Here is a 55,662-nt window from a genome sequence, read left to right as displayed (position 1 = left end):
CACCAAGTTCGGAACGAATTGGAGTTATCGCCGCCTGTAATAATTCAGCTTGCCTTAATCTTAAGGCAACTGACTCAACTACAGCAGAATTTGACATCAACTTTTCCTTAAAAGCTAAATTTGTAAAACACCTTAAGCTAAGAAAAGAAATATAAATCAAGCATTTTTGATTTATTAGACGTCTTTTTTGTATTTCTCCAAAAAAGAGAAAAAGGACGAATAAAAGAAATCTATTGAAATTAAACCTAGCTCTAAGCGAGGATAAGAATGGAAAAAAGTCGAATAGAATACCAATACTTATTTTATTTCTTACTATAGGTTCTATGTCTAAAAATAAATCGATTATAGCCTTAGGCCAATACCAAACAAATTACCACAGCGTTGTGATTGATCTTTAATTATTTGAATCAATAGATCTATTTTCTATCATAACTCATGGCTGGCTTATGTATTTGTAAAAAAAATTAAATATATTTCAATAAAATACAAAAAATAAAATGAATCAATAAATAAATCCAATAAGAAAGATCACTCTACAACTTTGTATAAAAGCTCTCATTAAGGCATTAATAATTAGGCTTTGTGCATCATACTTTATCCACTTTTTTGTATTTTATTACAGGGAAAAATGGATCAGTCAAAGCACTTATGATATTAAATAAACTTGAATTAAAATTGAAATCAATATGCTGTCAGGGATATTTATGTTGCTTCAGTATCACGAAGTTTTAGCAATGATTGATTGCAGTACATTCTGTCAGACATTGCTACGCAATATAAAGATTCTTCAATATGGCGTTATACTAAATAGCCCTTGACAGTTGAATGACACTTCAATTAAGTGTAAGACAATTAAAAACAAATGAATAAAAGAAGCCTAATAAGACACTCACTCTGTTGGCTTGATGATTACAAATTCAATCCTATGACAATAATGCCTAAATTCACTAACTAAATGGTTAAATCGAAAGTAGAGAGAATCTTTTTTAAATAAAGCATATATAGTTACCCAAGAACTGAAAGAAACTCATTCAAACGCTCAAATTCAAACCAATATTACAAAGCAATCAAATAAAAAAACAAGCTCAACCTATTTGGCTAAACTTGTTCTTTGATCTATTCGCACTGTCATGATGAAAGTGTTAAAAATCTTGATTTAAACTATTTAATCAAAGTTCTACCAGTTTTTCTTCTGAAATAATAATGCCATTATTATCAGCATAAATATAATTTCCCGGGATAATAATCACTCCACCAATATGCAGTGCAATATCAATCACCCCCACACCCTGACGGTTACTTTTTCGTGGAATAGCTGCCAAAGCATGCACGCCCAAATCCAACTCCGCCATCGCATCGACATCACGCACACAACCGTAAATCACCACACCATTCCAGTGATTACGTACTGCAGATTCAGCAATCATATCGCCCATGAGCGCACAGCGCATAGATGCACCACCATCCACCACCAGCACTTTACCCGTACCATCACTGGCAAGTAATTCTTTTACACGTGAATTATCTTCATAGCATTTAACTGTGACAATTTCACCACCAAAGGTTTTACGACCACCATAACTTTTAAAAAATTTGTTGTCCAGACTCGGACCAAGCACCTGAATATTGCTGTCAGGATGATCATCCAATAAATCACAAGTTACAAATGCTGTCATACAGTGCTCCATGTTGTGTTTTGTATATCTAAGTTATTATAAATTCGAACGTGTTCGGTTTGTAGCATTGCAGCCGCGACCATAGTCTTAGCTACCTGTAATGCGGTCACAGGTTTATAGCGATAGTATCGTGGTAAAAACCGTTCCGTACAATGAAATAATTTTTGTCCCAAACCTTCAAAAATTCGCGAATGTTCACGCTCACCAATCAGTAAAGATGGACGTAAGATAGAGATGGTATCGAGATCAAATTCCTGAACGTCGCGCTCTAACTCGCCTTTGACCCGATTATAGAAAAAACGCGAATCTGGCGATGCTCCCATGGCGCTGACCAGCAGATAATGTATGTGCTTATTTTGTAGAAGCTCGGCAAAATGCATGTTGATGCCATAGTCAATATCATAAAAGGCTTGACGCGAACCTGCTTGTTTTAAAGTTGTGCCGAGACAACTAAAAGCATGTGTATGCTGACTGACATCTTCTTCATTCAACAGCAAAAAATCATCCAGAACCAATTGTTGAATCTTGCTGTTTCCTTGATACTGAATCTGTTCACGGCGTAAGATCAGGGTGATTTTTAGGCATTCGGGAAGCTGTAGTAATTGCTGCACCAGTTGCTGACCAATCAAGCCTGTTGCTCCAATTACAATTGCGCTTTGTATTTTTACTTTTTGCATGAGAAGATATTCATCTACAGCGATAATTATGTTTAGATTTTATACTTTTTTTGACTGCAAAAGTCGATCAAACCCTGATAATACTTGACTTCATAACGCTGATTCATCAAAATATCGCACTTGTTTACGGGCTGGTGAAGGCGATCTGAGTAGTTTCAGTATTGTTTCAGCCCGCCCAGACCAATCTATTTCAAGGAGTGCAAGAGTGGCAAACTCTGCTCAGGCAAAAAAACGTGCGCGTCAAAACGTTGTAGCGCGCAAACACAACGCAAGCTTGCGTTCTATGGTTCGTACTTATATCAAACGTACTTTAAGTGCAATCGCAGCTGGTGATTATGCTGTTGCTACAGAAGCTTACAAAAAAGCTGTTCCTGTAATCGACCGTATGGCTGATAAAGGCATCATCCATAAAAACAAAGCTGCTCGTCATAAGAGCCGTTTGAATGCACAAGTTAAAGCTTTAGCTAACTAATTTTGCATTATAAAAAAGCCCCAAATTTGGGGCTTTTTTATTGGTTCATGATCTGCTTTTTTGCTGGATAAATTCACGAATGGACAACTGGTGAATCTTACCGCGCCAGATCCACTTCAGCACGCTATCGGCAAAGTTGTCGCCTTCAAACCAGACGAACACCCCTTCCATCATTTCAGGCCAGTCACTTTTTTCTAACAGGGTCTGATTTCGCATGACTGCCAGCATAGCTGCAATAATCGTGTCATGACTGACCGCAAGCGTTAAACCACCACTGTGCTGCGGATGAGCGTTATATATCAGTTCCAGAACATCTACCACGCCCGTAATCGGGTGTTTCATGCCAGGTAAAGCATTATTCACAAAACTGTTAATAAAACCCAATGCACCTTGCTGGCGAAAATACGGTGCTGCCTGCTGAATATCCAGCACAAAGCTCCCTGGTTCAACCAGTAAACCCTGTTCCACAATTTCAATATGATGGGTATTGGCATTCTGTGTGATCTGATCTGCACCCTGAATCATCAATGCAGCAGTATCAACACAACGCTGAATTGGGCTAGACATGCACTGTTCAATCACACGTCCTGTATTTTCAATTAAATAACAGCCCCACGCCTGTGCCAGTTCACGCCCCTCACCTGTCAACTGCAAGTCATATCCCGCCAAACCTTGCCCAGCCACAACTTCACGAACCGAGTGTCGTGTAAATAAAGTCACAGGTGTGGTGATATCAGGAAGTAAATCAATGGCCCGATACATGCTTTGAGGTAATAACTGTAATGACATTCTTCTGGATTCAAGTGGTTACTTGTCCACTATATCATGCTGCTTTTGGACTGCAATGTCATTTCGTCATTAGGCGAAGTGCATTCAACGCGATTTCCTGATATGCAGGTTGTGAAAATGCAATAAAGCCATCATTCAATAAACGGCGACGCTGATTATAAATAAATGGCTCCCCAGACAAACTGACTAAACCACCGCCAATACTTTCAAGTAACCCTTGCCCTGCACTGGTGTCCCATTCTGAAGTGGGATGGAAACGCGGATACAAATCAATTTTGCCTTCCAGCATCATACAGAATTTATAAGCACTGCCTGCATGTGAGGTTTCAATCGCATGATCTTGCTGCAAAATCTCAATAAACTGCTGATATTCGGGTTGCTTACTGCGATGGCTCAACCCAACATGAATCGGTTCAAGTGTCTGGGTCTCAGGGGTTTGATAAATAGACCATTGCTGTTGCTCTGCATCGTATTTATAAGGATATTGATCCAAATAGCCGATATAAATCAATTGCTGTGCAGGAATGGCAATGGCAGAAAACAGGGTTTTACCATTTTCGATCTGACTCAGATTAATCGTAAACTCTGGGCGTTGATGTAAAAACTCTTTGGTGCCATCTAAAGGGTCAAGTAACCAGCAGCGTGACCAAGAATGCCGCTCATGATGTTCATTTTCTTCTGATAAAAGCGGCAGTGTTGGCGTAAGTTCTTGCAATGCAGCTTCAATAAACTGATTGGCTTTTAAATCGGCCTGCGTTACGGGTGAATCATCATGTTTGGTCTGCACATGAAATTTTTCTCCCTGACAAAAGTTCAAATATTCCTGCCGAATAATTTCACTGGCTTGCTGCAAAATCTGCACAACAGCATGTATTAATTCATCATTGGGGTGATCGCTTGGCACAAACATGATTGCTTCTCATTTTCACGATTTACTCATCATACCGCCTCATTCTTTGAAATACAGCTCAATGGACTAGATTTTTTGGGTTTATTGAAAATCTAGGCACAATCTTTGCTTTATTCCTCATAAGAAAAAATGTTGCACAGCAATATGACGCTCTACTCCCAATGAGATACCTCACAAAAGTTTCCTATCAGGAAAAAAAAATTCAAAAAATGCTAGACGACGTGATTAAATTTTTATATAAATTACCTTGAAGAAAATAATTTTCCCATGAAGAATTTTTAAAGGGGAATTTTCCTAAAGACCACACGGCGAGGAAGCACCACCATGGCACACCACCAAATTGAGCAATATGTATTAAAAATTAGTTGTCCTGCAGCATCTGGAATTGTTGCAGCAGTTTCAGGATATTTAGCAAGTAACGGTTGCTATATCAGTGAAATGGCACAATTTGACGATGAAACTACAGGGCATTTCTTTATGCGTGCTGTGTTCCGTTTCAATGCTGGGGTCGATGGAGATATTGAACAGCTCAAAGCAAACTTTAGCAACGTGAGTGATGCTTTTGACATGCAAGCCACTTTTTATAATCAAAATCAGCCTGTTAAGGTTTTGATTATGGTGAGTAAATTTGACCACTGTCTACTGAACTTGCTGTATCGCTATCACAAAGGTGAGCTAGATTTTGAAATTACTGCAATTGTTTCCAACCATTTAGATTTGCGTGCCGTTGCAGAACGTGAAGGTATTCGTTTTATCTACTTGCCTGTCACTAAAGGCAATAAAACACAGCAAGAACAAGAGCTGATCAAAATTGTTGATGAAACAGGCACTGAACTGGTCATTCTTGCACGTTATATGCAGATTCTGTCTAACGATCTATGCAAACAGTTATCAGGTCGTGCCATCAACATTCACCATTCATTCTTACCAGGTTTTAAAGGTGCAAAACCTTATCACCAAGCCTTTGACCGTGGCGTGAAACTGATTGGTGCAACGGCGCACTTTGTGACCAGCGACTTGGATGAAGGTCCAATCATTGAGCAAGCCGTGCAACGCGTTGACCATGCCTATATGCCTGAAGATTTGGTCTCTCTTGGTCGTGACACAGAAACCATCGCCCTATCTAAAGCGGTGAAATACTTTGTCGAACACCGCGTATTCCTCAACGACAATCGTACGGTGGTGTTCAAATGAGTTTACTCAGTCAATTTACAGCATCTGAAATTACCGTCATCGATGGTAAAGCCACCGCTGCACAGGTACTCGAAGAAGTTAAACACGATGTTGCTGCTCTGCAACAGCAAGGTATTACACCTTGCCTCGCTGTGGTTTTGGTCGGTGAAGACCCTGCAAGTCAGGTTTATGTCCGTAACAAGGTCGAAAAAGCCCTGATGGTCGGCATTCGTTCATTGGAATTTCGTTTTCCTGCCGAACTTAGCCAAATGGAACTACTCGCAAAAATTGATGAACTGAACGCAGATCACAGCGTACATGGCATCTTGGTACAACTGCCATTGCCAAAACATATCGATGAAACCGCGGTTCTGGAACGTATCGACCCGAAAAAAGATGTCGATGGTTTCCATAGTAAAAATGTCGGCGGTTTAAGTCAGGGGCGTGATGTACTCACCCCTTGCACGCCAACAGGCTGTATTCGCCTGCTTAAAGATACTTTGGGAGATCTAACTGGACTGCATGCTGTTGTGGTTGGGCGTTCCAATATTGTCGGCAAACCAATGGCAGCTTTACTGCTCAAGGAAAACTGCACCGTAACTGTGGTGCATTCCAAAAGTCAGGATTTGGCACAGCTTTGCCAGTTGGGTGACATCGTGGTCGCAGCGGTGGGACGTCCGCGCATGATCAACTCATCTTATTTAAAAACCAATGCAGTGGTGATTGATGTCGGCATTAACCGCATTCAGGAAAATGGCAAAAACCGTCTGGTCGGTGATGTGGACTATGAAGATGTCCTGCCGATGGTCAGTGCCATTACCCCAGTACCCGGTGGTGTTGGTCCAATGACCATTGCCTACCTGATGAAAAATACAGTACATGCCGCGAAGTTGCAGCATGCACAAACTCATTCAACTTCCGTTTAAGTCAATGCCTAGCGCTGTGGAGGACTCATGCCATTTAGTCTACTGAAATATGGATTAAGTTCTGAATATCCTGTCGAAGTGGATTTACCTCCACCGACGGCTCTGAAACCGCATTATGATGTGGTGATTATTGGCGGTGGTGGGCATGGTCTTGCGACAGCCTACTACCTGTCTAAATATCACGGTATTACCAATATTGCGGTTCTGGAAAAAGCCTATTTAGGTGGGGGCAATACTGCACGTAATACGGCAGTGATTCGTTCCAACTACCTAACCTCCGAAGGCGTCGAGTTTTATGCCGAATCGGTCAACTTATTTAAAAATCTCTCCAACGAATTTGATTTCAACATTATGTATTCTGAGCGTGGGCAGCTCACACTGGCACATACTGACTCGACTGTCCGTGCCTTCCGCCAACGTGCCGAAGTCAACAAACACTTTGGTGGACGTACCGAAATGCTGGATCGCCAGCAGATTAAAGAGTTAGTGCCTTGCCTGAATCTTGACCCTGCACATTTGCCTGTGTTGGCTGGACTTTGGCATATCGATGGTGCAACTGCACGTCACGATGCCGTGGCTTGGGGTTATGCCAAAGAAGCTGCCAAGCGTGGCGTGGAAATCCATCAACTCACCGAAGTGCAGGATCTGGTGATTGAGAACAATAAAATCAAAGCCATCAAAACCAATCGTGGCACAGTGCAATGTGGCTGTGCAGTACAAGCCATTGCAGGAGCATCTTCGATTTTAATGGCAAAAGCCAAGATCCGCGCACCAATTCAGACCTTCCCGTTACAAGCCATGGTTTCTCAGCCGTTTAAACCCTTCCTGACACCACTGGTCAGTTCATCGGCTTTGCACTGTTATGTACAACAAACCAGCCGTGGCGAAATCGTGTTTGGTGGTGGTTCAGATCCATATCCACTGTATAACACTCGCTCAACTCTAGACTTGAAAGAAAGCTTACTGGCACATGCCATTGAAATGTTCCCGTTTATGGCCAATGTCAAACTCATGCGCCAATGGGCAGGCATTACTGATATGACCCCCGACTACAGCCCGATTATGGGAAAATCGCCTGTTGATAATTACTACCTCGATGCAGGTTGGGGAACCTGGGGCTTTAAAGCCACGCCGATCTGCGGCAAGACCATGGCAGAACTGGTGGCAACTGGCAAGACCCCTCGCCTGATTGAACCTTTTGCACTGGAGCGTTTCAGCACCTTCCAGCAAGTCAATGAAATGGGCGCAACTGCGGCGAGCCACTAAGGAGAATCTGATGAAAATTATGCCTTGTCCACTCAATGGTCCACGCAATATCAGTGAATTTGTCTATGGTGGCGAACTCAAAGACATGCCAGACCAAAACCACTGTAGCGACTATGAATGGGCAGATTACGTGTTTAACTGCGACAACCTTGCAGGCATTGTGCGTGAATGGTGGATGCATGCTCCAAGCAGTTATTGGTTTATTGCCGAACGCAACACCATTACCGATGAAATTTTAAAAACTTATGACCCAAAAGAGTTGTTTCAGCAACGGGTCGAATTTAATGAAAGCAGCCCATCTTCAGTTCACAAGGAGTCTTTGACATGAACCGATTACCCCTGCCTTATGGGCTGTTAATTAATCGCCAACAGCCTGTTGAATTTGAATTTGACCACAGCCGTTTCCAGGGCTTTGCAGGTGACAGTATTGCCAGTGCGCTCGTTGCCAATCAGCGCTGGATTATGTCACGCTCATTTAAATACCATCGTCCACGCGCACCGCTAACCATGGCAGGACAAGATGCCAACACTTTGGTGCAACTGCCTGAAGAAGCCAATGTGCTTGCCGATACCACGGTGATTAAACCGAATATGCAAGTCACTGGGCAAAACTTTTCAGGTTCACTCCTGAAAGACTCGGATGCCTTTTTGGGTAAATTTTCCAAGTTTATGCCTGTCGGGTTTTACTATCGCTCGTTCTACAAACCGAAAGGCGTCTGGAAACTTTGGGAACCGATTATTCGTAAAAAGGCAGGTTTGGGGGTTCTGGATCTCAACTTTCAGCCTGAATATTACGACAAAGCCTATTTGTTTACCGATGTTGCCATTATTGGTGCAGGCCCTGCGGGTTTACAGGCAGCACTGACAGCAGCAGAGTTAGGCGCGAAAGTTCTACTGATTGAACAAGAGAAAATCTTGGGGGGTAGTCTGAACTATGCTCGCCTTGATGCAGCAGGCAAACAAGCGGCTGAACTCAAACAACGTCTAGTCAGTGCCGTTGAACAACACGCACAGATTACTGTACTGACTGAAGCCACTTGTAATGCATGGTTTACCGATCATTATTTGCCGATTATCCAAGGCAAACGCATGTACAAAGTCCGTGCAGCGCAATGTATCGTGGCGAGTGGCAGCTTCGATCAACCCGTGATTTTCCGTAACAATGACTTGCCTGGTGTGATTTTGTCGAGTGCGGCACAACGCCTGATGAAACTCTATGCAGTGAAACCTGCGCAAACGGCAGTGGTGTTGACTGGACATGATGATGGTTATTTAACAGCCCTAGATTTGGCGGAAGCAGGTGTAACCGTCAAAGCCGTGGTGGATATGCGTCCTGTAGCATCTGATACTACCTTATTGAGTGCGGTAAAAGCCAAAGGTATTGCCTGTCATTTGAGTAGCACTGTATATGAAGCCTTGCACAATAGTGGCATGCAGCACCTGACTGGTGTGGATGTACGCCGCATCGTGGCTGAAGGTCAGGTCGATGCCAACGCTCAGAAAATTGACTGTGATGTCCTGTGCATGTCAGCAGGTTACATGCCTGTGTATCAGCTGCTATGTCAGGCGGGTGGCAAGCTGAGCTACAACGATCAACAAGCGGCATTTAACATTTCAGGCTTACCAAAAGGCTTGTCGATTACAGGTTCGGTCAATGGTATTCACCAGATTGAGCATGTTTTACAAGATGCCAGCTACATTGCCAAAGTTGCAGTTACCGCTTTGCGTGGCGAAGATGCCAGCAAAATCACTGCACCAAATGTTAAAGAAAGCTCAATGAATTTTCCTTGGCCGATCTTTGAACACCCTAAAGGTAAAGAATTTGTCGATTTCGATGAAGATCTGCAAATTCGCGATATCGTCAATGCCACCAAAAGTGGTTATCGCGATGTACAACTGGTCAAACGCTTTTCGACTGTCGGTATGGGACCATCGCAAGGTCGTCACTCTGCACTGCCAACAGCACGTTTGGTGGCAAAATCGACTCAACGCAGTATCAGCGAAACAGGTGTGACCACTGCCCGCCCTCCGTTTACTGCCGAGAAACTGGCACATGTTGCGGGACGTGGTTTCGACCCATTTCGCCAAACTCCAATGCATGCTCGCCACCTTGCAGCAGGTGCAAAAATGATGCCTGCGGGCAACTGGCAACGCCCTGCTTTTTATGGCAATCCTGAACAGCGCCTAGAACACATTGCACGTGAAGTACAAAACGTGCATCAAAATGTCGGCATCATTGATGTCTCAACCCTGGGTGGACTAGATGTTCGCGGCCCAGATAGCGCCGAGTTTTTAAACCGTTTATATACCTTTGGTTTTGCCAAACTTCCTGTTGGGAAAACCCGTTATGCCGTGATGACCAATGAACATGGCGTGGTGATTGACGATGGTGTGGCTGCGCGCCTGAGTGAAAACCATTTTTATGTGACTGCAACCACCAGTGGTGTCGATCGGATTTATCAACAAATGTTGAAATGGAATGCCCAGTGGCGTCTCAGTATTGATATTTCTAACGTCACCACAGCACTCGCAGCGCTGAATATTGCAGGGCCGAACTCACGCCAAGTCATGCAAAAAGTCTGTCAGGATGTGGATTTATCCAATGCAGCTTTCCCATATCTAGGCGTGCGTACAGGCACGATTCATGGCATTCCTGTACGGATTTTACGGGTCGGCTTTGTCGGTGAACTCGGTTATGAAATACATTTCCCTGCACGTTTTGGCGAATACATGTGGGATACCCTCCTGCAGGCAGGTCAACCCTTTAACATGCAGCCATTTGGCGTGGAAAGCCAGCGTTTACTGCGTCTTGAAAAAGGTCACATTATCATCAGCCAAGACACCGATGGCATGACTCATCCACAAGAGGTGGATCTGGGCTGGGCGGTTGCACGCAAAAAACCGTGGTTTGTCGGTAAACGTTCGATTGCGATTTTGGAAGCACAGCCTTTAAAACGCAAACTGGTGGCATTTGAACTGGACAAACATCAGACTCAACCGCTTGAAGGACATATTGTCCTCAATGGCGACAAAATCACAGGCAACATCACTTCTTGTGAATACTCGCCAACGCTCGACAAGATTATTGGCTTGGCCTATGTCGGAATTGAACAAAGTGAAATCGGGCAAAACTTCCCGATTCGGGTAGAACACGGCGCAATGGTCCATGCCAAAGTGGTCAAAGCCCCATTTTATGATCCAGACAACCAACGGCAGGAGGTTTGATGATGCAAACTCTAGCAACTGAACACAGTCCAATTGCACAACAACCTTATAATGTTTTTGGACGTAGCAAACGCGAATTTTTAAGCGAAGCAACTTCTCAGGCTGAACGAAAAATTCAGCACTGTGCGGTAGTTGACCTGACCAATTTGTCACGTGTGGGTTTTCGTGGCTTGGACAGTGCAGCCTATTTGCACCGTTTTGGTTTTAGCCTGCCTGAACGTCCCAACCATGCTCTGGCACAGGTCGATGGTAGCTGGATTGCGCGACTGTCGATGACGGAATATTTAGTTTTGGGCAGTCTGGATGATTTTGGTGAACGGATTGCCCAGCTTGAAAATGACTGGCGACCCGATGAACAATACGCCAACTATTTGTTACCACGTCAGGACAGCCACGCATGGATACAACTGACAGGTCAGTTCAATACCGAAATTATGGCAAAACTCTGTGCCGTGGATTTATCAACTGAAGCCTTTCCAGTGGGTAAAGTGGCGCAAACCTCGGTGGCACGAGTGAATGCCATCGTGATCAATGTCAGTGACCTGCAAACGCAAAAACTGAATATTCTCTGCGACCGTGCCGCAGCGCTGTATTTGTGGCAAGTCCTGCAAGATGCCATTTCAGAATTCGGCGGTGAGATTAGCGGCATTGAAGGTTTAATTTAAATTATAACAACCGACCAGACATCTGAATGTTTCAGGTGTCTTTTACTTTAAGAGGATATAATAATGAAACTGATCACTGCAATTATAAAACCGTTCAAACTGGATGATGTGCGTGAAGCACTCGCAGCTATTGGTGTACAAGGCGTAACCGTGACTGAAGTCAAAGGCGCAGGTCGACAAAAAGGACATACTGAAATGTACCGCGGTGCAGAGTATGTGGTGGATTTTCTACCTAAAGTCAAACTTGAAATTGCACTGGACAATTCAGCACTTGATCAAGCCATTGAAGCGATTAGCAAAGCTGCCGCAACAGGTAAAATTGGTGATGGCAAAATTTTTGTATCCCATCTAGAACAGGTAATTCGGATTCGCACAGGCGAAACTGGTGTGGATGCATTATAAAACCAAATTCCAGATACAACCTGAATGCTCATGATCGGCAGCATGGATGCCGCCATATATACATTATAAGGGTCAGTACAACAAAAGCTTGATTGCTTCGTGGAGTATTCTCCTCACTTTTTTTAAAGATCAAGCATCATCTGTGTCTCTCATCTTTGCTTTCTTCATCAAGATCAGAATCCCTGATGCAAACTACTCTCAAAGACAGCCAAATCGATCTTGAATATTAACCCTAGAAAAGTTCGATCCTTCATTAAAGCTTGCCATGAATGATAAAGAACTAACCTTGCATTGATTTTTAGACTTGCTTTACTCTTTTTGTTATTTTTACAGAGAAAATCGACTGCTTTCATGATGATTTTTCCACTTTACATTTCTCTCGTTGGAAAAAGTAAGCGATGAAAAAAATCGAGTTAGATTCTGCTTTTCTATCTCCATATCTTTACTTGATCGAGTATAAACAAAATGAACTGGTTAGCTGCTGCACCAACCCTTGAACATGACAACCTTCGTCTTGAACCACTGAGCATCGAACATTTGCAAAGTTTGATTGCAGCTACACAAGATGGTGAACTGTGGAATATTCGCGTCACTTCTGCTCCACATCCCGATCAGGTTGCAGCGTATATTGAACATGCCTTACAACAGCGCGAACAGCAACAACGCCAAGCCTTTGCAGTCATTAACACACAAACAGGCAAAGTACTCGGAACCACCAGTTATCACGATATTGTGCCCAACATTCAGCGCCTTGAAATTGGTTATACCTGGTATGCTGCTTCGGTGCAGAGAACCCATGTGAATACCACCTGTAAATTCCTGCTATTACGCCATGCCTTTGAAGATTTAGGTGCACAGCTTGTGGGCTTTCGTACGGATAATTTTAATTACCGCAGCCAACGGGCGATTGAACGTTTAGGTGCAAAAAAAGATGGAGTTTTGCGCCATCATCAACCGCGCAAAGATGGCACAGTGCGTGATACCGTCATGTACAGTATTCGTGCTGGAGAATGGGCAGAGATCAAAGCGCATTTGCAGGATTTATTGCAGAAAGTGTATTAATATTTTTTGATATAAAAGGCGTTTTTCATCAGTTACTATTTTAAATAATAGACTCACCATTAAGATACCTTCATCCTCTTGCAGAATGTTCCTCATCCCAAGAGGGAGAAGGAACTTTTAATCACAATTTGATTCTGCTCTCTCAGATTTCTATTTTATCTCAAACATCATCTTTTGGATTTAAAGGTGTAGGCAGAATCAACTGGTAAAATGCTGCATCCAGCCAACGTCCAAACTTAAAACCGACCTGCGGGAATGTTCCCGAATGTTCAAAACCTAAACGTTCATGCAAGGCTATGCTCGCCTGATTACTGGCATCAATACAGCCAATCAACACATGTACCTGCCCGTGTTGTTTTGCGCGTTCAATCAGGGCTTGCAACAACAGTTTTCCTAAACCGCGCCCACGTTCTTCATGATGAATATAAATACTGTGTTCAACCGTATATTTATACGCAGGGAATGCGCGAAAGCTGCCCCAACTGGCAAAGCCAAGTAACTTGCCTTCAATATCGGCTGCACCAATCACGGGAAAACCATGTTCACGTTTAGAGGCAAACCAAGTTTGAATCTGTTCCAAACTGCGCGGTTTATAATCATACAACGCCGTTGAGTTTAAAATCGCTTCATTAAAAATGTCTAAAATAGCTTGAGCATGCTCAGCTTCATTACATTCAATGAGTTGAATATTTTCACTTTTGTACATTGCTTGTATTCCTATTGTCATTACATTTCACACACTGCTACCAAGTAACGAGCTTCTTGGGCTGTAAAATTTTGAAAAACGATGGGCTGATTTAGTTGAATCGACAGGCAATCACCTTGCTGCAAGGTATAGCTCTGTTCGCCACAGTGAATTTTCATTTCACCTTCTAACAGCCAAATCTGTTGATAAACTTTGACCTCACGCGGTACAAAGTCATAAGAAACCTGCGTATTTGCAGGGAAAGTAATTTCAGCCAGTTGCATCGGTGATGCCACACTCACAGGCGACAAATTACGTCGTAGATAACCCGATGCAGGATCACGCCATTGCTTCTGCTGCTCATAACGTAATAATGGTGACTCACTGGTTGTTGTATCAAAGACAAATAGACTCGCCAATGAAACATCCAAAGCGGCAGCAAGTTTTTCAAGAATCACCGCTGTAGGGCTGGTTGCAGCACGCTCAATCAGGGAAATACTGGAGCGGCTAACCCCACTTCGTGCCGCCAACTGCTCGAGTGAATAGCCTTTAGCAAGACGTAGTTCACGGATATGCTGGGCGATGTGCTGATTAATATCAGGTTGTTGTTCGCTCATAACCCTCCTTTTTATATTCAATATATTAGAATATTAATCCAATATAATAGAATTCAAAAAATAGATGCAAGAGAATTTTGTATAGTTTTCATTTTGATCTGCTCGTTAATCTTTTTAAAAATGCTTAGGCTATTTATATGACACAGCAAATTCCCATAAAAAAAATCCTGCTGGATGCAGGATTTTGGATGTAATAAGGCAAATTAACCTTTTGCTGTTCTTTTGAGTTTTTGTGGATCATCAAACGGTAAAGTATGGGTAATCGCATTGACTTCCAAACTGCCTTTGACCTGAATCTCGCGTCCTTGCACCGCATAAGGTACATCAACCCGTGCTAAAGCCACTGACTTCTTGCTGAGTGGTGAATACATACCACAGGTAATCACCCCGATTTGCGTATCGCCATCCCACAAGGTATCACCCATTTGCGCAGCTTGCTCACCTTCGAGCATCACACCAAAAATCTTGATGCGTTCTTTACCTTGCAAGCGTTTATGCTCATAGCCGCCGCGAAATTCGCCCTTACTCGGTGAAACGGTAAAGTCGAGTCCAAGTTCCCATAAGCTATCGCCTGACTTGTCATTTTTAAATGGGAAATACTCAGAGTTATCATAAGGATAAAACAGTAAATAACTTTCTACGCGTAACCAGTCCAAAGTCACAAATGAGCATGGAATAATGCCGTACTTCCCACCTTTTTCTAAAATCGTATCCCAAATCAGCGGTGCATCCATGGCCTTGCAGAAAATTTCATAACCACGCTCGCCCGTATAGCCTGTGCGTGAAATCATCACAGGGCAACCAAACAGTTTGGTCTGTATGTGATGGAAATACGGTAAGTTGCGAATATCAGGGATATATTCCGCAAGGAAATCCACTGCCAAAGGCCCCTGTAAGGATAAATCATGCAGGTCATCATCAAACAGCACCGCAACTTGGCGGCCTGTTGCCGAACGGGTCAGCATTTCCAAACCAATCCCTGTGCCGTGTACCACCATAAAGGCATTCGGCCCTGTACGATAAATCACGCAGTCATCGACAAATTTTCCTTCTTCATTCAGCATGGTGGCATACACCGACTTGCCTGGATAAAGCTTAGAAATGTCGCGTGAGGTGGCATATTCGAGCAAGCTTTCTGCATGTGGCCCCACATAATGCACTTTTTTCAGACCTGAAACATCCATCAAACCTGCTTTGGTTCGGATCGCCAGATAATGCTCAGCAGTGTCACTGGCATAGGTCCATGCCGTTCCCATACCATTCCAGTCTTCCAGATTTGAGCCAAGCTGACGGTGACGTTCTGCCAGTGCTGAAATACGCCATAAATTTGCCATAAGTATTTTTCCTTCATTTTGTATCAATATCAATTCATTGTTAAATCATGGTTTATTCTTGGTCGAACTGACTCAGCCATTGCACCAGTGGTTCGCGGTAACGGCTAATGCCTTTGTAGTCGGCAATTGACTCAGGCAAGTCCCGAATCACCCGATGCAGGCGTTTTGCCCATGCGGGATTGGTGGCCAGATCATTCAGACTAATCAGATAAGTGCGAATGCTAAATAACAGCGCGTTGCTACGTGCAAGACGTGGCATCATTTGCAGCTCAACCCGTAAATGCACTAACTCACCTGCATTGTCTTTAGTGACCAAGCCACGCTCATGCCCCCACAAATGAAAAGTTTCTGAAGAGGTGTCCATGCGTGGATTGATGGTCATCGTCCAATTCAAACGGCGGTACGGATGCCCAACCTGAATGTTGAGCAAAAATTTCAGCGCCCGTTCAAACACGCCTGCATCGTGTGCCAGTTTCGGTACAGGTGCATGCCACTGTTTAAAGCTCATGCCCGCATCAAAGTTTAAGGACCAATCCGCAGGCCCTGTAATCATGCCTGCATCCATAAACAGATCACCTTCTCGCTGATCGAGTAAGGCAATATCACCCTGCAACTGGCGTGAAATAAACTCAAATGCGGGTAGCGGCAGGCTTGAGTCATCACCAAACTGAAAATGCACATCGATATTCATCGGGCGGTTGATCCAGTGCCACGCCTTGCCCTGCCGTTCCAACTGAAAATGTTCAGGATAATCTGCTGACAAATGCAGCATTGCCATTTCCAGAAAATCCCATGCAGCCTGTTGCATATGTGGCAATACAATGCAGCGTTTCGGGTCACTTTTTAGGGTCAAGGCACGCTCATTGACCTCGGTCAGATAATGCTCGTCAATGTCAAACCAATGTTCAAAGATCGTTCCTGGCTTAGATAATGCAGGCTCGATATTCACCGAATACATGTAACTGTCTTCAGGAAATGGAAATGGAAACCGTGCGATAGCTTTGGCGCTGTTGTGATAATGAAACTGATCACGCATATTTTCCGCAGGGTTAAATTGTACGGTCATGGCAGTTCTCCTATAGCTCAAGCTCAATCCGACAGCCTTGTTTGCCTCGTGACACACACGGCATCAACAATTGCTCACGTTCCTGTGGGTTTAAATAATGGTCATGATGCTCAACATCACCTGTATATTTGGTTGCACACTGCCCGCACACGCCACCACGACATAAACTGGTCACGGGAATTTCATGTTTTTCTAAGGCTTCAAGCAGGCTGTAATCACTTGGAACTTCGATTTCCTGTTGGCTTTGAGTGAGATAGGCTGTAAATGGAGCACCTGCCGCAGGCGCTGCAAAAGCTTCGGCGTGAACACGCTGCTTTGACCAGCCCAAAGTTTGCGCTGCATCTTGTACCGCCTGAGTCAGGCGTTCTGGGCCGCAGACATAAACGTGGCTGTTTAAACTTTGTTGCTGCAACAACTGCATTACATCCAAACGGCGCGCAGTTTTTTCAGAATAAATATGCACCTGCTCAGGAAATAACTCGGTCAGCAGTGTTTCATAGGCATTACTGATTTGATCGCGGCAGGCATAGTGCAACTCGAAGGCTTGACCTGTATGCATCAGCTCACGGATATGTGCCAAAAATGGCGTAATCCCGATGCCACCTGCAATAAACACATGCTTATGTGCCTGTGAATGTAGGGCAAATAAATTCAACGGCGCGGAGATATTCAACACATCACCTATCATGACCTGTTCATGTAAAAAGCGAGAGCCGCCACGCGAGTCATCTTGCAGGCGTACTGCGATTTTGTAGTGATCATCGTGTGCTGGGTCATTGGTCAGTGAATAGGCATTACGCAACATCCGATCTGGCAAAGGTAACTGCACCACCACATGGCTGCCAGAAGAAAATGCAGGTAAAGGCTGATCCAGCGCCTCTAAAGTAAATTCACGAATCAATGGCGTGACTTGCTGAATATCGCGCACACGCACAGGAATTAATGTAGACATACGCCCTCCGCTTGCATCGGTTGATCAGGGTTGGCACATACCCCCATATACGCACCTAAACGCTCGGAAAAATGACTGCGAATCAGCAAATACACACCGCAATGCTCACAACTACAAAACTCTTCGGCAGTCGTGGTTTGCGTTTCACCACAATGTACGCAGTAAACTTTTTTAAGTTCAGACTGGGTTTGAACCAGTTGAATTTCATCTTTCATCAAGCCTTGTGCCATCAAGCTTTGCGTGACTTGCCATAAAAAGATTTCATTGCCACACAGCACCACATGTAGGCCTGCATATGCCTGTTGCAACTGGGCTGTGAGTTCATCTGAAAATGCCTCTGAAGTTGCAAGCAACGTTGGGAATGCTGCAAACTGTTCAGCCAGATGCTGTGCTTCTAAGGTATTGGCTTGTTGTAAAATCAACAGATATTGCCCATGTACAGGTTTGAGCTCCTGTGCCTGCCGATAACTCGGAGTGCTTCGCATAGCCTCTTGCATGGCAGTTACTCCAATAAATAAATTAATATAATCAAATATTTAAATTATTTAATTCATTCAATCAATTCCCTTTAAAACATACCTCTAAGGGGGTAATGCAAGTTCGTGGAGTTTAAAAAAGCAAAAAACCAGTCAAGTGAATTGACTGGTTTTAAATTAGTTAGAGAATACCCTCTGTATCTGCTCGTGCTAGAGGTCATCCACAACCTGCGTGGTCTTTGTTCGATGTTGCTTTTGCAATATAATGGACTCAATGCCGATATTAGACAGGTTTTGTGGATGACAAAGTTTTGGTTACTTTTTTAAAAAAGTAACATCACTCGTAAGACGTCCTTCATGTACTCACCATAAGATGCCGAGTGGTTAGAATTCATGAATAATGGAAAGTGGATGACATTCAGCATGAGCAAATATCAAGGATAATTACATACAACGAATTGGTTTTTAACCAATTAACTTGAGTCAATATCAAATTGATAAACACAATAAGATACATGGAAACGTCAGTTGCATGTCTGAGGTCAGAGCTATATTTTTAAAATGCTGTTTTTCAATATATTAAAACAGTGATGGTATTTGACCGAGTTTGCAACTGACAGATGGTTTTGCCTACTTTTCCCAAAAGAAAAGTAGGTCGAACCTGAACAAGATTGAAATATTTTTCAATCAATGTGCAAGACATAGTGGGTTGATACTGAACTACGAGTCAAATACATCATACTCCATCATCACTATGCAGTAATTTTCAATATTCTAAGCATAGGTTTGTACAGAAACTCAACCTACCCCACTTTTTTCTGCGGCACTTCTGGCGTATCCGTCAAGTAAGCTTCAAGCGAATCATCAAGGGCATCCAGCCACGGCGTATGATGCGGTGCTGCCAACGTGCCTGTAATCGCTGAACGGTAAATATGATCGCGGAAGGTCATGATGTCTTCTTTTTTATGCTTTTTCCATTCAAGAAAAATTAAACGCATGGCTTCAATATCAAAAGTTGGATAATCAGTGGCTTCTATCAGCTCTAAAATGTAATCACCTTGAAACTTATACATTTGTGCAGCATCAGTCAGGGTCTTTTCCTCTTCATGCCATGCTAAAGTATGTGCTTGCATTTCTGATAAACTCGGCAAAGCCATACGGTTTAAAATAATATCGCGCACATACCATGCCTGTGCATCAAACATATTGAAGGTATACCACTGGTCTTGCATGCCCAAATAAAACAGTTTCGGATTTTTCTCCCAAACAACACCTTTATACAACCCTAGTGGATACAAACGATTATCGGTTTTTAAGCGAATTGACTCTTCCATAAACGGGAAATGATGCAGATAACCTGTACATAAAATAATGGCATCAACCTCGGCACTTGTTCCATCAGCAAAATACGCATGCGTCTGATCAACACGTAATAATTTCTGGCGTTCTGACCAATTTGCAGGCCATTTATAACCCATCGGACTATTACGGTAGCAACTAATAATCTGTTTTGCGCCATATTTGTAGCATTGTGAACCAATGTCTTCGGCAGAGTAGCTACTGCCCACCACCAACACAGTTTTATCTTTAAACTCTAGAGCATCTCTAAAGTCATGCGCATGTAAGATGCGCCCGCCAAAACTTTTAAAACCATCATATTCAGGCACTTTTGGTGTAGAGAAATGCCCGCTGGCAACCACGACATAATCAAAGATTTCGGTATACACTACATCTTGATTATGATCATGCACACTCACTGCAAACTGCTGAGTCTGTTCATTAAACTCAATATGACGCACGGCACTGTTGAAACGCACATAACGGCGCACATTGGCTTTTTCGACCCGCCCTTTAATATAATCCCAAAGCACTGCACGTGGAGGATAAGAGCCAATCGGTTTGCCAAAGTGTTCATCAAAACTATAATCAGCAAACTCTAAAGCTTCTTTCGGGCCATTTGACCATAGATAACGGTACATACTGCCATGCACAGGTTCACCATTTTCATCGATCCCTGTGCGCCATGTATAATTCCATAGCCCTCCCCAATCCGCCTGTTTTTCAAAACAAACGATTTCAGGAATATCCGCACCTTTGGCTTGAGCAGACTGAAATGCTCTTAATTGCGCCATCCCACTTGGCCCTGCACCTATAATTGCAACTCGCGTCATAGCTTTATCCCCATGTGATTTTATTAAAAGAGTTAAAGTGTAGAAACACTATGCAATTAACATAGGACGAAGTCTGTGATCGTGAAATTCCTAAGATGGGGTAACACAAATGGGATACCGTGAAACAGCTCTTAAAATTTGCAATAAAAAACCTGCCTAAAAAGGCAGGTTCAAGCAAAAATCTCGACTGATGACTGAGATTATCAAGTTTTGAGTTTGTCTATACTAATCCGTCAGGCAATTATCTGACCAATCCCCCCCTACCCCAATCACGACAATTACCTGTTTCATATTCTGCTCGGACGCATTTCAAATGCATGATTTAGCATAAATAATCGCATGTTATTGAGTCATAAAAGTTGCATAGATTTATCAGCGCATTTGACTAATCCAAACATGACTCATCAATCAAACAAGCCCGTTATATCATCGACTTCAAAACATTATCTTTAAGAAAGAAATGATGAAATAAGGCAGCACAAGCATGAAATCCGACAAGTGAAACAAATACATTACCCAACACTTGATGAATGTCCCCTAAATAAAAATCACCATATAAACTTTCAATGACATATACATTTTGACCAAAAAGTGAATAACTGTCTGCAATACTCGACAAAGCAAGATATCCTGAAACAGGCACAATTATGAGCAACGCATATAAAAGCACTTTGACTGTTTTAAATAGAAAATTTTGTAGTTTATTGATGATTTCATTTTTTGGAAAATCTTTATGTAACAGTAAAAAAGCGATACATCGCAAACAAAATAAAACAAACACGGTCCCGCCAGAAAGAATATGAATTGTTCCAAGTTGAGGATCTTTTAATGGATTCCCACTGGTAATATAAGCTGTCGCAACAGCAATCAGCGTAATCCAGTGAATAGCCATCATAGTTCTAGGATATTTTTTAATCATGGTGATTTCTTAAATTCAACATTTGTAGTTGGATTAAATCACGGGCAATATCCGAATAACATTCACTTTAATAAAAAATACACAAATTAAAGGCATATAGGCTTAATTCTTAAGGGTTTCTTAGGATTTAGCCTGCTGTGAACACCAAATAATTCCCTCAACTGCCAAAATCATATCGCTTTCAGAGTAAACGCCCCAACCAATGTCCTGCACCCACACCACACGCTCTTCATCGGGCAATATACGATATATCACATTGAAAAATTCTTTCTGATTCAGTGCATCTTGTACCGCAGACCACACTGAAGGTGCATCTTCAGGGTGAATCATTTGCCCATAACGTGGCGTATTGAGTAATTCCGCAGGTGTATAGCCTGTCACATCGAAACAGCCATCACTGATGTATTCCATAGTCCAGTCGAAATCATTGCGGGAACGGTACAGCATCATCGGCAAACGCTTAATCAGGTCATTGAGACTCCGCTGCTGTGCCGATTGTAGATATTGTTGTTTAATTTTTTCGGTCTGATCTGACAGTAGTAAACACCAGAAATACTGCTGACTATCGGGTTGACTCAGCAAATAATTGGCCGAGAGCTCAAACCAGCGTAAGTTTTGCTGGGCATCCATCAGGCGGACACGACAGTTTTTAGTCAACTGTGGCGAGCTGAGCAGGCTTTTGAGTTGATAAACATCTTCGGGGTACAACCATTGAGTCAAATCCCGACCATCGGTGCGGCTAAATTGCTGCCAGATGATATTACTTTTATAGATATTCAGGTACTGATCAACAATCAGTACCACTTCGGCAAAACGGTCAAATACAGGCGACCAGTAAGTTTGCAATAGTTGCAAAGGATAAACCTGCGCAGGACGGCGAAACAGTTTCAGCATATCCACCTCAGCTCCGCAGTGATTTGAGATGTTGATGCGCCCACACAGACAACTCCAAACGCGAATGCACATTCAGTTTTCGTAACAGACTTTTGACATAGACTTTGACTGTACCATCACTAATTCCAAGTTCGCGCGCGATCAGTTTATTGTTCAGCCCTTTAGCAATCAGTAATAAGGTTTCCCTTTCACGAGCGGTCATATCTGCCAAATCTTGCTGTTCTTGCTGATCGATTTGCCAAGATTCAGCTTCACTGAGTTGCGGCTGTACACGGCGTACTTGCCGCGCCAGAATATTTACGCCTTGCCCATGTAAGATAATCTGCCCATCCAGTACATCCTGCAATTTTTGTACAATCACTTCGGGCAAAGTATCTTTGGGCAAAAATCCATTGGCGCCAAGCTGTATTGCATCAATCACCACCTGCTCATCTTCACAAGCCGTTAAAATAATCACTTTTAACTCCTGATCACTCTGGCGAATGTGCTTTAAAATCTCCAAACCCGACTCATTTGGCATTTGCACATCGAGCAGCAGCACATCGGGATATTGTTCGGGTAAATCCTGCAAAAAATCCGCACCTGACGCATATTCGGCAAGTACAACATAGCCTTGTTCCTGCCGAATAATATCGGCAACACCACGGCGAAATAGTGCGTGATCATCGACAATACTGACTTTACACATGGGCATATTCCTCTAATGTTGTTCTAAATGCAGCATGACGCAGGTGCCTTGCGGCGAATTGGAAACAAAACGTAGTTCCGCCCCAATGCGTTCCGCTCGCTCCTGCATGATTTCCAGACCAAAACTATCACTGCGTTTGTTCTTTAATTGAATGCCACGTCCGTTGTCACAAATACAAATCTGCAATGCCCCTGAAGCCAGATATTCAATACGTACCTGTGCGCTTGAAGCATGAGAATGTCGCACCACATTGCTCAGGCTTTCCCGAATAATGTAGAGCAGTTGCATGGCATATTTGGCACTAACGTTCAGATGTGCTACACGATTGTCCAGTTCAAAGGAAATGCTGGACTGATGTGCAAATTCATCCATGACTTTTTTTAGTGCTGAAGCAAAATCCAGTTCTTGATAGGCTAAACGTGAAGCCGTAATCAATTCACGCGTTTGCTGATAGGCATAATGGGTATAACTGGCAAGATCTTCACTCAATGGTAACAGTGCGCTATAAGTCGGCTGATTTTTACAAAGGCTGTGCAGTTGTACCGATTTCAGGCGTAAAAAACCCAGTACCTGTGCAATGCTGTCATGAAGTTCTGCAGCAAATTCACGGCGCTCTTTGAGTAAAATTGCCTGCCGTTTTTGTTGCTGTTCAATCCAGTGCTGAAAGCCTTGTTGCAAGGCATCATCGAGTTGTTGTAAATACGGCTGGATACTGCTTTCTATCCCATTGATCTGTTGTACATACAAACGCCACACCACCATTTCTTGCCCAAGCACCAACAAGCGAGCCTGATGGTTCTGAATCTGTAGCAGGTTCTCAACTTGCGACTGTGCATAGTAGGTCTGATTTAACAGCACAGACTGAATCTGGTTTAAATCTTGTCGTTCAAGCTGTGTGCTTTGGGCATGGTAAATAAAACATTCCTGTGTAAATGGATAGCACAACACAAAGCACAGTTTTGGTACATGCTGCATTGCAAAAGTGCTGTCGAGTTGTTGTTGCAGATCATGCAATAGCGCAGGCAATTGTTCATTAGGCTGCTCAACACGGGCAATATTCAGCATCAGTCGGAGCAATACCACCTCAAATTGTGCGGCCAAGAGCTGCTGTTGCAGCGAGGTTTCTGCTACATCTGCACCGGTTCGACGCTTTTGCCATACCTGCGACAAAGACTGCCAAACTTTCATACTTGCTCCATATCGTATTGCCCAATCCACTGCATTTTTGCCCCATTTTATTCTTGATAGTTATAAATTTTGAGCATTATTCATGCCAAAATCAGTTTTTACCTCATTGTGAGTAATCATTCTGGGCAATTGTGATCTGTTTTTGAACTGGCGATATTGAAACTCATCAAGGCATGACAACAGGCAAATGGGCGTGTGGTGATGCAAGTGAGGACAACAGCGCAAAGGCAATGCATATGGGCAATTTATCACAGCATCTTTCAGTCGAAACTGAGCAGTTTTTTCATTTACAAACAGCACTGCAACAGATTCAGTTACGGGTTGATCCACAATCAGCAGCAATATTTGAACTCAATGCTCAAGATGACTTCGAACTGCATCTTCCAACAGGTCAAGGCATTGAAATCCTGGTGCGAAATGCACAAGGTAAAATCCAATTGCCCTTACTGCAACTGGTCAGCCCAAATGGCATTATCGGCATTGGAACAGCAGTACAAACGCTTGAACAACTTGTGCAACAAGACAGCGTTGCTCAGCGTCTTGAATACCAGTTGCAAAAATTCAATATTGCTCAAACTGATTTAGACGTGGTGTTACGTGTTCAACACACTGAGCAAGTTCGTTTTCATGCGCCTGAACCCCTTTCCGTGATTGTGCTTAATACGGGAAAAAATATGCAGGTCGATCAGCAGGATGCCATCGACGAAGTTCAAGTGATGATTCATAAAGCCAAACCGCAGACTGAATATCTGCCTGCACCACTGGCACAACCGATTCAGGAGATCCGTGTCAGTAAAGCCAGTGCCAAAACCTATCGCGTGAAAGCGGGACAATGGATTCAGATTATTGATGTTTCGGGCAAGCAATGCTCGGACTTTTTAGCCTTCGATGCCAATGCACTGAGTCAAGGTCAAGAAATCGGGCTAGATGCAGTCGCAACACGCACACTACTGGGTCATAGCACCCCAAGTCCAGGCATTCACTCACGCTTTTATGGCACAGACATGCAAGCCTTGGTTGAAGCGGTTCAAGATACAGTTGGGCGACATGACATGTTTCTCACCGCCTGTAGTCCAAAATTTTATGAAGACAGTGGCTACTTTGGACATACCTCCTGTACCGAAAACTTTAACCGTATTTTAAATCCACTGGGACTTGCTCCCAAAGCAGCATGGCCAGCCATTAATTTTTTCTACAACACTCAAGTTGAACCCTGCGGCAGCATCAGCATGGACGAGCCGTGGTCACGTGCAGGCGACTACATTTTGTTGCGTGCGCACAAAGATCTGCTCTGTGCATCATCCGCCTGCCCCGATGACATTGACCCATCCAACGGTTGGGTTCCCAGCGATATTCATGTGCGAATTTATGCCGAATCCGAGCAATTTGCACGTTCCCAACTGTACCGTACCCATCCTGAGGAGATGCCCCGCATGACCAAACAAAGTGGCTTTCATTCCCGTATTGCCGCCCTAACCTCACAACTGGTTGAATATCATGGTTATTGGGTGGCTAATGAGTATCATGGCTGGGGCGCTAAAGCCGAATATCTGGCGTGTCGTGAACGTGTGGCCATGATCGACCTAACAGCTTTACGCAAATTTGAAATTACAGGCCCAGACGCAGAAAGTTTCTTGCAATACATGCTCACTCGCAATGTACGCAAACTGGCAATTGGCGAAATTGCTTATTCTGCGATTTGTCTCGATACAGGCGGTATGCTGGATGACGGCACGATTTTCCGTTTGGGAGAAAACAACTTTCGCTGGGTCTGTGGCGATGAATACACAGGTACATGGCTGAAACAAAAAGCTCAAGAACTCGGATATCGGGTCAGTATTCGACATTCTTCAGATCAAATTCACAATGTTGCTGTTCAGGGGCCTCGTAGTCGCGAGTTGCTCAAGCAACTCATCTGGACACCTGAGTATCAACCCAGCCTCGACCAACTGGCGTGGTTCCATTTCACCCTCGGGCGCTTAGGCAATGCCCAAGGCATTCCCGTCATGGTCTCACGTACAGGCTATACAGGCGAGCTGGGCTTTGAAGTGTGGTGTCACCCTACTCATGCTGAACAGGTCTGGGATGCGATCTGGTCGGCAGGACAAGCTTTTGAAATTGCGCCAATGGGTTTTGCAGCACTGGATATGCTGCGCATCGAAGCAGGTCTGATTTTTGCACAACATGAATTTGATGCACAAACCAATCCCTTTGAAGCAGGCATTGGTTTTACCGTTCCATTAAAAAGTAAAGAAGAAGACTTCTTGGGCAAGCAAGCCATGCAAAACCAGACCGCTCAAAGTCGACATAAATTGGTGGGCTTAATCTTGGAACAAAATGAAGCTGCTGAACACGGCGACCTGATTTATGTGGATCGCTACCCTGTCGGTGTCGTCACCAGCGCCACCAATTCACCTTTACTGAAAAAACAGATTGCGCTGTGTCGGGTTGCCCCGCAATACGCCAGTGCCGAGACCCCTTTAGAAGTTGGCAAACTTGATGGGCAAAAGAAACGCCTCAAAGCCAAAGTGGTCAATTTACCATTTTACGATCCCGAACGCACACGGGTACGTGCCTAAGTTTTTCAATTCTCCTGATTGCCGAGTACAAACTGGGCAATCTACAAAAAATGGATGTTTTGTTTCGGCAAAACGCAACGTATTGTGATCATTACACGAGGAGAGAAATATGAATATCCGTTCTATTTCGAGCTTAGTCTTGGGTTGTTTATTGTTGTCGCCACAATTTGCTCAGGCAGCACAAACAGCAACATTAAATCAAACATCGACCTCATGGGTCATGACATCGATTGTTTTTGTCATGATCATGTTTATTCCAGGGCTTGCCTTATTTTATGGCGGCATGCTGCGCAGTAAAAACGTGCTGTCGATCTGTACCCAGTTTTTTGCCTTTGCAGGCATTATCGGGCTGATGTGGATTACCCATATTTACAGCATGATTGTCGATACCACAGGCATGCATGACGGGACTTTTAACCTTGCCAGTTTTGTTGGTGGGTTCGACAAAGCCTTTATGCGAGGCATCACCGATCAGTCTCTCATGGGCGATATTCCTGAATATGTAACCTCAGTATTCGGCATGACCTTTGCCATGATTACCCCTGCGATTGTGGTCGGTGGTTATGCAGAACGCATGAAGTTTAGTGCAATGGTTATTTTTGTGATTTTATGGACAACTATTGTTTACGCACCTATGGCACACATGGTCTGGGGCGGTGTCGGTTCTGCCATGCATAACTGGGGAGTACTTGATTTTGCAGGCGGGACAGCCGTACATATCAACTCAGGGATTGCCGCTTTGGTTGGTGCAATGATCATCGGACGTCGTAAAGACTGGAAAACCCAAAATATTGCCCCACACAACTTGGTCTATACCTTCATCGGTGCGGGTTTACTTTGGGCAGGCTGGTTCGGTTTCAACGTCGGTTCAGCACTGGCAGCCAATGCAAGTGCAGGCTTGATCATGATGAATACTCAAGTCGCTGCTTGTGCGGGCATTGTGGGCTGGATGATCATTGAAAAAGTTCTCGACAGACACACCACGTCTTTAGGTCTTGCTTCTGGTGCCATTGCAGGTCTGGTCGGCATTACTCCAGCGGCAGCTTATGTCGGCGTGTTTGGTGCAGCAGCAATCGGGCTAATCACAGGTATGGTCTGCTTCTATGCGGTCACTCGCCTTAAAAACGTGCTCAACATTGATGACTCTCTCGATGTCTTTGCCCTACATGGAATTGGCGGCATGGTTGGTGGAATTTTGACAGGTATTTTTGCCTCACCACTGTTGGGTGGCAATATTGCAGGTCTGGATTTTGGTACACAGTTTATTTCACAACTCATCGGAATTGGTGTGACTGTTGTCTATAGCGCAGTCTGTACTTGGGGTATCTTCAAAGTGATTGAAATGACTGTTGGTTTGCGTGTTTCACATGAACAGGAAGAAAAAGGTCTCGATCTGAGCGATCATAACGAGCGCGCTTATAACTAAACATTTTAAATACTTTTTCAATCGGGCAGAAGCGCAGCTTCTGCCCGATTTTTTTGCGCCAATTGATTGCAATTCCCTACTATTTTAACGTATTTATGCACATTTTCTGTTCACAAAATATAGCTGTTTCTTTATCCAGACAAGATTATCTATTAAAAACAAACCTTTGATTTCTCAGTCGTTATATTAAATTCACTTTTCATAAAATTTGGTACAAGAATTGCTTATAACCAAAATGAAATTAATATTCTCTGAAAGAATATTAGCAAACCATATATTTTAATTTTTAAAACCGCATCTTCGCCTAACTTTTTGCATACAGGAAGGATCTATGATTTCCCGTTCTCTGGTTAAATTGGCTTTGGGGAGCCTGCTGTTTACCCCTGTCTACGCATTTGCTGCTGATGCACCCTTCGATGCTGCATCTACAGTTTGGGTAATGATCTCTGCCATTTTAGTGCTGATCATGTTCATTCCAGGCTTGGCACTATTTTATGGCGGCATGATTCGCGCTAAAAATATCCTGTCGATTTTTTCGCAATTCTTTGCCATCGCTGCTGTTGTCGGTATTTTATGGGTGAGTTTTGTATATAGCTTGGTTGCCGATACCACAGGCATGACTGAAGGCTCGCTGAATTTGTACAGTTTTGTTGGTGGCTTAAACAAAGCTTTTATGCATGGAATTAACGAGAAAACACTCATCGCGGGTGTACCCGAATATGTGATCGCAGTCTTTGGGATGACCTTCGCCATGATTACTCCAGCCATTGCTGTGGGTGGCTACGCTGAACGCATGAAATTCAGCGCTGTGGTTTTGTTTGGTGCACTTTGGCTGATTTTAGTTTATGGGCCACTGGCACACATGGTCTGGGGTGGTGCAGGTGCAATCATGCACAACTGGGGCGTACTCGACTTTGCAGGCGGTACAGCCGTACATATCAATTCAGGAGTTGCTGCACTGGTTGGGGCACTGATTTTAGGTAAGCGTAAAGGTTGGCCAACCGCATCTATGCCTCCACATAACTTGGTCTTTACCATGATCGGTGCAGCACTGCTTTGGGCAGGCTGGTTCGGGTTCAATGTTGGCTCGGCACTAGCAGCCAATACCACAGCAGGCTTGGTTCTTATGACCACTATGATTGCGACTTGCGGTGGAATTGTCGGCTGGATGTTGATTGAAAAGGCCATAACAGGTCATGTTACTTCTTTAGGTCTCGCCTCTGGTGCTATTGCTGGTTTGGTTGGCATTACGCCTGCGGCAGCTTATGTGGGAGTATTCGGTGCTATTGCTATCGGCCTCATCACCAGTGTTTGCTGCTTCTTTGCAGTAACAGGTCTAAAACGAAAATTTGGTTTTGACGATGCACTCGATGTCTTTGCCTTGCATGGTATCGGCGGTATGGTCGGTGGAGTTTTGACAGGTATTTTCGCTGCACCCTCTCTAGGCGGTAACATTGCCAATTTGGTTATTGGCTCTCAAGTTGTTATCCAGCTCATGGGAATTGGTTTGACTGTTGTGTACTGCGGTTTCTTCACATGGCTAATTTTGACTGTGATTGATAAAACTATCGGCTTACGGGTCAGCATCGAACAAGAACAGCAAGGCCTGGATGTGAGCGATCACAATGAAAAAGCCTATAATCCTTAATTGCTTATTGTAATCGGCTATGCCACACTCAAGCCAACATCCGCAGTTGAACACTGCGGATTTTTTGTCTGAGGTTTTGCATATTTAAGGATCACCACATGTACGTTCCTGCGCAGTTTGAAGAAAAAAATTTAGATGCTTTATATGATTTAATCAATAACAATGCTCTCGGCTGCCTGATGACCCAGCACGATGGACGACTCGATGCCAATCATATTCCGTTTGAACTCTGCACAGAAACCCAAAGTTTAGGTGTTCTTAAAGCCCATATTTCCCGTGAAAATCCATTATTTCAGCAACTCCAAGATCAAGATGAAGTTTTGGTCGTATTCCAAGCTGATCAAGGTTATATTTCGCCCAACTGGTATCCTGAAAAATTACAGCATCATCGGGCTGTACCCACATGGAACTATCGCGTGGTGCATGTTCGCGGCAAAATCCGTATTCATGATGACGAAAAATTTCTACGCGGTTTATTGGCGCGCCTAACCCGCCAACATGAAGCAACTCAACCACAGCCGTGGAAAATGTCAGATGCGCCTGCAGACTATGTGGCTGAATTGCTACGTGAAATTGTCGGGATTGAAATTGAAATCACCGAGCTGCAAGGCAAATTCAAGATCAGTCAAAACCGTTCGGTTAAAGACCGTCAAGGTGTAGTCAAAGGACTGGCTGAACAAGGCAATCTGGCTTTATCACAGTCTGTACAAAGTACATTATTAGAATAAATTTACGCCGATAAAACCTTTAACGTTGTAATGGTTATCTGTTAAGGGGTTTTACAATAAGTGATTAATTTTTATATATTTACTCTAAATCCTGACTTTAAAAGCATATTAATGAGAAGCCCTGCATCACAAGAAAAAACCTTGTAAATGGCTCTGCTGAAAATCACAAAACATTTAAAATTAAAAAAGAAAATGCCAGTCAGCTTCTTTACTGACTGGCATTATTCTAAATCTTAGAAAATTTTTGATATGCTTTACTTATGCTGCAACCGTTGCAGGCACACCACTATGGAAGCGGAAAATATCATCAGGATCTAAGATCAGGTTTTTTTCAACTTCACGAATATGTGCAATACGCTGCTGAATATCTTCTTCAGGTTTTTTCATTTTTGCAGTTTTTGCCACATCAAGTGCAAGCGCCAAATAATCTTCATAATGGCGTGACTCTGACTTGAGCAAATAGCGATAATAACGCCCTAACTCTTCATCAACCAGTGGTGCTAAAGCATAGAATCGTTCACATGAACGTGCCTCTACAAATGCCCCGATAATCAGGACATCCACCAGTGCTTCAGGCTCATAAGTGCGGATTTCTTTGCGTAGACCACCCGCATAACGCCCTGCACTCACGGCTTTCCATTCCTGACCACGCTTTGCCATGAACTCTAACACTTGTTCATAGTGCAGCATTTCTTCACGTACCAGCTGTGCCAGTTTGACCTGCAAATCGGTAAAGAAGCTATAACGGAACATCAGATTCATCGCTGTTCCAGCAGCCTTTTTTTCACAGTTAGCATGATCTTGCATCAATAATTCTAGATTATTCAATGCTTCATCTAACCATGCTTTAGGGGTTTCACAGCCTAAAAAACCGATGACAGGCTGCATCAATTCATCATAATCTGGCGTTGACATTATTCACTCGCTGCCTGAATTGCAGCTTTCATTTGTTGTACTGCTTGTTCCAAACCGACAAATACGCTATCTGCAATAATCGAATGTCCGATGTTCAATTCATGAATTTGTGGAATCGCAGCAATCGGTGCCACATTCTCCAGATTCAAACCATGACCTGCATTCACCACCAGACCTTTTGCCACGGCATATTCAGCACCCTGAATAATGCGTTGCAATTCGTGTTGCTGTGCTTCAGGGGTTTCTGCATCGGCATAAGCACCTGTATGCAGCTCAATGGTCGGTGCACCACAAGCTACCGCTGCATCAATTTGTGCGACATCCGCATCAATAAACAACGATACATCACAACCAATCGCAGTGAGTTCCTGAGTCGCAGCTTTAACATGTTCAAAGTTACCGACAACATCCAGACCACCTTCCGTGGTCAATTCCTGACGTTTTTCAGGTACAAAGCAAACATGATGTGGCTGGATCTCTTTGGCAAATGCCACCATTTCATCAGTCACTGCCAATTCCAAATTCATACGTGTCTTCAATGCTGGGCGCATGCGACGCACGTCATCATCTTGAATATGACGACGATCTTCACGCAAATGCAAGGTAATTCCTTCTGCACCTGCCTGCTCACAAATGAGTGCAGCTTTGACAGGATCAGGATATTGGGTTCCACGCGCCTGTCTTAAAGTCGCGACATGGTCAATATTTACACCCAGTAAGGCAGCCATAACGTATTTCCTATTTAGTTCTGAACTTGACGATGCTGTATCCACAACTGCCGACTTTTCAAGGGTCGTTCGCCCAAAAGTGCGGTTATCATTTGTCGGTAAAGCTTGGTGAGACATTGTAACTGCTGTACAGAAAAATCCCCACCCTGAATATGTGATTGCATGCCTAAAATCATTTCGCCTTGCAAGTTTGCAGGGCTATGACTAACCGCAGGTAAAAAACCTTCATTGAGATGGAACTGATAATAGGCTTCAGGCACAAGATCATTCTGATTAGCATCTTTTGAAAAATCAATTGCATAACCCAATTCTTGCAATAATACATGCTCAAACTGACGTAAAATCTGCTTTAAAAATATAGGTTTTTCTGTTTCAGTTTTCAGATTTAAATGCTGTAAATTTTGGACTGCCGATGCATATTGCAAAAAACTCTGTGGCAAGGCTTCTTCTAATGGGCATAAACGTAAAATCAGTTCATTCAGGTAGAAACCACAAAAGAAAGCATCCCCATGAAAAAAAATCGGTTGGGATTGAATTTCCAGATGACTAAAGTTTTTGAGTTCTGATTTGCCAGAAGCCTGTAAGCGCAATGGCTGATATTGTGGTGGCGAGTTTTGTCGTAATACACCATCTATTCGCCCATATTCTTGGCTAAAAATATGAACTATCTGACTACGTTCGCGGTATTTTCGGTGATGAATGAGATACCCATGTAAGACTTCATTGCGCATGAAACAGTTTAATTTTTCTCTTGGTCTTTTTGTTGATCTTTTTGTTGATCTTTTTGTTTATCTTGTTCTTTATCTTTGTCATCATCCCCATCTGGGGTCACAGCACGTACAACTGCTGCGGTGCCCTTGACCACACCTTTGGTGGTCTTGTAGGCAATCTCGACGGGAACAGTCACCAAGCTCGTAATACAGCCCTGCAATAAAATCACAGCAGCCAAAATTATTCCTACTCGCATCATGCTGTTCCCCTTATGGTAAAACGATTAAATATCGCTATAACCTAAACTTTTCAATGCACGTTCATCATCTGACCAACCACCTTTGACTTTCACCCAAAGCGTCAGCATGATTTTTTGCTCGAACATTTTTTCCATGTCAACGCGCGCCTCCATACCAATACGCTTCAGCTTCGCACCTTTATCACCAATCACAATGGCTTTTTGACCTTGGCGTTCTACAAAAATGGTCGCATCGATATAAGTACATGCTGGCTTTAAGCGTCCAGTTTTTTCATGCACAGTTGGTTCTTCAGTACGGAAAGATTCAATTTGTACTGTTAAATCATAAGGCAACTCTTCACCGAGCTGGCGCATAATTTTTTCACGAATAATTTCACTCGCCAAGAAACGCTCAGAACGATCGGTAATCTGGTCTGGTGAGTACAATGGTTCAGAGAATGGCAAATAACTTTCAATGGTATTACGTAACTGATCAAGATTTGCGCCGCGCAATGCAGAAACAGGAACAATTTCTGCAAATTTCATGAGCTTAGCGCGCTCCAAAATCAGTGGCAACAATGATTTTTTATCTTCAAGCGTATCGACTTTATTGATGACCAGAATCACTGGCATTTGTGCATTTTGCAGTTTCTCTAACACCAAATCATCATTTGGTGTCCACTTATACGCATCAACGACAAATAATACCAAATTCACATCACGTAGTGCTGAATGCGCTGCGCGGTTCATCATTTTATTGATGGCACGCACTTCTTTTTTGTGCATCCCTGGAGTATCTACATAAACCGCTTGCGATTTCTCTCGCGTGTCGATTCCAATAATTTTATGGCGTGTTGTTTGTGGTTTACGTGAAGTAATAGACAGCTTTTGCCCAAGCAAGTGATTCATTAATGTCGACTTGCCTACATTCGGACGACCAACAATTGCCACAAAACCACTTCGGAAGTCAGCAGGTATCGTGGTATTTTGTGAACTAAAAAATTGATTAATCAAATCAGAATCTTCAGGGTTCACAGGTTGATCGTCTGGTTGATCAGATGACATCGTCATGCTGTTTTTTGCTCCAATAATTTTAAAATTTCAGCCGCTGCAGACTGTTCTGCAAAACGTCGACTGTTACCTTCACCCTGTGTGATTGGAAAATCTTCCACCTTGCACACCACTCTGAAATGCTGATTGGGTGCATCACCCTGAATATCAGTCACTTCATAGACAGGTAAAGGCTTTTTGTGTGCTTGTAAATATTCTTGTAACCGAGATTTAGGATCTTTGAGTTGATCTGTTGGCTCAATATGACTGAAATAAGGTATATACCATTTTAGAACAATTTTTTTCAGCACTTCCAAATCTGCACAATCGAGATAAATAGCACCAATAATCGCTTCGACTGTGTCGGCTAAAATAGACTCACGATGATGACCACCTGACTTTAATTCGCCTGTACTCATAATCATATACTGGCTTAATTTCAAATCATTGGCAATTTTTCCTAAAGCTTCCTGTCTGACCAGAGTTGCTCGCATCCGCGTCAGGCGCCCTTCGTTTTCATACGGATAAGCATGATATAGGTAATGTGCAATCATCATTCCTAACAATGAATCGCCTAGAAATTCTAGGCGCTCATAGTTATGTTTATGACTCACGGATCGGTGAGTTAAAGCAAGCTGTAAGAGTTCAGGTTGCTTAAATTCATAGCCGATTTGCTGAGCTAAGCGAAAATTACTTAGCTTGGACTGTCCTTTGATCAAAATTTTTCTCGAAGCTTAAAACTACATCAATATTTAATAACAAATGCCGACGCACTTCATAGTGCTTCGCCACATGCAATTGTCCACCATCATTCGACACCTTGGCAATATCTTCGATCTTTAGATCATAGATATTGTTCATTGATAACCGCTCATTCATAGCAGATACAAATTTATCCGAACTAAGTGCTGCTGCATTGTCATCTAGAACTGATTGAATCTGCTTATCAATAATATGATCATCCCAATATGCTGGCCAAATTGCTACCACAACTTTTAGCACGATTGAAAAAATAATTAGTACCAAAAGAAAAGTGCTATACGATGCCCCACGTTGAAGTTTATGCATTTTTATTATCCAAGTTAATTTTTAGTCAATTTTACCATTTCGGGAAAAACTTGGAAGATGCAAACCAGGTTCTTTATGCATCCAGACATAAAAAGCACGACCTGTCAGATTTTCTTCGGGAACAAATCCCCAAAAACGACTATCAGCACTTTCATCGCGGTTATCGCCCATCGCAAAATAATGTCCCTGAGGCACAGTAACCTCCCAAGCTTTACCATCATTCTGCACAAAGGTTTTATTCAGATTGGCAACAAATGGAATTGCACTTGCCTGATTAGCACTCATGGCATAGTTGTACTGTTCAACTAAAGGATCACGCCCTTCAAGATGGCGTACCAAATGCTTGTGCGTGCCTAAAGTTTCATAAGTATATTTGGCTTCAAATGAAGACAACTGGTCTTTGTCGCGTTTAAACTGAGTTACAGTTGTTGCAACAGCTTGATTATTGATAAAGAGTTTACCGTCATGATAAGCCAGGTGATCACCTGGCAAACCTACAACACGCTTAATATAGCTAATATTAGGTTGTAAAGGATAACGGAAAACAATCACCTCACCACGCTGTGGCTCACCGACATTGATCACCTTTTTATTGATGAGTGGCAAGCGAATACCATAATCAAATTTATTCACCAAAATAAAATCCCCAGTTTCCAAGGTCGGTACCATGGAATCTGAAGGAATATTAAATGGTTCATATAAGAATGAACGTAAAATCAATACAACTGCTAGAACTGGCCAGAAGTCATAAGCCCATGTGACAATAAAATGTTCATTGCCTTTACCTTTATTCGCTCGCTGCTTTAATTTAACTTTGTCAAGTAACCAGACAAAGAACAAAATCAAGGTAACGGGAACGAGGATCAAATTAAAATCAAAATCCATGGACTTTTCCTAAAGACACTTACTTTTTATCGACTTGTAAAACGGCTAAGAAGGCTTCTTGTGGGATTTCAACATTACCCACTTGCTTCATACGTTTTTTACCTTCTTTTTGTTTCGCAAGCAATTTTTTCTTACGGGATACGTCACCACCATAACATTTTGCCAACACATTCTTACGCATTGCCTTCACTGTCGAACGTGCAATAATCTGGGCACCAATTGCAGCCTGAATTGCAACATCAAACATTTGACGTGGAATCAAATCTTTCATTTTTTCCACTAAAGCATTACCGCGGTAACGTGCATCGTTACGGTGACAAATCATTGCCAAGGCATCGACTTTATCGCCATTGATCAAGACATCGACTTTGACCAAACTCGCACTTTCAAAACGCACAAAGTTATAATCTAATGATGCAAAGCCACGTGAACATGATTTCAAACGGTCGAAGAAATCCATCACTACTTCAGCCATTGGAATATCAAAGCTGATTGAAACCTGATTCCCCAAGAATTTCATGTCTTTTTGGATACCACGACGCTCAATACACAAGGTCATGACATTACCCAAATATTCTTGTGGCACAAGAATATGACACTCAGCAATCGGCTCACGTAAATCTTCAACCATTGAACCATCAGGCATTTTTGATGGGCTGTCGATATAAATGGTTTCGCCTGCTTTGGTCACCGCTTCATAAATTACAGTAGGCGCTGAAGTGATTAGGTCTAAATCATACTCACGTTCTAAACGTTCTTGTACGATTTCCATGTGTAACATGCCCAAGAAGCCACAGCGGAAACCAAAACCAAGCGCATCTGAACTTTCAGGTTCAAAGAATAATGCCGAGTCATTGATTTGTAGCTTTTGCAACGCTTCACGGAACGGTTCAAAATCGCTTGAATCAATTGGAAACAGCCCTGCATACACCTGCGGTTTCACTTTTTTGAAACCAGGTAAAGTAGCGACTTCTGGTGTCGCTGCAAGCGTGATGGTATCACCCACTGGCGCACCAAAAATATCTTTAATCCCTGCAATCACGAAACCAACTTCACCTGCTTCGAGCATATCTGTTTCGGTATGTTTTGGATTAAAAATACCAACAGATGTAACAGGATGAACCTGACCTGTTGATTTTACCAGCATTCTGTCGCCCTTACGGATACGACCTTGCTTGATTCGAACCAATGAGACAACACCTAAATAGTTGTCAAACCATGAATCGACAATTAAAGCTTGAAGCGGTGCATCACGATCACCTTCAGGTGCTGGAATCACATCAACCAGACGCTCCAATACACCTTCAACGCCCAAACCAGTTTTTGCCGAGCAAGTTGGTGCATCTGTTGCTTCAATCCCGATAATTTCTTCAATCTCGTGAATCACACGCTCAGGTTCAGCTTGAGGCAAGTCAATTTTGTTCAGGATCGGTAAAACTTCCAGACCTTGCTCAATAGCGGTATAACAGTTTGCAACCGATTGTGCTTCAACACCTTGTGCTGCATCCACAACCAGTAAAGCTCCTTCACACGCTGCCAAAGAGCGCGAAACTTCATAAGAAAAGTCTACGTGTCCAGGTGTGTCAATAAAGTTAAGCTGATATTCCTGACCGTTTGGATGGGTATAGTACAGTGTTACTGAGGCCGCTTTAATGGTAATCCCACGTTCACGCTCAAGCTCCATCGAGTCCAAGACCTGAGCTTGCATTTCACGCTCTTGCAAACCACCGCACATTTGAATGAAACGGTCTGCCAGCGTGGACTTACCGTGGTCGATATGCGCAATAATAGAAAAATTACGTATATTTTTGATATCAACAGATTTTTTAGCTTGCGCCATGGGCTACCTTAAGAAATTAAAAATCGCTATGTACGCTAAAATTCATGTTGTACACAGCACAAACCGTTAACGAAATTGCGAGGATTATAGCAGATGGATATTTTAAAGTATCCATTATTTAAGCCACTAGAGATGATTCGCTGAAAAATTAGGAAGCTTCTATTTTATCTGAAAAATCATACGGATTAATTTCAGGGTCAAGCGGCTGATAAGCATTTAAAAAGGTCGGTGACATACGCTTTGGACGACCTGTGGCAATTTCAATACAGGTCCATTTGGTTTTTGCGAGAAAAATCAGGGCTTGGTCTCTGACTCTAAAAAAAGCATATTCGCGAAATGAGTACATGGCATTTAAATCGGAGAACCATGTTCTCAAAATCAGCTGATCTCCTTCAAGTGCTGCCTTACGATATTGCATTTGATGTTCGACTGCGACCATGGCATGTTTCATTTGCATATATTGTTCAAGCCCTACACCTAAAGCTGCAATATGCGCATGTGCAACATCCTGCATCCAGCTGACATACACCACGTTATTAACATGTCCAAGTAGGTCAATATGTTCAGGCTGAACCTGTATTTCCAAATCAAAAAAAGTCGTCATGTCCCTAGCAACATCATGCAATCATCAAAGTGAGTATTTTGCTACACTGTTTACAGCTTCTGCAAGAATTGAACAAAATCATGTCTGAATCTATGACCGAAACCCATCCTTTGCATCCGTTCCTACCTCAAAATGCCCAATTACTGATGCTGGGCAGTTTCCCACCACCTCAAAATAAATGGAAAATGCGATTTTACTATCCCAATTTTCAAAACGACATGTGGCGGATTATGGGAATCTGCTTTTTTAATGATAAAAATCATTTTTTAGACCTTGATAATAAAAACTTCTTTCAGCCTCAAATTGAAGAGTTTCTGACTGGAAAAGGCATTGCAATTTTTGATGCGGCTTGTGAAGTAATTCGACTAAAAGGTAATGCTTCAGATCAATTTTTACAGGTGGTTCAGGCAACAGACTTGTCAGCTTTACTTAACAAAATTCCTGAATGTCATAGCATTATGACCACAGGTGACAAAGCGACAGATACACTCATGACCAATTTCCCAGAAGATACGCTCAAGCCAAAATTTACAGCACCCAGTCAGGTTAATTTTCTTAATCGTTCACTCAACTTATATCGGTTACCTTCAAGCTCACGGGCATACCCATTGGCTTTGGAAAAAAAGGCAGAAATTTACGCGGATTTCTTTAAAAATATTGGTTTACTTTAAATGCTATAGCCATAAAAAAAACCACAATATACGTCTGCATATTGTGGTCATTTTGCTTCAACTCACCGACTTAGTGAACGGCTTGAATTTTATCTAGGAACTGTTTGGCGCGTTCATGACGCACATGCAAATTTCCAAAAAACTCAGAAGTTGTGCAGTCTTCCAGAATCTGACCTTGATCCATAAAAATCAGACGATTGGATACTTTTTTCGCAAACCCCATTTCATGGGTGACACACATCATGGTCATGCCTTCATTGGCAAGCTGTATCATCACATCCAGTACTTCACCTACCATTTCAGGGTCAAGTGCCGAAGTCGGTTCATCGAACAACATACAAATCGGATCCATGCACAAACCACGGGCAATCGCCACACGCTGCTGCTGACCACCTGAAAGCTGCCCCGGAAATTTATCTTTATGTGCCAGCAAACCCACACGTTCAAGGTATTGAGTCGCTTTGGCACGTGCATCAGTCATGTTGCGCTTGAGCACTTTGACTTGGGCAATCGTTAAGTTTTCAAGCACAGTCATATGCGGAAATAATTCAAAGTGCTGAAACACCATACCGACACGTGAACGGAATTTGGCAAGGTTGGTTTTTGGGTCTTTAAGTGAAACACCATCTACAATAATGTCGCCCTTCTGAAAAGGCTCAAGTGCATTCACAGTTTTAATTAAGGTTGATTTACCTGAACCTGAAGGACCACAGACCACCACCACATCCCCTTTTTTAATTGTGGTTGTACAGTCGGTTAAAACCTGGAAATCACCATACCATTTAGAGATATGTTGAATGTCGATCATAGGCATTTTGCGATCTCCTAAAATTAGCGAATAATGGCGATTTTTTCTTGTAAGTGTTTGACGAGTTTAGATAAACAGAATGATGTACAGAAATACACTACAGCCACAACCAAATAGAAAGTCGCTTTGGTTTCTGATCCATAAGTGTTGGCAAGTGTGTCGGCATTTCCCAGTAAATCAGGTGCGCTAATCACATAAACCAATGACACGTCTTGAAACAAGACAATGGTTTGAGTGAGCAATACAGGAATCATATTGCGAAAAGCTTGTGGTAATACCACATAACGCATGGACTGCCCATAACTAAAGCCGAGCGCATAACCTGCAAATACTTGACCTTTAGAGACTGACTGAATTCCTGAACGCACAATTTCCGAAAAAAAGGCAGCTTCAAAGACAGCAAAAGTAATGATGCTGGCAAATAGTGGTCCATAATAGGTATCTGACTGAAAATCAAAAACTTTAGGCAATAAAAAATAAAATATAAAAATCACTTGAATCAGGGGAATACCGCGAAAGCAGTCAACATATAATTTAGAAAAATTGCGTGCCAGTCCATTACTGGACAAGCGCATCATGGCAAGTGGTGTACCAATCATGATGCCGCCAACCATCGCGAGCAATGTAACCGTTAGAGTAAAACCAAAACCTTTGAGCAAAGCCTGCGTAACATCAGGATGTTGTAATAAGCTAAAATCCATCTTACTTACCCCCTGAACCTAAGCCTGGCACTGACATACGTTTCTCAATCCATGCCATAAATGCTTTAATGGTATAGGTAATAATGAGATAAACAGGTGTTGATAAAACCAGAATCACGATGTCCTGAGAAGTTTCTTCACGCATGGTTTTGGTATAAGCAAAGAAATTCAGCACGCTTAAAGCATATAGAACAGCTGAATTTTTAAAAATATTCATGGACTCAGATGTAATCGTCGGCCAAACAATACGATAGGCTACAGGTAAAATTACATAACGATAGCTTTGAGCTGTGGTAAAGCCCATTGCAGATGCGGCAAATTTTTGCCCACGCGGCACAGTTAAAATCCCTGCGCGGATTTGCTCGGAGACACGTGCCGCAGTGTATAAACCTAAAGCCATGACCCCAATACTGGCAGGGTTATGGTTGAGTAAGCTTTTCCACCAGCCACCTGCGACCATTTCGCCACTACCGGCACTCAAGCTTTGAGGTAAAAATTCAGGAAACACAAATGCCCAGAAAAAAAGCTGAACAATTAATGGGATATTACGAAAAATTTCAACGTATAGATTACCAATCGCGGCAAGCGGTTTATTGGGTAGTGTTCGTATAACGCCAAGTAATGAACCTAAAAAAAATGCAATAACAAATGAAAGTAAGGCTGTCCACAGCATGGTCATAACACCATTGCCAAGCATTTGTAGCCAAGTTGGTGCTTCAGCAAATTGCGAATAGCTTGTGCCACCAATATGTTGGCAGATTGTTTCAGCCCATTGTGCTTTGTTTACACCATATTCATTTGATGCTGAACAAAAAGTTGTCCAATTTAATGAGCCAAGAGACATACATTCCCCTTATAAAAACTATAACCTGGCCACTCTGCTCTCCATAGCATCGTGACCAGTGCATCCTATTATTGCGGTTTAAATTCCAGCATCAGTCGGACGAGCTTTTAATTTTTTGAGTGATGTACTTGATGCCATATTTAGATTGACATTTTTAGGAGGGATTGGTGACTGGAACCATTTTTTATACAGTTTGTCCATCTGACCTGATTTCCACATACCCATGACAACGCGGTCAGTCACTGCTTTAAATTTTGCATCACCTTTTGGCAGCATAATACCGTATGGTTCAGAAGACAAAACTGGGCCTACAATGGCAAATGATTTAGGATTTGAAGATTTAGCAATCAGGCCTGCCAAAATATTATCATCCATCACAAATGCCGCAGCACGACCTGATGCAAGCATTGAAAAGGAGTCAGCATGGTCTTTACCATATACGTTCTGCACGTTTAAAGATTGACCTTTTTCATTCATTTTGATGTATTTATCAGAGGTTGTGCCTTGTGTAGTCACAATGGCTTTACCATTTAGGTCTCTAATCCGTTTAATATTTGAGCTTGCTTTCACTGCCATGCGAACTTCTGTTGCATAGTAGTTCGTTGAAAAACTGACCTGTTGCTGACGTTGTAAAGAGTTAGTGGTGGTACCGCATTCCATGTCAATATTCCCTGCCAATAATTCAGGAATACGAGTTGAAGATGTAACTGCCTTATACTCAACCTTAAGGTTTGGCATTTTGAGTTCTTTTTTGATTTCATTGGCAACGTTGTTACAAATATCGATGGCATAACCCACTGGTTTACCCGCCACCACATAAGAAATCGGATCTGAGGATTCGCGATGACCAATGACGATTTTTCCTGTAGCTTTAATTTTAGCTAAAGTATCGGCTGCTTGAACCTGGCTTGCACCACCCATCATACAAAGCATTAAGGTTGAGGTAAGTACTGCTTTTGAAGAACGTTTCATTATTCACTCCTGTGATTAATTGTTTGTTTTAGCTCTTTTTTATCCTGATAAGTGGATTTGACTAAATACCTGCTTATCCCAAGCAAATATCAAGCCAATTATTTAGTAATATTTTATAATTAAAATTACTAATCGTATTTTTATACCCAATTTGGTGCACAGAGTGAACTAAAATGTTGCAATATTAGACTTTAGTCTAATTTTTCATAAATTAAGAGCTTTTTCTTATTTTAAATAATCATTTATTTTTCAATATATTATTTCATTTTAAACACAAACTATAGGGAATATGTTTTTAACATATCCCCTATAAAAACAACTTAACTTACATTGTAAATAAAGCTTGCATTGCCTGTTCAAAGACATGTTCAGCAGATTGTGTTGCATCTAAACGAATCATACGTTTTGGATTTTTCTCATGCAAAATTCGGTAGCCTTCACGTACACGCGTAAAAAACTCCAGTTTTTCCTGTTCAAAGCGATCCAGCTCGCCACGTGCACGCGCACGTGACATACCAAGTTCAATCGGTGCATCTAACCAAAATGTAACATCTGGCATAGAACTCACAAAGTTCTGATTCAAAAGCTCAAGTTTACTGGCATCAAGCCCACGTCCCATGACCTGATACGCAAAACTGGCATCGCAAAAACGATCACTCAAGACAATTTTCCCTTGCTGCAATGCAGGCAAAATCACTTGACTCAAATGCTGGCTGCGCGCCGCATAAACCAGTAATAGCTCGGTATCGGCACACATTCGTTCATCATGGTTTACCGCAAGGAGTAAGTCCCGAATTCTTTCAGCAAGAGGTGTTCCACCTGGTTCACGGGTGAGTACCACTTCGCGTCCAAGCTGTTCAAAATGCGCATGTATTTTTTGAATCAGGGTACTCTTTCCAACGCCTTCTGTACCTTCAAAACTAATAAACATTATGGCGTTGCTCCACTTTTCTTCTCTCTTAAAACTGCAAGATATTGCTGCACTGCCTGGTTATGCTCTGTCAGAGTTGCACTAAATTTATGCCCACCATTGCCTGTCGCGACAAAATAGACATTATCGGAATGATCTGGATGCATGGCAGCTTCAATGGCTTTTTTACCTGGAAGTGCAATCGGGGTTGGCGGCAAACCTGCCATGGTATAGGTGTTGTATGCGGTTGGCGTACGTAAATCGTCTTTCGTCAATTTACCTGTGTATTTATCACCCATTCCATAAATGACTGTTGGGTCGGTTTGCAAACGCATGCCTTGTTGCAAACGACGAATAAATACACCTGCGACTTGGTTTAATTCACTGTTCAGACTGGTTTCTTTTTCAATAATTGATGCCATGATTAAGGCTTCATATTTATTTTTATATGGTAAGTTCGGGTCGCGATTTGCCCATGCAGCATTTAAATTTTCCATTTGATGCTGATACAAATCTAGCAGAATTTTCTTATCCGATTCACCCTTGTTATAAAAATAGGTATTGGGTGCAAATAACCCTTCAAGATTTGAATATGGAATGCCAAGTGCCTGAACCATTTGATCTTCTGGTAAATTAACCACTGTTTTTTCAATCAATGGGTCTTTACGTAATTTCTCAACCAATTGTTTAAAGGTGGTACCATCAACTACCAAAATACGACTCATTTGTGCATTGTCAGAATTTGACATCATACTTAAAACCTGACGCACACTCATGCCGCGCTTGATTTCATAGACACCCGCTTTTAGCGTGTCATGAATCATCAGTTTTTGGTAAATTTTAAGTACCCATGGAAAATGAACCTTATGCTGTCTGGCAAGTCGATCAATCAAGCGCGAGTAGTTATCTCCAGCATTGATCGAAACAAATTGCTTCTCACCCTGAACAGGATAGGCGCGCCAAAGGCTGGATGAAAACACCAACAACATGATGACACATGCTGTCACGACGCATGCCACAATAAATTTTGTTGTTTTGAAAAAAGGCGTTTGCTTTTTTCTAGATTTTTTAGATTTCAGATTTGCCATAGCTTATTGAATTTGATCAAGTTGAAGGTCTTTAAACAACTGAATTGCATGAGATGTGCTTAAATTGGTGTTCATTAAATGCTGTGCGATCTGCATTGGATGCAAGGCATTACAAAAAAATAGTGCTTCAATCTGATGAAGGTCAGTTTGAAATAACTCCATTTCAGAGCATTCAATTCCTGCATGTTGCATACGTTGCAAAATTTCTGCCCGCATTACACCACGCACGCCATTATACTCAAGATCAGGTGTCACCCACCGATTATTCATCAGAATAAAACAATTGCTGCTGATTCCTTCAACAATTCGCCCCTGAATATCTAAAACCAGTGCTTCATCGAGTTGTTTCTCGACCGCTTCTTTCTTTAAAAGCACCTGTTCTAAACGGTTCAGGGTTTTTAAACCACAAAGCTGCGGCATGGTTAAACCAACACGCTGATCCAGTATCCCAACTTGTGAGACTTCACTAAAACTACTGCTTATAGCGATGCTTTGGGGATAATAAAATACATACACATCGGCAGGATGATCAGGTAAAGCATATCCACGCTGCCCTTCTCCACGGCTGATGATGATTTTGAGTGTACCATTCAGCTCAGCCTGTGCACTTAACTGCGCCAATGTCTGGTCAATCAGCGCTAAATCCACCTGCAATGCCATACGTTGACAGCAGTCTTGCAAACGCTGTAAATGCCTGTCTCTCAACTGAATTTTATTTTGCAGAATTTTTGCCGTGGTAAAGCAGCCATCCCCATAATGAAAAGCTCGGTCGAGCAAGGAAATTTGTGGCTGTGCCAGTGCATTTTTAAAGCATTGCATGAGATTTATCTGCTAGGCAATTGATTTTGTAGCTTAGTTTAAAAACTTCTATCTAAATTCTATTTCTCTTTTCTTCATATCAAATTCTATTTTTATTATTTTTTTAGATTTTAATCTCGTCGTATGCTTCTTTTCATGAAAGATGCACCCAATATGAAGGAAAAGAAAATGCAACGAAATCAATTAAAAGTCGGATTACTCGCAGCACTATTGTCATTCTCGTCAGTGAGCTTTGCCGCAAAAGACTTTCTAAACGTTTCTTATGATCCAACACGCGAATTGTATGTCGATATTAACAAACAGTTTGGTACATACTGGAAAAAACACACTGGCGAAGATGTGAATTTCCGTCAATCTCATGGCGGTTCAGGCAAACAGGCTCGCGCAGTGATCGATGGCTTAAATACCGATGTTGTGACCTTGGCACTTGCCGCAGATATCGACGTGATTGCAGACAAAGCCAAACTGTTACCTCCAGACTGGCAAAAGAAACTACCGCAAAACTCAACACCATACACATCAACAATTGTGTTCTTGGTTCGTAAAGGCAACCCAAAACACATTAAAGACTGGAATGACCTCGTTAAACCAGGCGTCGATATTATTACGCCAAACCCAAAAACTTCAGGCGGCGCACGCTGGAATTATCTTTCAGCTTGGGCATGGGCAAAGCACCAACCAGGTGGCAACGACAAAACCGCACGTGAGTTTGTTGCCAAAATTTATCAGCACACCAAAGTGTTAGATTCAGGTGCGCGTGGTGCAACCACAACCTTTGCTGAACGAGGGATTGGTGATGTGCTGTTGGCTTGGGAAAATGAAGCGCATTTAGCTGTGCGTGAACAACCGGGTAAATTTGAAATTATCACGCCATCATTATCCATTTTGACTGAACCACCTGTCGCTATTGTTGAAAAGAATGCTCAGAAAAAAGGCAACCTTAATCTAGCAAAAGGTTATTTGAACTTCCTTTACTCACCTGCGGGACAAAACATTATTGCACGTAATTTCTACCGTCCACGCGACCCAGCGCTACTAAAAAAATATAGCAGTGTCTTTAAGCCACTCAAACTCGTGACGATTGATCGTGAATTTGGCGGCTGGAAAAAAGTTCAGAAAGAACACTTTGAAAATGGCGGTGTGTTTGACCAAATCGTTCAAAGCAACAACGCCAAGAAGTAATGGTTTCAGCAACACGGGAGTAAGCGCATGATTCATCATTTAATCGTACCAGGTGTCGGTGGAAGTGACGAACAGCACTGGCAGTCTTGGTTACAACGCCAGTTGCCAAACAGCTCCCGTGTGCAACAAAACTGGCAACAACCGATTTTACAAGAATGGATTGAACAATGGGTCGCACATGTCAATAACATCCATGAACCGATTCAAGTTATTGCACATAGTTTCGGTTGCCTGACCAGTTTGGCTGCTTTAGCACAGCATCCTGAATTGCAGGAAAAAATCAACAACCTGATTTTGGTTGCACCTGCTAACCCTGCACGATTTAGTGAAACAGGTTTTGCTCAAGCAGGACAAAATACTTATCTCAACTATTTTGAACAGCTTCAACTTGAACTCTCAAGCTTGATGCTGATTAGTGAAAATGACCCTTGGCTGGCATTTGATGATGCACTGCATCTGGCAGAGGTATGGAAATTTCCGTATCTCAATATGGGTCAGGTAGGACATATCAATGTCGCATCGGGTTTTGGCGCTTTCCCACAAATTCTGCCATTTATTGAGCAGCCTTATTTCTCTCCCTGTTCGCGAATGCCCTGTTTGGGCACGGCTTTGCCGCATTAATTCCGCAATTTATGTCTGATCTGAGTTTGTTTGTGGTGATCTATCATCACCATTGAGGTATTGCATGTTACAAGGTAAACGGGTGCTCCCCGGTTTTGGACTCTCTTTGGGTTTTACCCTACTGTATCTATCAATTATTGTGCTCGTACCGTTATCTGCCATATTTATTAAATCGTTAGGTATTGGTTGGAGTGGTTTCTGGGAGATTATCAGCTCTGCACGTATTTTAAAGGCATTGCAATTGAGTTTTACCACTGCGCTTGCTGCTGCATTGCTAAATGTATTTTTAGGCGTTTTATTGGCTTGGTGTTTGGTACGCTATCAATTTTTTGGCAAACGCGTGGTCGATGCCTTAATTGATTTACCTTTTGCACTGCCAACTGCAGTTGCAGGGATTGCCTTAACCTCTTTATATGCGTCCACAGGCTGGATCGGTCAGTATCTAGAACCACTGGGAATTAAAGTTGCCTACACTCCACTTGGTATTACCCTTGCACTGGTATTTATTGGCTTGCCTTTTGTGGTACGTACAGTTCAGCCTGTACTGAGTGATCTGGAAACCGAACTTGAAGAAGCGGCTTCAGCACTTGGTGCAAATCGCTGGCAAACCATTCGCCATGTGATTTTCCCCATCGTTCTCCCTGCCATCTTTACAGGTTTTGCTTTGGCGTTTGCACGTGGTGTAGGTGAATACGGCTCTGTTATTTTTATCGCAGGGAACCAGCCATTTAAAACCGAAATTGCGCCACTCATGATCATTTCTCGCTTAGAAGAATACGATTATGCAGCAGCAACCACCATTGCAGTGATCATGCTTCTGATTTCCTTCGCGATTTTATTTCTGATTAATATTTTGCAAGCATGGGCAACACGTCGTACAGGGAGAGTAGCGTCATGAGCACACTAAGCAATAGCCAAAACTATGCAGCACAATTGCAAAAACGTGATGCAACTCGTGAACCAGTCTGGGTGCGTTACCTGTTACTGAGTATTGCCCTGATCAGCTTTTTGGGTTTACTAATTTTACCGCTGATCTTGGTCTTTGTAGAAGCATTTCACCAAGGGGTCAATGTGTATCTGCAAGCCTTGGTTGATCCAGATACTCTGTCTGCGGCAAAGCTAACTTTACTCACTGCCGTAGTTGCCGTACCGATTAACGTAGTATTTGGTGTTGCTGCAGCTTGGGCAGTGGCCAAGTTTCAGTTTAAAGGCAAAACGATTTTAACCACAATTATTGATATGCCATTTTCAGTATCTCCCGTGATTGCAGGTCTAATGCTGGTCCTGATTTTTGGAACACAAGGTTGGGCGGGTGAATGGTTGCAAGAGCATGACATTAAAATTTTATATGCTGTTCCTGCCATTATTTTAGCCACCGTGTTTATTACTGTGCCCTTTGTTGCCCGTGAATTAATTCCACTAATGCAAGCGCAAGGCAACGAAGAAGAAGAAGCTGCGATTTTACTCGGAGCATCGGGATGGCAGACATTCTGGAAAATCACCCTGCCGAATATTAAATGGGGTTTGCTCTATGGTGTGATTCTGTGTAATGCACGGGCAATGGGCGAATTTGGTGCAGTATCTGTAGTGTCGGGGCATATTCGCGGTGAAACCAATACCCTGCCGTTACATGTTGAAATTCTCTACAACGAATACAGTTATAGCGCAGCCTTTGCAGTGGCATCGTTACTGGCATTTCTGGCAATTATCACCCTGATCATTAAAACATGGGTGGAAGTACGTCAGGAAAAACACAACGCGCAGTTAGACAAAACGAATTAATTTTTGGAGTGCCCTCATGAGTATTCAAGTTAAAAATATTGAAAAAAACTTTGGTGCATTTCATGCGCTAAACAATATCAGCCTCGACTTTCCTGAAGGTCAACTGGTTGCTCTACTTGGCCCTTCAGGCTGCGGGAAAACCACCTTATTACGGATTATTGCAGGCTTGGAAAGCGCTGACGCAGGTCAGGTCATTTTAGAAGGGCAAGATGCTACCAATACCCATGTGCGTGAGCGTCAAGTCGGCTTTGTATTTCAACACTATGCGCTGTTTCGCCATATGAGCGTATTTGACAACGTTGCGTTTGGTCTACGTGTGCGTCCACGCGCCACTCGCCCATCAGAAAGCGAAATTAAAAAACGAGTCAATGCCCTGCTCGACTTGGTGCAGCTCGGTTTTTTAGCAGATCGCTACCCTGCACAACTTTCAGGTGGTCAGCGCCAGCGTATTGCTTTAGCCCGCGCACTTGCAGTTGAGCCACGTGTGCTATTGCTGGATGAACCATTTGGTGCTTTAGATGCCAAAGTTCGTAAGGAGTTACGTCGCTGGTTACGTCATTTGCATGATGAACTACACATCACCTCGATTTTTGTCACCCATGATCAGGAAGAAGCTTTAGAAGTTGCCGATCAAATCGTGGTGATGAATAAAGGGAATATCGAACAAATTGGCTCACCACGCGAAGTGTATGAAAAACCTGCAACACCGTTTGTGTTTGATTTCTTGGGGCATGCCAACCGTTTTGAAGGCGAGCATCAGCAAGGTACACTGATTTTAGGTGAAGATCGGCTACACTTAGCTTCACACCACCCTCAAGGCTCGCTGATCGCTTTTGCACGCCCACATGAGTTAAATGTCTATCAACACGCTGTAGACAATGCTATTCAGGCAACTTTTGTGCGTGAAGTTTGGGTTGCAGGTAAAGTTTTTCTTGAGTTACAAGATCGACAAGGCAAGATTATTGAAGCAGTATTAACGGCAGAGCAAGCCAAGCTACAAAACTTTCAACCTAACCAACCTGTTTGGGTGAAAATTAATCATTTACATTTATTTGAACATCATGCGGCATAACAATTTGCCCAATTTAAGATTTTTTAGTGGTTAGCAATTATGAATTTTCAACAATTACGCATTATTCGCGAAACGGTACGTCAAGATTTTAACTTGACCGAAGCTTCCGCAGCCCTGTACACCTCCCAGTCAGGTGTCAGCAAACATATTAAAGACTTAGAAGATGAGCTTGGTGTACAACTTTTTATTCGTAAAGGCAAACGCTTACTTGGACTAACTGAACCAGGTCAGGCTTTACTGGGTATTGTGGAACGCATGCTGATTGATGCAGACAACATTAAGCGCCTTGCCGATGACTTTAACAAAGTTGATGAAGGTACATTGACTATTGCGACCACACACACGCAGGCACGTTATGTGTTACCACCAATTGTGAATTTGTTTAAGCAAGCATTCCCTAAAGTTCACCTGATTTTACAACAAGCCAGTCCTTCGGAAATTGCCAATATGCTACTGCAAGGCCAAGCAGATATTGGCATTGCAACCGAATCGCTGATCGCTGAAGATAATCTGGCAAGTGTGCCTTACTATAACTGGCAACATAGCCTGATTACCCCATTTGACCATCCATTAACCCAGCTCAAAGAAATTACGCTACAAGATGTCGCTCAGTACCCTGTAATTACTTATCATGGCGGTTTTACAGGACGTTCTAAAATTGACCAAGCTTTCGATGCTGCTCAGGTTGATGTTGATATTGTCATGTCAGCCCTTGATGCTGATGTTATCAAAACCTATGTAGAACTCGGTATGGGTGTGGGGATTATTAACGATGTGGCATATGACAGCGAGCGTGATTACCGCTTAAAACAAATTAAAACCGATGTATTTGGTTTAAATACCACATGGATTGCCGTTCGCAAAGGACATTTGCTCCGTGGGTATGGTTATGAGTTTATTTCGTTATGCTCACCTGATGCTGACATTCAGGCACTTAAAAAAGTTGCTTACCCTGACTATTAATAGTTAGGGGCTGTCCTCATTTTATAAATAGCTCGAAAAATGACTATTTAGATGCTTAAAACTGAATGTTTAATAAATAAATTGCTGATTTATTAAACAAAATATAGGCTAATTTACCTCATTAAATGAAATGAGAACACGCTCTAGATTTCACTTTTTATATGCCGAATCTCCAACTCTTTTTTGGAGTTCGGCTTGCATCCCATCTTCACGTATAATAAAAACAAGATAAGATAAAAATGGATACCCATGCTATGACAGCCTACAAAGTTCACGTCATTGATGTAAAAAATGATTTAAAAAATTATATCTGGCTGATTGAGCATACACCTTCGCACGAAGTGATCATTATTGATCCGACTGAAGGGCAACTGGTACTTGATTACTGTGCACAGCAGCAACTCAAACCAAGTCAAATCTGGCTGACACACTGGCACAAAGATCATATTGGTGGCGTTCCTGCACTGCTTACGGCACACACAATTCCTGTATATGGACCACGTGCCGAACTCAGTAAAATTCCAATGCTGAGTGTTCCCCTTGATCAGCATAGCCAAGTAAAATTTCACGATCTTGAAGTGGAAATTATTGAAGTTCCTGGACATACCCTAGGGCATATTGTGTATTACGTTGAAAACCTCGATGCAGCCTTTGTCGGAGACACTTTGTTTGCCATGGGCTGTGGGCGTATGTTTGAAGGCAGTTACGAACAGATGTTCCATTCCTTACAACGACTGGCTGCACTACCTCCACAAACTCAAGTCTACTGCACTCACGAATACACACTTGCCAATGCCAAATTTGCACTGAGTGTAGAACCTGACAATGTTGCCTTGCAGCAACGTGCCGATCACGTTGAACATTTACGCTATTTAGACAAAATTACGTTACCAAGTAGCATAGAGCAGGAACTTGCCACCAATCCATTTTTACGGGCATCTTCTGTTGAAGAGTTTCAGCGCTTGCGTGAGCTCAAAGATCATTTTTAAATCGGTCTAATGTAATATTTTTTTACATAGTTTATATCATGATTTTTAGCCTAGACCATGCAACTTCCAAATGAATAAATAAAATATAAGGTACTGATATTTTTAATTTTTATTAAAAATATCAGTTGCAAAATGATTAAAAAAAATCACATATTTGCACACAAATTGTTCTTTATTTTAGCAACTCAGATCTTTTTTTGTTGGTTGTCAAAATAATTTATAAATTCCCCCTTTAAAAAAGCTGAAGACAGCCTTATAAATAATTAAAATTGTTTGTTGTTTTTGTTTTGAGGATTTAGCCATGAAAAAAGTTGTTAAAGCAAAGAATTTGATCGCCTTTCGTATTTGGTTAGAAAAATTAGGATATTCAGTGAAAAACTTGGCAGATGGTAAAGGATTTACCTTTAGCTTTAAAAAAGAATATGGTTTGGTGACGTATGATTTATCGGGCAATGCTTTAGCAATGCAATTGGGTGAGGAATTTGAAGATCACCTTAAAGCATAATTATTTTGCGTTCTATACTGATTGGCTAAAATAATACAAGAGAGGAAAAGGATTTCTCGAAAAAAGGGCTCATTGTTGGGCTCTTTTTTATGCGCATAAAAAAAGCAAGATGTTCTATCTTGCCTTTAAATATGGTGGGGGCGAAGAGACTCGAACTCTTACACCTTGCGGCGCTGGAACCTAAATCCAGTGCGTCTACCAATTTCGCCACGCCCCCATTTGGGTACATCAATTTTTTGGCAGAGGATCAAGGACTCGAACCTTGACGAACGGTTTTGGAGACCGTCATGCTACCATTACATCAATCCTCTGGATCTGTCTTTTCAGACACAAAAAAAGCAAGAAATATCTTGCTTTTTAAATATGGTGGGGGCGAAGAGACTCGAACTCTTACACCTTGCGGCGCTGGAACCTAAATCCAGTGCGTCTACCAATTTCGCCACGCCCCCATTTGGGTACATCAAATTTTGGCAGAGGATCAAGGACTCGAACCTTGACGAACGGTTTTGGAGACCGTCATGCTACCATTACACCAATCCTCTATAGACTTTGCTTTCGCATTGTCAATCTAAAACCATTTCAAGTTTTAAATGGTGGGGGCGAAGAGACTCGAACTCTTACACCTTGCGGCGCTGGAACCTAAATCCAGTGCGTCTACCAATTTCGCCACGCCCCCGATGGATGTGTATATTATAGATCAGCTTAGGCGATGACAAGCCCTTTTTCCCAAAAAATAGCCCAAACGCTTAAATATCAAACAAAAAATGCTTTTACGGCTATTTTTAATACAATTTTATTGTTTCTAAACAACGGGTTGCTTGTTTTGAACTCACAAATCTATGCTTAAAATCACGCGCTAGCAGCCCATCTAAACACGGTTGCAAAACAGACCAAGGTTCAGGCAAATTAAATTCGGCAGACTGGCAATGAAAAACAGCCCAATCCAGATAACTTTTTGAACTCAAACGGGTTTGTGTCAGCCATTCATAGAGTACAACACCCAAAGCATACAAATCGGTCTGAATAGTTTTGGGTTGTGCATGAAACAGCTCAGGTGCCATATAGCGTGGCGTTGCATTTAATATAGAGCCAGACTCATGAATTGGTCGGGTTTGTTCAAAATCAATTAAAAACATCTGCTGGGCAGCGTAACGAAAATGCGCAGCTTTAATATCACCATGCACATAACCTAGCATATGTAACGCATCAAGCTGTTCAAGCGCCATACAAATGCGTTTTATAACGTCTATATATGTGAATTGACTTAATGCAGAAAATACCTCTGGCACATGGGGCAATAATAATCCCTGCGCAGTTTGTGGCAGTTCGGGCAGATTTAACTTGGCAGCATATTGATAAGGCAAAAGAAAACTGGGTTGCAGATTTTGCCACTGACCATAACACTCAACTTCACAGGCAAAGCCCTGTTGAAACTGTGTATGCCCATGTGGCAATTGCAACTTTAGCCAGTAATACTGCCCTGCTTGTTCAAGCAGGTAAATATGACGCCCAAATAACTGACTTTGTCTAGGTGTTTTATCCTGAATCAAGTATGGGCGTTCAAACTCAAACATTTATACAGGCGCAATGACTTTTGTCTGTTGCTCAGCACGCATAATTGCATGTAAAGCATGTTCAATGGTTTTACCAATACGTGCATGCATCTCAATGGTAGAGATCTTCGGCCATGTTGCTTTCTCCCCTTCTTTTTGCAATTGAGCAAATAAATGCGGTTTTGGGTTTTGCAACATATACAAATAATGCTTGAAATTATAATGGGCAAAGATATTCACATCACCATAATAGCGCTGGTCAATAATCCCATAACCATAATCCAGCAAACGACGCACCTGTGGCACTGCCCCAATCCGCTCGCGGGTAAAGTCCATCATACCTTTTGCCAAAACCTTGCCCTGACGACGTAAAATTCGTTCTGGCCAGCTCAGTAAGTCTTTACGGTAACGGGATTCGTCGCTCTGCATAAATGGCACAATATGCGGATTAACCTGACAGGCAATGGTGTAATTGACGTTATATAAACGCACCATTTTTTCCTGTGGAAAATCACTACGCATACTGCCATCAACCCAAAAGGTATTTGACATAAATGGTGTATGTTCGCCATCGTAGCGTTTAGCCGTCAAATGCACAGGTGGAAATAAGATTGGCACGGCACAGGATGCTAACACCGCACTCCAGACCAGTAAGTCAGGTGAGGTAAATCGGTTCAAAATACGTGGGCTTTGCGAAGAGTCATATGGCGCAATTGCAATATTAATATTTAAACCCGAACGCTGATAGGCTTCATCAAAAGTTAAATCGCCTAAATTTTCCATCAGGAATTTTTTCAGGTAGCGCACATCGGCAAAGCCACCTTTATCTTTTAGCAAGGATGACATCGACCGAAAATGAAAAGCCTCACTGAAGAAATGCTCGCCTGTTAATACCTGATCAATCTGTTCAGGCAATGCTGTGCCCAGCATGGCTGCCATAATTGCCCCAGCACTTGAGCCAGAAAGGACACGCGGTAACAAATCCTGTTCGCGAAGCACTTTACATACGCCTGTATGAAACAAGCCCAAAGATGCTCCACCTGAAAACATTAATGCAGGCTGACCATAGGCCGTTTCGCAATTTTTAAAAAACTCGATTTTTTCAGCATGGCTCAGTATTTCACTTGGTGCTGAAGCAACATGTTCTAATGACTGACTGACTTCGTCGACATAGTCTTCAATAATTTTTTTGGTGCCGATATAACACTCAACAAACAGCATTGGATGACAAATATTGGCAATATCATACGTTAAACCTTCTCTTAAAATATAAATAAGGTCTTTAATACGGTTTTGCTGACGATATTTGCGCAGTAACACTAAACGATGGGAAATTACTTCTGCATCAAAATAAGGCGATGCATTATCAAATTTCCACTCCTGGCTACCAGAAGCCTCATCAAGTTGTAGGGCAATCTCTTTCCATTCGATGTAGCTTTCAGCAGAACCCAGCTGCTTCTGTAATTTTTTAATACGATCGGTTTTGTGTGAGTTATAGGAATTACTGGTGAGTAGATTTGTCATCATAT

At 42.5% G+C, this 55,662-nt stretch carries 56 protein-coding genes and 5 tRNA genes; 22 read left to right on the top strand and 39 right to left on the bottom strand.

All coding sequences use genetic code 11. From position 1 onward, the window contains the following. Positions 1-1,169: 1,169 nt before the first annotated feature. Positions 1,170-1,676 (bottom strand): ribonuclease E activity regulator RraA, encoded by a 507-nt coding sequence (gene rraA / locus ACX1N5_RS05345; RefSeq protein ID WP_004751805.1) that lies wholly within the window; start codon positions 1,674-1,676, stop codon positions 1,170-1,172. Then, positions 1,673-2,353: a Rossmann-fold NAD(P)-binding domain-containing protein gene (locus tag ACX1N5_RS05340; RefSeq protein WP_004751803.1), complete on the bottom strand. Its 681-nt coding sequence runs from the start codon at positions 2,351-2,353 to the stop codon at positions 1,673-1,675. The genes rraA and ACX1N5_RS05340 overlap by 4 nt, the downstream gene beginning before the upstream one ends. A gap of 205 nt (positions 2,354-2,558) precedes the next feature. Here ACX1N5_RS05340 and rpsT point away from each other — a divergent pair, with 205 nt between their 5' ends. After that, positions 2,559-2,825 (top strand): 30S ribosomal protein S20, encoded by a 267-nt coding sequence (gene rpsT, locus ACX1N5_RS05335; RefSeq protein ID WP_004900852.1) that lies wholly within the window; start codon positions 2,559-2,561, stop codon positions 2,823-2,825. 45 nt (positions 2,826-2,870) lie between these two features. Here the strand turns inward: rpsT and ACX1N5_RS05330 are convergent, their stop codons facing one another. Then, on the bottom strand, positions 2,871-3,614 hold the full coding sequence (locus tag ACX1N5_RS05330) for a histidine phosphatase family protein (RefSeq protein WP_131379745.1): 744 nt from the start codon (positions 3,612-3,614) through the stop codon (positions 2,871-2,873). 58 nt (positions 3,615-3,672) lie between these two features. Next, positions 3,673-4,524 (bottom strand): 3'(2'),5'-bisphosphate nucleotidase CysQ family protein, encoded by an 852-nt coding sequence (locus ACX1N5_RS05325; RefSeq protein WP_458800281.1) that lies wholly within the window; start codon positions 4,522-4,524, stop codon positions 3,673-3,675. Between the two features lie 324 nt (positions 4,525-4,848). Here ACX1N5_RS05325 and purU point away from each other — a divergent pair, with 324 nt between their 5' ends. The 8 genes from purU to ACX1N5_RS05285 all read left to right on the top strand — a co-directional run bounded on the left by purU (position 4,849) and on the right by ACX1N5_RS05285 (position 13,243). Beyond that, the gene (gene purU / locus ACX1N5_RS05320; RefSeq protein ID WP_004751795.1) at positions 4,849-5,718 is read left to right on the top strand and encodes a formyltetrahydrofolate deformylase; all 870 of its coding nucleotides are present in this window, start codon (positions 4,849-4,851) and stop codon (positions 5,716-5,718) included. Next, positions 5,715-6,623, top strand: coding sequence for a bifunctional methylenetetrahydrofolate dehydrogenase/methenyltetrahydrofolate cyclohydrolase FolD (gene folD / locus ACX1N5_RS05315; RefSeq protein WP_458800283.1), 909 nt, complete (start codon positions 5,715-5,717; stop codon positions 6,621-6,623). The genes purU and folD overlap by 4 nt, the downstream gene beginning before the upstream one ends. A gap of 27 nt (positions 6,624-6,650) precedes the next feature. Continuing rightward, positions 6,651-7,889, top strand: coding sequence for an FAD-dependent oxidoreductase (locus tag ACX1N5_RS05310; RefSeq protein ID WP_458800285.1), 1,239 nt, complete (start codon positions 6,651-6,653; stop codon positions 7,887-7,889). Positions 7,890-7,899: 10 nt separating this feature from the next. Further along, positions 7,900-8,217 (top strand): sarcosine oxidase subunit delta, encoded by a 318-nt coding sequence (locus ACX1N5_RS05305; protein ID WP_458800287.1) that lies wholly within the window; start codon positions 7,900-7,902, stop codon positions 8,215-8,217. Then, positions 8,214-11,114 (top strand): 2Fe-2S iron-sulfur cluster-binding protein, encoded by a 2,901-nt coding sequence (locus tag ACX1N5_RS05300; RefSeq protein ID WP_458800289.1) that lies wholly within the window; start codon positions 8,214-8,216, stop codon positions 11,112-11,114. The genes ACX1N5_RS05305 and ACX1N5_RS05300 overlap by 4 nt, the downstream gene beginning before the upstream one ends. Beyond that, positions 11,114-11,779, top strand: a complete 666-nt coding sequence (locus ACX1N5_RS05295; RefSeq protein ID WP_458800291.1) for a sarcosine oxidase subunit gamma — start codon at positions 11,114-11,116, stop codon at positions 11,777-11,779. The genes ACX1N5_RS05300 and ACX1N5_RS05295 overlap by 1 nt, the downstream gene beginning before the upstream one ends. Positions 11,780-11,842: 63 nt before the next feature. Then, the gene (locus ACX1N5_RS05290; protein ID WP_116727124.1) at positions 11,843-12,181 is read left to right on the top strand and encodes a P-II family nitrogen regulator; all 339 of its coding nucleotides are present in this window, start codon (positions 11,843-11,845) and stop codon (positions 12,179-12,181) included. Positions 12,182-12,646: 465 nt separating this feature from the next. After that, positions 12,647-13,243, top strand: a complete 597-nt coding sequence (locus ACX1N5_RS05285; protein ID WP_458800293.1) for a GNAT family N-acetyltransferase — start codon at positions 12,647-12,649, stop codon at positions 13,241-13,243. 160 nt (positions 13,244-13,403) lie between these two features. Here the strand turns inward: ACX1N5_RS05285 and ACX1N5_RS05280 are convergent, their stop codons facing one another. From ACX1N5_RS05280 to ACX1N5_RS05230, 11 genes are all read right to left on the bottom strand, one after another. After that, positions 13,404-13,949 (bottom strand): N-acetyltransferase family protein, encoded by a 546-nt coding sequence (locus ACX1N5_RS05280; protein ID WP_458800295.1) that lies wholly within the window; start codon positions 13,947-13,949, stop codon positions 13,404-13,406. Positions 13,950-13,969: 20 nt separating this feature from the next. Then, the gene (locus ACX1N5_RS05275) at positions 13,970-14,545 is read right to left on the bottom strand and encodes a helix-turn-helix domain-containing protein (RefSeq protein ID WP_458800297.1); all 576 of its coding nucleotides are present in this window, start codon (positions 14,543-14,545) and stop codon (positions 13,970-13,972) included. Between the two features lie 203 nt (positions 14,546-14,748). Further along, positions 14,749-15,879 (bottom strand): aminomethyltransferase family protein, encoded by a 1,131-nt coding sequence (locus ACX1N5_RS05270; RefSeq protein WP_458800299.1) that lies wholly within the window; start codon positions 15,877-15,879, stop codon positions 14,749-14,751. 52 nt (positions 15,880-15,931) lie between these two features. Then, positions 15,932-16,945, bottom strand: coding sequence for a heme-dependent oxidative N-demethylase family protein (locus tag ACX1N5_RS05265; protein ID WP_458800301.1), 1,014 nt, complete (start codon positions 16,943-16,945; stop codon positions 15,932-15,934). A 10-nt stretch (positions 16,946-16,955) separates the two neighbouring features. Next, positions 16,956-17,897, bottom strand: coding sequence for a PDR/VanB family oxidoreductase (locus tag ACX1N5_RS05260; RefSeq protein ID WP_458800303.1), 942 nt, complete (start codon positions 17,895-17,897; stop codon positions 16,956-16,958). After that, positions 17,885-18,394, bottom strand: a complete 510-nt coding sequence (locus ACX1N5_RS05255) for a dimethylamine monooxygenase subunit DmmA family protein (protein ID WP_458800305.1) — start codon at positions 18,392-18,394, stop codon at positions 17,885-17,887. The genes ACX1N5_RS05260 and ACX1N5_RS05255 overlap by 13 nt, the downstream gene beginning before the upstream one ends. Positions 18,395-19,176: 782 nt before the next feature. Continuing rightward, entirely contained in the window at positions 19,177-20,544 is a 1,368-nt protein-coding gene (locus tag ACX1N5_RS05250; protein ID WP_458800307.1) for an NAD(P)-binding domain-containing protein, read from the bottom strand. Positions 20,545-20,965: 421 nt separating this feature from the next. Next, positions 20,966-21,463, bottom strand: coding sequence for a cytochrome b (locus tag ACX1N5_RS05245; RefSeq protein ID WP_458800309.1), 498 nt, complete (start codon positions 21,461-21,463; stop codon positions 20,966-20,968). Positions 21,464-21,583: 120 nt separating this feature from the next. Next, the gene (locus ACX1N5_RS05240) at positions 21,584-22,357 is read right to left on the bottom strand and encodes a PAS domain-containing protein (protein WP_458800311.1); all 774 of its coding nucleotides are present in this window, start codon (positions 22,355-22,357) and stop codon (positions 21,584-21,586) included. A 7-nt stretch (positions 22,358-22,364) separates the two neighbouring features. Continuing rightward, complete coding sequence (locus ACX1N5_RS05235; protein WP_458800313.1) at positions 22,365-23,045, bottom strand: response regulator; 681 nt, start codon at positions 23,043-23,045, stop codon at positions 22,365-22,367. A gap of 12 nt (positions 23,046-23,057) precedes the next feature. Further along, positions 23,058-24,233, bottom strand: a complete 1,176-nt coding sequence (locus tag ACX1N5_RS05230; protein ID WP_458800315.1) for a sensor histidine kinase — start codon at positions 24,231-24,233, stop codon at positions 23,058-23,060. A gap of 236 nt (positions 24,234-24,469) precedes the next feature. Between ACX1N5_RS05230 and ACX1N5_RS05225 the strand changes: the two genes are divergently transcribed. The 4 genes from ACX1N5_RS05225 (at position 24,470) to ACX1N5_RS05210 (ending at position 30,614) form a co-directional block, all read left to right on the top strand. Beyond that, complete coding sequence (locus tag ACX1N5_RS05225; RefSeq protein ID WP_458800317.1) at positions 24,470-26,812, top strand: DUF1989 domain-containing protein; 2,343 nt, start codon at positions 24,470-24,472, stop codon at positions 26,810-26,812. Positions 26,813-26,921: 109 nt separating this feature from the next. Beyond that, entirely contained in the window at positions 26,922-28,238 is a 1,317-nt protein-coding gene (locus ACX1N5_RS05220; RefSeq protein WP_458800319.1) for an ammonium transporter, read from the top strand. A gap of 331 nt (positions 28,239-28,569) precedes the next feature. Then, a complete protein-coding gene (locus ACX1N5_RS05215; RefSeq protein WP_458800321.1) occupies positions 28,570-29,886 on the top strand; it encodes an ammonium transporter in 1,317 nt (438 codons plus the stop codon). Between the two features lie 98 nt (positions 29,887-29,984). Then, positions 29,985-30,614, top strand: coding sequence for an FMN-binding negative transcriptional regulator (locus tag ACX1N5_RS05210; protein WP_131379787.1), 630 nt, complete (start codon positions 29,985-29,987; stop codon positions 30,612-30,614). Between the two features lie 258 nt (positions 30,615-30,872). Here ACX1N5_RS05210 and miaE read toward each other — a convergent pair whose 3' ends face one another. From miaE to ACX1N5_RS05160, 10 genes are all read right to left on the bottom strand, one after another. After that, the gene (gene miaE / locus ACX1N5_RS05205) at positions 30,873-31,529 is read right to left on the bottom strand and encodes a tRNA isopentenyl-2-thiomethyl-A-37 hydroxylase MiaE (RefSeq protein ID WP_458800323.1); all 657 of its coding nucleotides are present in this window, start codon (positions 31,527-31,529) and stop codon (positions 30,873-30,875) included. After that, the gene (gene pdxJ / locus ACX1N5_RS05200) at positions 31,529-32,257 is read right to left on the bottom strand and encodes a pyridoxine 5'-phosphate synthase (protein ID WP_458800325.1); all 729 of its coding nucleotides are present in this window, start codon (positions 32,255-32,257) and stop codon (positions 31,529-31,531) included. Before pdxJ ends, miaE begins: the two co-directional genes overlap by 1 nt. A gap of 14 nt (positions 32,258-32,271) precedes the next feature. Beyond that, positions 32,272-32,988: a DNA repair protein RecO gene (gene recO, locus ACX1N5_RS05195; protein WP_458800327.1), complete on the bottom strand. Its 717-nt coding sequence runs from the start codon at positions 32,986-32,988 to the stop codon at positions 32,272-32,274. An 8-nt stretch (positions 32,989-32,996) separates the two neighbouring features. Next, positions 32,997-33,227 (bottom strand): NF038104 family lipoprotein, encoded by a 231-nt coding sequence (locus tag ACX1N5_RS05190; RefSeq protein ID WP_458800329.1) that lies wholly within the window; start codon positions 33,225-33,227, stop codon positions 32,997-32,999. A gap of 24 nt (positions 33,228-33,251) precedes the next feature. Beyond that, complete coding sequence (era, locus tag ACX1N5_RS05185; protein WP_171458146.1) at positions 33,252-34,271, bottom strand: GTPase Era; 1,020 nt, start codon at positions 34,269-34,271, stop codon at positions 33,252-33,254. A gap of 2 nt (positions 34,272-34,273) precedes the next feature. Then, complete coding sequence (gene rnc, locus ACX1N5_RS05180) at positions 34,274-34,975, bottom strand: ribonuclease III (protein WP_004751736.1); 702 nt, start codon at positions 34,973-34,975, stop codon at positions 34,274-34,276. After that, positions 34,947-35,324, bottom strand: a complete 378-nt coding sequence (locus ACX1N5_RS05175) for a DUF4845 domain-containing protein (RefSeq protein ID WP_458800331.1) — start codon at positions 35,322-35,324, stop codon at positions 34,947-34,949. The genes rnc and ACX1N5_RS05175 overlap by 29 nt, the downstream gene beginning before the upstream one ends. 21 nt (positions 35,325-35,345) lie before the next feature. Beyond that, on the bottom strand, positions 35,346-36,209 hold the full coding sequence (gene lepB / locus ACX1N5_RS05170) for a signal peptidase I (protein WP_458800333.1): 864 nt from the start codon (positions 36,207-36,209) through the stop codon (positions 35,346-35,348). Between the two features lie 19 nt (positions 36,210-36,228). Next, positions 36,229-38,049, bottom strand: coding sequence for a translation elongation factor 4 (gene lepA / locus ACX1N5_RS05165; RefSeq protein ID WP_004751732.1), 1,821 nt, complete (start codon positions 38,047-38,049; stop codon positions 36,229-36,231). A gap of 148 nt (positions 38,050-38,197) precedes the next feature. Beyond that, complete coding sequence (locus ACX1N5_RS05160) at positions 38,198-38,653, bottom strand: acyl-CoA thioesterase (RefSeq protein ID WP_004751730.1); 456 nt, start codon at positions 38,651-38,653, stop codon at positions 38,198-38,200. 80 nt (positions 38,654-38,733) lie between these two features. Here ACX1N5_RS05160 and ACX1N5_RS05155 point away from each other — a divergent pair, with 80 nt between their 5' ends. After that, complete coding sequence (locus ACX1N5_RS05155; RefSeq protein WP_458800336.1) at positions 38,734-39,324, top strand: uracil-DNA glycosylase family protein; 591 nt, start codon at positions 38,734-38,736, stop codon at positions 39,322-39,324. Between the two features lie 70 nt (positions 39,325-39,394). Here ACX1N5_RS05155 and ACX1N5_RS05150 read toward each other — a convergent pair whose 3' ends face one another. The 7 genes from ACX1N5_RS05150 to pabC all read right to left on the bottom strand — a co-directional run bounded on the left by ACX1N5_RS05150 (position 39,395) and on the right by pabC (position 45,466). Beyond that, the gene (locus tag ACX1N5_RS05150) at positions 39,395-40,138 is read right to left on the bottom strand and encodes an amino acid ABC transporter ATP-binding protein (RefSeq protein WP_458800337.1); all 744 of its coding nucleotides are present in this window, start codon (positions 40,136-40,138) and stop codon (positions 39,395-39,397) included. Positions 40,139-40,155: 17 nt separating this feature from the next. Next, a complete protein-coding gene (locus ACX1N5_RS05145) occupies positions 40,156-40,833 on the bottom strand; it encodes an amino acid ABC transporter permease (RefSeq protein WP_458800339.1) in 678 nt (225 codons plus the stop codon). A gap of 1 nt (position 40,834) precedes the next feature. After that, complete coding sequence (locus ACX1N5_RS05140; RefSeq protein WP_131379802.1) at positions 40,835-41,677, bottom strand: amino acid ABC transporter permease; 843 nt, start codon at positions 41,675-41,677, stop codon at positions 40,835-40,837. A 78-nt stretch (positions 41,678-41,755) separates the two neighbouring features. Then, entirely contained in the window at positions 41,756-42,649 is an 894-nt protein-coding gene (locus ACX1N5_RS05135) for an amino acid ABC transporter substrate-binding protein (protein ID WP_458800341.1), read from the bottom strand. Positions 42,650-42,974: 325 nt separating this feature from the next. After that, positions 42,975-43,580: a dTMP kinase gene (tmk, locus tag ACX1N5_RS05130; RefSeq protein ID WP_004751718.1), complete on the bottom strand. Its 606-nt coding sequence runs from the start codon at positions 43,578-43,580 to the stop codon at positions 42,975-42,977. Then, a complete protein-coding gene (gene mltG / locus ACX1N5_RS05125; protein WP_458800344.1) occupies positions 43,580-44,647 on the bottom strand; it encodes an endolytic transglycosylase MltG in 1,068 nt (355 codons plus the stop codon). The genes tmk and mltG overlap by 1 nt, the downstream gene beginning before the upstream one ends. A gap of 3 nt (positions 44,648-44,650) precedes the next feature. Beyond that, entirely contained in the window at positions 44,651-45,466 is an 816-nt protein-coding gene (gene pabC, locus ACX1N5_RS05120; RefSeq protein WP_458800346.1) for an aminodeoxychorismate lyase, read from the bottom strand. Positions 45,467-45,634: 168 nt separating this feature from the next. Between pabC and ACX1N5_RS05115 the strand changes: the two genes are divergently transcribed. The 8 genes from ACX1N5_RS05115 (at position 45,635) to ACX1N5_RS05080 (ending at position 52,580) form a co-directional block, all read left to right on the top strand. Continuing rightward, a complete protein-coding gene (locus ACX1N5_RS05115; RefSeq protein WP_458800348.1) occupies positions 45,635-46,648 on the top strand; it encodes a sulfate ABC transporter substrate-binding protein in 1,014 nt (337 codons plus the stop codon). A gap of 27 nt (positions 46,649-46,675) precedes the next feature. Then, a complete protein-coding gene (locus ACX1N5_RS05110) occupies positions 46,676-47,269 on the top strand; it encodes an RBBP9/YdeN family alpha/beta hydrolase (protein WP_131379809.1) in 594 nt (197 codons plus the stop codon). A 64-nt stretch (positions 47,270-47,333) separates the two neighbouring features. Continuing rightward, positions 47,334-48,167 (top strand): sulfate ABC transporter permease subunit CysT, encoded by an 834-nt coding sequence (gene cysT, locus ACX1N5_RS05105; RefSeq protein WP_116727151.1) that lies wholly within the window; start codon positions 47,334-47,336, stop codon positions 48,165-48,167. After that, positions 48,164-49,051, top strand: coding sequence for a sulfate ABC transporter permease subunit CysW (gene cysW, locus ACX1N5_RS05100; protein WP_131379810.1), 888 nt, complete (start codon positions 48,164-48,166; stop codon positions 49,049-49,051). The genes cysT and cysW overlap by 4 nt, the downstream gene beginning before the upstream one ends. 16 nt (positions 49,052-49,067) lie before the next feature. Beyond that, positions 49,068-50,123: a sulfate/molybdate ABC transporter ATP-binding protein gene (locus tag ACX1N5_RS05095; RefSeq protein WP_004751703.1), complete on the top strand. Its 1,056-nt coding sequence runs from the start codon at positions 49,068-49,070 to the stop codon at positions 50,121-50,123. Positions 50,124-50,162: 39 nt separating this feature from the next. Next, on the top strand, positions 50,163-51,086 hold the full coding sequence (locus tag ACX1N5_RS05090; protein WP_131379811.1) for a CysB family HTH-type transcriptional regulator: 924 nt from the start codon (positions 50,163-50,165) through the stop codon (positions 51,084-51,086). Between the two features lie 254 nt (positions 51,087-51,340). After that, positions 51,341-52,075 (top strand): hydroxyacylglutathione hydrolase, encoded by a 735-nt coding sequence (gloB, locus tag ACX1N5_RS05085; protein ID WP_458800351.1) that lies wholly within the window; start codon positions 51,341-51,343, stop codon positions 52,073-52,075. 301 nt (positions 52,076-52,376) lie between these two features. Next, positions 52,377-52,580, top strand: a complete 204-nt coding sequence (locus ACX1N5_RS05080) for a hypothetical protein (RefSeq protein WP_004751698.1) — start codon at positions 52,377-52,379, stop codon at positions 52,578-52,580. Positions 52,581-52,712: 132 nt separating this feature from the next. Here the strand turns inward: ACX1N5_RS05080 and ACX1N5_RS05075 are convergent. The 7 genes from ACX1N5_RS05075 to ACX1N5_RS05045 form a co-directional block, all read right to left on the bottom strand. Beyond that, positions 52,713-52,797, bottom strand: a tRNA-Leu gene (locus ACX1N5_RS05075). A 20-nt stretch (positions 52,798-52,817) separates the two neighbouring features. Beyond that, positions 52,818-52,891: transfer RNA gene (locus tag ACX1N5_RS05070), tRNA-Trp, on the bottom strand. A 53-nt stretch (positions 52,892-52,944) separates the two neighbouring features. After that, positions 52,945-53,029 (bottom strand) — tRNA-Leu (locus ACX1N5_RS05065). A gap of 19 nt (positions 53,030-53,048) precedes the next feature. Continuing rightward, positions 53,049-53,122 (bottom strand) — tRNA-Trp (locus ACX1N5_RS05060). A gap of 49 nt (positions 53,123-53,171) precedes the next feature. Then, positions 53,172-53,256: transfer RNA gene (locus tag ACX1N5_RS05055), tRNA-Leu, on the bottom strand. A gap of 106 nt (positions 53,257-53,362) precedes the next feature. Further along, on the bottom strand, positions 53,363-54,154 hold the full coding sequence (locus ACX1N5_RS05050; RefSeq protein WP_458800354.1) for a protein kinase domain-containing protein: 792 nt from the start codon (positions 54,152-54,154) through the stop codon (positions 53,363-53,365). Beyond that, on the bottom strand, positions 54,155-55,657 hold the full coding sequence (locus ACX1N5_RS05045; RefSeq protein WP_131379815.1) for a DUF3336 domain-containing protein: 1,503 nt from the start codon (positions 55,655-55,657) through the stop codon (positions 54,155-54,157). It abuts the gene before it with no gap. Positions 55,658-55,662 lie beyond the last annotated feature (5 nt).

The organism is Acinetobacter sp. ANC 4636 (genome assembly GCF_054454555.1).
This window is presented reverse-complemented; position numbering and strand designations above follow the sequence as displayed.

Bases quoted from the DNA above. Each gene is read 5' to 3' on its own strand.
- rraA (WP_004751805.1), bottom strand. From the start codon at position 1,676: ATGACAGCATTTGTAACTTGTGATTTATTGGATGATCATCCTGACAGC.
- ACX1N5_RS05340 (WP_004751803.1), bottom strand. From the start codon at position 2,353: ATGCAAAAAGTAAAAATACAAAGCGCAATTGTAATTGGAGCAACAGGC.
- ACX1N5_RS05330 (WP_131379745.1), bottom strand. From the start codon at position 3,614: ATGTCATTACAGTTATTACCTCAAAGCATGTATCGGGCCATTGATTTA.
- ACX1N5_RS05325 (WP_458800281.1), bottom strand. From the start codon at position 4,524: ATGTTTGTGCCAAGCGATCACCCCAATGATGAATTAATACATGCTGTT.
- purU (WP_004751795.1), top strand. From the start codon at position 4,849: ATGGCACACCACCAAATTGAGCAATATGTATTAAAAATTAGTTGTCCT.
- folD (WP_458800283.1), top strand. From the start codon at position 5,715: ATGAGTTTACTCAGTCAATTTACAGCATCTGAAATTACCGTCATCGAT.
- ACX1N5_RS05310 (WP_458800285.1), top strand. From the start codon at position 6,651: ATGCCATTTAGTCTACTGAAATATGGATTAAGTTCTGAATATCCTGTC.
- ACX1N5_RS05305 (WP_458800287.1), top strand. From the start codon at position 7,900: ATGAAAATTATGCCTTGTCCACTCAATGGTCCACGCAATATCAGTGAA.
- ACX1N5_RS05300 (WP_458800289.1), top strand. From the start codon at position 8,214: ATGAACCGATTACCCCTGCCTTATGGGCTGTTAATTAATCGCCAACAG.
- ACX1N5_RS05295 (WP_458800291.1), top strand. From the start codon at position 11,114: ATGATGCAAACTCTAGCAACTGAACACAGTCCAATTGCACAACAACCT.
- ACX1N5_RS05290 (WP_116727124.1), top strand. From the start codon at position 11,843: ATGAAACTGATCACTGCAATTATAAAACCGTTCAAACTGGATGATGTG.
- ACX1N5_RS05285 (WP_458800293.1), top strand. From the start codon at position 12,647: ATGAACTGGTTAGCTGCTGCACCAACCCTTGAACATGACAACCTTCGT.
- ACX1N5_RS05280 (WP_458800295.1), bottom strand. From the start codon at position 13,949: ATGTACAAAAGTGAAAATATTCAACTCATTGAATGTAATGAAGCTGAG.
- ACX1N5_RS05275 (WP_458800297.1), bottom strand. From the start codon at position 14,545: ATGAGCGAACAACAACCTGATATTAATCAGCACATCGCCCAGCATATC.
- ACX1N5_RS05270 (WP_458800299.1), bottom strand. From the start codon at position 15,879: ATGGCAAATTTATGGCGTATTTCAGCACTGGCAGAACGTCACCGTCAG.
- ACX1N5_RS05265 (WP_458800301.1), bottom strand. From the start codon at position 16,945: ATGACCGTACAATTTAACCCTGCGGAAAATATGCGTGATCAGTTTCAT.
- ACX1N5_RS05260 (WP_458800303.1), bottom strand. From the start codon at position 17,897: ATGTCTACATTAATTCCTGTGCGTGTGCGCGATATTCAGCAAGTCACG.
- ACX1N5_RS05255 (WP_458800305.1), bottom strand. From the start codon at position 18,394: ATGCAAGAGGCTATGCGAAGCACTCCGAGTTATCGGCAGGCACAGGAG.
- ACX1N5_RS05250 (WP_458800307.1), bottom strand. From the start codon at position 20,544: ATGACGCGAGTTGCAATTATAGGTGCAGGGCCAAGTGGGATGGCGCAA.
- ACX1N5_RS05245 (WP_458800309.1), bottom strand. From the start codon at position 21,463: ATGATTAAAAAATATCCTAGAACTATGATGGCTATTCACTGGATTACG.
- ACX1N5_RS05240 (WP_458800311.1), bottom strand. From the start codon at position 22,357: ATGCTGAAACTGTTTCGCCGTCCTGCGCAGGTTTATCCTTTGCAACTA.
- ACX1N5_RS05235 (WP_458800313.1), bottom strand. From the start codon at position 23,045: ATGTGTAAAGTCAGTATTGTCGATGATCACGCACTATTTCGCCGTGGT.
- ACX1N5_RS05230 (WP_458800315.1), bottom strand. From the start codon at position 24,233: ATGAAAGTTTGGCAGTCTTTGTCGCAGGTATGGCAAAAGCGTCGAACC.
- ACX1N5_RS05225 (WP_458800317.1), top strand. From the start codon at position 24,470: ATGGGCAATTTATCACAGCATCTTTCAGTCGAAACTGAGCAGTTTTTT.
- ACX1N5_RS05220 (WP_458800319.1), top strand. From the start codon at position 26,922: ATGAATATCCGTTCTATTTCGAGCTTAGTCTTGGGTTGTTTATTGTTG.
- ACX1N5_RS05215 (WP_458800321.1), top strand. From the start codon at position 28,570: ATGATTTCCCGTTCTCTGGTTAAATTGGCTTTGGGGAGCCTGCTGTTT.
- ACX1N5_RS05210 (WP_131379787.1), top strand. From the start codon at position 29,985: ATGTACGTTCCTGCGCAGTTTGAAGAAAAAAATTTAGATGCTTTATAT.
- miaE (WP_458800323.1), bottom strand. From the start codon at position 31,529: ATGTCAACGCCAGATTATGATGAATTGATGCAGCCTGTCATCGGTTTT.
- pdxJ (WP_458800325.1), bottom strand. From the start codon at position 32,257: ATGGCTGCCTTACTGGGTGTAAATATTGACCATGTCGCGACTTTAAGA.
- recO (WP_458800327.1), bottom strand. From the start codon at position 32,988: ATGCGCAATGAAGTCTTACATGGGTATCTCATTCATCACCGAAAATAC.
- ACX1N5_RS05190 (WP_458800329.1), bottom strand. From the start codon at position 33,227: ATGATGCGAGTAGGAATAATTTTGGCTGCTGTGATTTTATTGCAGGGC.
- era (WP_171458146.1), bottom strand. From the start codon at position 34,271: ATGTCATCTGATCAACCAGACGATCAACCTGTGAACCCTGAAGATTCT.
- ACX1N5_RS05175 (WP_458800331.1), bottom strand. From the start codon at position 35,324: ATGCATAAACTTCAACGTGGGGCATCGTATAGCACTTTTCTTTTGGTA.
- lepB (WP_458800333.1), bottom strand. From the start codon at position 36,209: ATGGATTTTGATTTTAATTTGATCCTCGTTCCCGTTACCTTGATTTTG.
- lepA (WP_004751732.1), bottom strand. From the start codon at position 38,049: ATGGCGCAAGCTAAAAAATCTGTTGATATCAAAAATATACGTAATTTT.
- ACX1N5_RS05160 (WP_004751730.1), bottom strand. From the start codon at position 38,653: ATGACGACTTTTTTTGATTTGGAAATACAGGTTCAGCCTGAACATATT.
- ACX1N5_RS05155 (WP_458800336.1), top strand. From the start codon at position 38,734: ATGTCTGAATCTATGACCGAAACCCATCCTTTGCATCCGTTCCTACCT.
- ACX1N5_RS05150 (WP_458800337.1), bottom strand. From the start codon at position 40,138: ATGCCTATGATCGACATTCAACATATCTCTAAATGGTATGGTGATTTC.
- ACX1N5_RS05145 (WP_458800339.1), bottom strand. From the start codon at position 40,833: ATGGATTTTAGCTTATTACAACATCCTGATGTTACGCAGGCTTTGCTC.
- ACX1N5_RS05140 (WP_131379802.1), bottom strand. From the start codon at position 41,677: ATGTCTCTTGGCTCATTAAATTGGACAACTTTTTGTTCAGCATCAAAT.
- ACX1N5_RS05135 (WP_458800341.1), bottom strand. From the start codon at position 42,649: ATGAAACGTTCTTCAAAAGCAGTACTTACCTCAACCTTAATGCTTTGT.
- tmk (WP_004751718.1), bottom strand. From the start codon at position 43,580: ATGTTTATTAGTTTTGAAGGTACAGAAGGCGTTGGAAAGAGTACCCTG.
- mltG (WP_458800344.1), bottom strand. From the start codon at position 44,647: ATGGCAAATCTGAAATCTAAAAAATCTAGAAAAAAGCAAACGCCTTTT.
- pabC (WP_458800346.1), bottom strand. From the start codon at position 45,466: ATGCAATGCTTTAAAAATGCACTGGCACAGCCACAAATTTCCTTGCTC.
- ACX1N5_RS05115 (WP_458800348.1), top strand. From the start codon at position 45,635: ATGCAACGAAATCAATTAAAAGTCGGATTACTCGCAGCACTATTGTCA.
- ACX1N5_RS05110 (WP_131379809.1), top strand. From the start codon at position 46,676: ATGATTCATCATTTAATCGTACCAGGTGTCGGTGGAAGTGACGAACAG.
- cysT (WP_116727151.1), top strand. From the start codon at position 47,334: ATGTTACAAGGTAAACGGGTGCTCCCCGGTTTTGGACTCTCTTTGGGT.
- cysW (WP_131379810.1), top strand. From the start codon at position 48,164: ATGAGCACACTAAGCAATAGCCAAAACTATGCAGCACAATTGCAAAAA.
- ACX1N5_RS05095 (WP_004751703.1), top strand. From the start codon at position 49,068: ATGAGTATTCAAGTTAAAAATATTGAAAAAAACTTTGGTGCATTTCAT.
- ACX1N5_RS05090 (WP_131379811.1), top strand. From the start codon at position 50,163: ATGAATTTTCAACAATTACGCATTATTCGCGAAACGGTACGTCAAGAT.
- gloB (WP_458800351.1), top strand. From the start codon at position 51,341: ATGACAGCCTACAAAGTTCACGTCATTGATGTAAAAAATGATTTAAAA.
- ACX1N5_RS05080 (WP_004751698.1), top strand. From the start codon at position 52,377: ATGAAAAAAGTTGTTAAAGCAAAGAATTTGATCGCCTTTCGTATTTGG.
- ACX1N5_RS05050 (WP_458800354.1), bottom strand. From the start codon at position 54,154: ATGTTTGAGTTTGAACGCCCATACTTGATTCAGGATAAAACACCTAGA.
- ACX1N5_RS05045 (WP_131379815.1), bottom strand. From the start codon at position 55,657: ATGACAAATCTACTCACCAGTAATTCCTATAACTCACACAAAACCGAT.